At 73.8% G+C, this 56,634-nt stretch carries 47 protein-coding genes and 1 pseudogene (2 of these 48 only partly in view); 25 read left to right on the forward strand and 23 right to left on the reverse strand.

What is annotated here, in order from left to right; genetic code table 11:
* A protein-coding gene (locus AB0O19_RS07180; protein ID WP_363618344.1) for a pyridoxal-phosphate dependent enzyme crosses the window boundary here: on the forward strand, positions 1–640 show its 3' end. The gene continues 797 nt to the left of window position 1, outside the view; the window shows 640 of its 1,437 coding nt (coding positions 798–1,437); its start codon lies beyond the left edge, outside the window; its stop codon occupies positions 638–640.
* 30 nt (positions 641–670) lie between these two features.
* Here the strand turns inward: AB0O19_RS07180 and AB0O19_RS07185 are convergent, their stop codons facing one another.
* A complete protein-coding gene (locus tag AB0O19_RS07185; protein WP_363583190.1) occupies positions 671–1,405 on the reverse strand; it encodes a TetR/AcrR family transcriptional regulator C-terminal domain-containing protein in 735 nt (244 codons plus the stop codon).
* Positions 1,406–1,505: 100 nt separating this feature from the next.
* Here AB0O19_RS07185 and AB0O19_RS07190 point away from each other — a divergent pair, with 100 nt between their 5' ends.
* The 3 genes from AB0O19_RS07190 (at position 1,506) to AB0O19_RS07200 (ending at position 4,428) form a co-directional block, all read left to right on the forward strand.
* Complete coding sequence (locus AB0O19_RS07190; protein ID WP_363618346.1) at positions 1,506–2,477, forward strand: ATP-binding cassette domain-containing protein; 972 nt, start codon at positions 1,506–1,508, stop codon at positions 2,475–2,477.
* A complete protein-coding gene (locus tag AB0O19_RS07195; RefSeq protein ID WP_350887249.1) occupies positions 2,477–3,298 on the forward strand; it encodes an ABC transporter permease in 822 nt (273 codons plus the stop codon). The genes AB0O19_RS07190 and AB0O19_RS07195 overlap by 1 nt, the downstream gene beginning before the upstream one ends.
* Before the next feature lie 143 nt (positions 3,299–3,441).
* The gene (locus tag AB0O19_RS07200; RefSeq protein WP_363618349.1) at positions 3,442–4,428 is read left to right on the forward strand and encodes an aldo/keto reductase; all 987 of its coding nucleotides are present in this window, start codon (positions 3,442–3,444) and stop codon (positions 4,426–4,428) included.
* Between the two features lie 70 nt (positions 4,429–4,498).
* Here AB0O19_RS07200 and AB0O19_RS07205 read toward each other — a convergent pair whose 3' ends face one another.
* From AB0O19_RS07205 to AB0O19_RS07225, 5 genes are all read right to left on the reverse strand, one after another.
* Positions 4,499–8,722, reverse strand: a complete 4,224-nt coding sequence (locus AB0O19_RS07205; RefSeq protein WP_363618351.1) for a hypothetical protein — start codon at positions 8,720–8,722, stop codon at positions 4,499–4,501.
* A 74-nt stretch (positions 8,723–8,796) separates the two neighbouring features.
* Entirely contained in the window at positions 8,797–9,834 is a 1,038-nt protein-coding gene (locus AB0O19_RS07210) for a hypothetical protein (protein ID WP_363618353.1), read from the reverse strand.
* Positions 9,831–10,127 carry a DNA-binding protein gene (locus AB0O19_RS07215; RefSeq protein WP_363583201.1) on the reverse strand — a complete coding sequence of 99 codons (297 nt, stop codon included), beginning with the start codon at positions 10,125–10,127 and terminating at the stop codon, positions 9,831–9,833. Before AB0O19_RS07215 ends, AB0O19_RS07210 begins: the two co-directional genes overlap by 4 nt.
* Positions 10,124–10,876 carry a hypothetical protein gene (locus AB0O19_RS07220; protein ID WP_363618355.1) on the reverse strand — a complete coding sequence of 251 codons (753 nt, stop codon included), beginning with the start codon at positions 10,874–10,876 and terminating at the stop codon, positions 10,124–10,126. The genes AB0O19_RS07215 and AB0O19_RS07220 overlap by 4 nt, the downstream gene beginning before the upstream one ends.
* On the reverse strand, positions 10,867–11,646 hold the full coding sequence (locus tag AB0O19_RS07225) for a hypothetical protein (protein ID WP_363583205.1): 780 nt from the start codon (positions 11,644–11,646) through the stop codon (positions 10,867–10,869). The genes AB0O19_RS07220 and AB0O19_RS07225 overlap by 10 nt, the downstream gene beginning before the upstream one ends.
* Positions 11,647–11,883: 237 nt before the next feature.
* Between AB0O19_RS07225 and AB0O19_RS07230 the strand changes: the two genes are divergently transcribed.
* On the forward strand, positions 11,884–12,600 hold the full coding sequence (locus AB0O19_RS07230) for a cyclic nucleotide-binding domain-containing protein (protein ID WP_363583207.1): 717 nt from the start codon (positions 11,884–11,886) through the stop codon (positions 12,598–12,600).
* 17 nt (positions 12,601–12,617) lie between these two features.
* Here AB0O19_RS07230 and AB0O19_RS07235 read toward each other — a convergent pair whose 3' ends face one another.
* Positions 12,618–13,076 (reverse strand): hypothetical protein, encoded by a 459-nt coding sequence (locus AB0O19_RS07235; RefSeq protein WP_363618357.1) that lies wholly within the window; start codon positions 13,074–13,076, stop codon positions 12,618–12,620.
* Between the two features lie 88 nt (positions 13,077–13,164).
* Between AB0O19_RS07235 and AB0O19_RS07240 the strand changes: the two genes are divergently transcribed.
* The 3 genes from AB0O19_RS07240 to AB0O19_RS07250 all read left to right on the forward strand — a co-directional run bounded on the left by AB0O19_RS07240 (position 13,165) and on the right by AB0O19_RS07250 (position 15,373).
* Positions 13,165–13,803, forward strand: a complete 639-nt coding sequence (locus AB0O19_RS07240) for a TetR/AcrR family transcriptional regulator (RefSeq protein WP_363618359.1) — start codon at positions 13,165–13,167, stop codon at positions 13,801–13,803.
* 112 nt (positions 13,804–13,915) lie between these two features.
* Complete coding sequence (locus AB0O19_RS07245; RefSeq protein ID WP_363618503.1) at positions 13,916–14,524, forward strand: DUF4188 domain-containing protein; 609 nt, start codon at positions 13,916–13,918, stop codon at positions 14,522–14,524.
* A gap of 69 nt (positions 14,525–14,593) precedes the next feature.
* On the forward strand, positions 14,594–15,373 hold the full coding sequence (locus AB0O19_RS07250) for a C39 family peptidase (protein WP_363618361.1): 780 nt from the start codon (positions 14,594–14,596) through the stop codon (positions 15,371–15,373).
* Positions 15,374–15,439: 66 nt separating this feature from the next.
* Here the strand turns inward: AB0O19_RS07250 and AB0O19_RS07255 are convergent, their stop codons facing one another.
* Complete coding sequence (locus tag AB0O19_RS07255; protein ID WP_363583215.1) at positions 15,440–16,291, reverse strand: hypothetical protein; 852 nt, start codon at positions 16,289–16,291, stop codon at positions 15,440–15,442.
* Positions 16,292–16,555: 264 nt separating this feature from the next.
* Between AB0O19_RS07255 and rpe the strand changes: the two genes are divergently transcribed.
* The gene (gene rpe / locus AB0O19_RS07260; protein WP_350887277.1) at positions 16,556–17,239 is read left to right on the forward strand and encodes a ribulose-phosphate 3-epimerase; all 684 of its coding nucleotides are present in this window, start codon (positions 16,556–16,558) and stop codon (positions 17,237–17,239) included.
* 192 nt (positions 17,240–17,431) lie between these two features.
* Positions 17,432–18,391, forward strand: a complete 960-nt coding sequence (locus AB0O19_RS07265; protein WP_363618363.1) for a pirin family protein — start codon at positions 17,432–17,434, stop codon at positions 18,389–18,391.
* Positions 18,392–18,416: 25 nt separating this feature from the next.
* Here AB0O19_RS07265 and AB0O19_RS07270 read toward each other — a convergent pair whose 3' ends face one another.
* Both AB0O19_RS07270 and AB0O19_RS07275 read right to left on the reverse strand, forming a co-directional pair.
* Positions 18,417–19,079, reverse strand: coding sequence for a hypothetical protein (locus AB0O19_RS07270; protein WP_363585917.1), 663 nt, complete (start codon positions 19,077–19,079; stop codon positions 18,417–18,419).
* Positions 19,076–19,636, reverse strand: a complete 561-nt coding sequence (locus tag AB0O19_RS07275; protein WP_363618365.1) for a sigma factor-like helix-turn-helix DNA-binding protein — start codon at positions 19,634–19,636, stop codon at positions 19,076–19,078. Before AB0O19_RS07275 ends, AB0O19_RS07270 begins: the two co-directional genes overlap by 4 nt.
* A gap of 422 nt (positions 19,637–20,058) precedes the next feature.
* Here AB0O19_RS07275 and AB0O19_RS07280 point away from each other — a divergent pair, with 422 nt between their 5' ends.
* Complete coding sequence (locus AB0O19_RS07280) at positions 20,059–20,877, forward strand: SAM-dependent methyltransferase (protein WP_363618367.1); 819 nt, start codon at positions 20,059–20,061, stop codon at positions 20,875–20,877.
* A 232-nt stretch (positions 20,878–21,109) separates the two neighbouring features.
* Here AB0O19_RS07280 and AB0O19_RS07285 read toward each other — a convergent pair whose 3' ends face one another.
* Together AB0O19_RS07285 and AB0O19_RS07290 are read right to left on the reverse strand one after the other, a co-directional pair.
* On the reverse strand, positions 21,110–21,403 hold the full coding sequence (locus tag AB0O19_RS07285; RefSeq protein WP_363618505.1) for an FtsX-like permease family protein: 294 nt from the start codon (positions 21,401–21,403) through the stop codon (positions 21,110–21,112).
* A 1,180-nt stretch (positions 21,404–22,583) separates the two neighbouring features.
* A pseudogene (locus AB0O19_RS07290) lies at positions 22,584–23,588 on the reverse strand (ABC transporter permease); the annotation flags it as partial.
* Between the two features lie 786 nt (positions 23,589–24,374).
* On the opposite strand from AB0O19_RS07290, the gene AB0O19_RS07295 reads away from it, so the two are divergent.
* Complete coding sequence (locus tag AB0O19_RS07295; RefSeq protein ID WP_363618369.1) at positions 24,375–25,637, forward strand: MFS transporter; 1,263 nt, start codon at positions 24,375–24,377, stop codon at positions 25,635–25,637.
* A gap of 27 nt (positions 25,638–25,664) precedes the next feature.
* On the opposite strand, the gene AB0O19_RS07300 is transcribed toward AB0O19_RS07295, so the two are convergent.
* Positions 25,665–26,768 (reverse strand): arginase family protein, encoded by a 1,104-nt coding sequence (locus AB0O19_RS07300; RefSeq protein WP_363618371.1) that lies wholly within the window; start codon positions 26,766–26,768, stop codon positions 25,665–25,667.
* Positions 26,765–28,165 (reverse strand): radical SAM protein, encoded by a 1,401-nt coding sequence (locus tag AB0O19_RS07305; protein WP_363618373.1) that lies wholly within the window; start codon positions 28,163–28,165, stop codon positions 26,765–26,767. The genes AB0O19_RS07300 and AB0O19_RS07305 overlap by 4 nt, the downstream gene beginning before the upstream one ends.
* A 225-nt stretch (positions 28,166–28,390) precedes the next feature.
* Between AB0O19_RS07305 and AB0O19_RS07310 the strand changes: the two genes are divergently transcribed.
* Positions 28,391–30,349 carry a DUF2079 domain-containing protein gene (locus tag AB0O19_RS07310; RefSeq protein ID WP_363618375.1) on the forward strand — a complete coding sequence of 653 codons (1,959 nt, stop codon included), beginning with the start codon at positions 28,391–28,393 and terminating at the stop codon, positions 30,347–30,349.
* Positions 30,350–30,533: 184 nt separating this feature from the next.
* On the opposite strand, the gene AB0O19_RS07315 is transcribed toward AB0O19_RS07310, so the two are convergent.
* Positions 30,534–31,115, reverse strand: a complete 582-nt coding sequence (locus AB0O19_RS07315; protein WP_363618377.1) for a hypothetical protein — start codon at positions 31,113–31,115, stop codon at positions 30,534–30,536.
* Between the two features lie 308 nt (positions 31,116–31,423).
* A complete protein-coding gene (locus AB0O19_RS07320) occupies positions 31,424–32,476 on the reverse strand; it encodes a bile acid:sodium symporter family protein (protein WP_363618379.1) in 1,053 nt (350 codons plus the stop codon).
* Positions 32,477–32,600: 124 nt separating this feature from the next.
* On the opposite strand from AB0O19_RS07320, the gene AB0O19_RS07325 reads away from it, so the two are divergent.
* The 3 genes from AB0O19_RS07325 (at position 32,601) to AB0O19_RS07335 (ending at position 34,228) form a co-directional block, all read left to right on the forward strand.
* Positions 32,601–33,479 carry a LysR substrate-binding domain-containing protein gene (locus tag AB0O19_RS07325; protein ID WP_363618381.1) on the forward strand — a complete coding sequence of 293 codons (879 nt, stop codon included), beginning with the start codon at positions 32,601–32,603 and terminating at the stop codon, positions 33,477–33,479.
* Between the two features lie 233 nt (positions 33,480–33,712).
* Positions 33,713–34,009 carry a helix-turn-helix transcriptional regulator gene (locus AB0O19_RS07330; protein ID WP_363618383.1) on the forward strand — a complete coding sequence of 99 codons (297 nt, stop codon included), beginning with the start codon at positions 33,713–33,715 and terminating at the stop codon, positions 34,007–34,009.
* Positions 34,010–34,048: 39 nt separating this feature from the next.
* A complete protein-coding gene (locus AB0O19_RS07335) occupies positions 34,049–34,228 on the forward strand; it encodes a hypothetical protein (RefSeq protein ID WP_363585939.1) in 180 nt (59 codons plus the stop codon).
* Positions 34,229–34,264: 36 nt separating this feature from the next.
* Here AB0O19_RS07335 and AB0O19_RS07340 read toward each other — a convergent pair whose 3' ends face one another.
* Together AB0O19_RS07340 and AB0O19_RS07345 are read right to left on the reverse strand one after the other, a co-directional pair.
* Positions 34,265–34,639, reverse strand: a complete 375-nt coding sequence (locus AB0O19_RS07340) for a helix-turn-helix transcriptional regulator (RefSeq protein ID WP_363585965.1) — start codon at positions 34,637–34,639, stop codon at positions 34,265–34,267.
* A 463-nt stretch (positions 34,640–35,102) separates the two neighbouring features.
* Entirely contained in the window at positions 35,103–35,327 is a 225-nt protein-coding gene (locus tag AB0O19_RS07345; protein ID WP_363618385.1) for a hypothetical protein, read from the reverse strand.
* A 49-nt stretch (positions 35,328–35,376) separates the two neighbouring features.
* Between AB0O19_RS07345 and AB0O19_RS07350 the strand changes: the two genes are divergently transcribed.
* Both AB0O19_RS07350 and AB0O19_RS07355 read left to right on the forward strand, forming a co-directional pair.
* Positions 35,377–37,944 (forward strand): SdrD B-like domain-containing protein, encoded by a 2,568-nt coding sequence (locus tag AB0O19_RS07350; RefSeq protein ID WP_363618387.1) that lies wholly within the window; start codon positions 35,377–35,379, stop codon positions 37,942–37,944.
* 140 nt (positions 37,945–38,084) lie between these two features.
* Positions 38,085–38,849, forward strand: a complete 765-nt coding sequence (locus AB0O19_RS07355) for a hypothetical protein (protein WP_363618389.1) — start codon at positions 38,085–38,087, stop codon at positions 38,847–38,849.
* 42 nt (positions 38,850–38,891) lie between these two features.
* Here AB0O19_RS07355 and AB0O19_RS07360 read toward each other — a convergent pair whose 3' ends face one another.
* Entirely contained in the window at positions 38,892–40,256 is a 1,365-nt protein-coding gene (locus AB0O19_RS07360; RefSeq protein WP_363585942.1) for a right-handed parallel beta-helix repeat-containing protein, read from the reverse strand.
* A gap of 85 nt (positions 40,257–40,341) precedes the next feature.
* Between AB0O19_RS07360 and AB0O19_RS07365 the strand changes: the two genes are divergently transcribed.
* Positions 40,342–41,496: a Dyp-type peroxidase gene (locus AB0O19_RS07365; protein ID WP_363618391.1), complete on the forward strand. Its 1,155-nt coding sequence runs from the start codon at positions 40,342–40,344 to the stop codon at positions 41,494–41,496.
* Positions 41,497–41,572: 76 nt separating this feature from the next.
* On the opposite strand, the gene AB0O19_RS07370 is transcribed toward AB0O19_RS07365, so the two are convergent.
* Together AB0O19_RS07370 and AB0O19_RS07375 are read right to left on the reverse strand one after the other, a co-directional pair.
* Positions 41,573–42,802: a cytochrome P450 gene (locus AB0O19_RS07370; RefSeq protein ID WP_363618393.1), complete on the reverse strand. Its 1,230-nt coding sequence runs from the start codon at positions 42,800–42,802 to the stop codon at positions 41,573–41,575.
* Between the two features lie 149 nt (positions 42,803–42,951).
* Positions 42,952–44,529: an FAD-dependent monooxygenase gene (locus tag AB0O19_RS07375; RefSeq protein WP_363618395.1), complete on the reverse strand. Its 1,578-nt coding sequence runs from the start codon at positions 44,527–44,529 to the stop codon at positions 42,952–42,954.
* A 105-nt stretch (positions 44,530–44,634) separates the two neighbouring features.
* Between AB0O19_RS07375 and AB0O19_RS07380 the strand changes: the two genes are divergently transcribed.
* Together AB0O19_RS07380 and AB0O19_RS07385 are read left to right on the forward strand one after the other, a co-directional pair.
* The gene (locus AB0O19_RS07380) at positions 44,635–45,258 is read left to right on the forward strand and encodes a TetR/AcrR family transcriptional regulator (protein WP_363618397.1); all 624 of its coding nucleotides are present in this window, start codon (positions 44,635–44,637) and stop codon (positions 45,256–45,258) included.
* A gap of 64 nt (positions 45,259–45,322) precedes the next feature.
* Positions 45,323–45,865 carry an MOSC domain-containing protein gene (locus AB0O19_RS07385; protein WP_363618399.1) on the forward strand — a complete coding sequence of 181 codons (543 nt, stop codon included), beginning with the start codon at positions 45,323–45,325 and terminating at the stop codon, positions 45,863–45,865.
* A 96-nt stretch (positions 45,866–45,961) separates the two neighbouring features.
* Here AB0O19_RS07385 and AB0O19_RS07390 read toward each other — a convergent pair whose 3' ends face one another.
* Complete coding sequence (locus AB0O19_RS07390) at positions 45,962–46,294, reverse strand: cation transporter (RefSeq protein ID WP_363618401.1); 333 nt, start codon at positions 46,292–46,294, stop codon at positions 45,962–45,964.
* Positions 46,295–46,545: 251 nt separating this feature from the next.
* Between AB0O19_RS07390 and metF the strand changes: the two genes are divergently transcribed.
* From metF to AB0O19_RS07405, 3 genes are all read left to right on the forward strand, one after another.
* The gene (gene metF / locus AB0O19_RS07395; RefSeq protein WP_363618403.1) at positions 46,546–47,484 is read left to right on the forward strand and encodes a methylenetetrahydrofolate reductase [NAD(P)H]; all 939 of its coding nucleotides are present in this window, start codon (positions 46,546–46,548) and stop codon (positions 47,482–47,484) included.
* Between the two features lie 103 nt (positions 47,485–47,587).
* Positions 47,588–48,751: a permease gene (locus tag AB0O19_RS07400; protein ID WP_363618405.1), complete on the forward strand. Its 1,164-nt coding sequence runs from the start codon at positions 47,588–47,590 to the stop codon at positions 48,749–48,751.
* A gap of 210 nt (positions 48,752–48,961) precedes the next feature.
* Positions 48,962–51,202, forward strand: coding sequence for a heavy metal translocating P-type ATPase (locus AB0O19_RS07405; RefSeq protein WP_363618407.1), 2,241 nt, complete (start codon positions 48,962–48,964; stop codon positions 51,200–51,202).
* Positions 51,203–51,380: 178 nt separating this feature from the next.
* Here AB0O19_RS07405 and AB0O19_RS07410 read toward each other — a convergent pair whose 3' ends face one another.
* Positions 51,381–53,171, reverse strand: coding sequence for a protein kinase (locus tag AB0O19_RS07410; protein WP_363618409.1), 1,791 nt, complete (start codon positions 53,169–53,171; stop codon positions 51,381–51,383).
* A gap of 242 nt (positions 53,172–53,413) precedes the next feature.
* Here AB0O19_RS07410 and AB0O19_RS07415 point away from each other — a divergent pair, with 242 nt between their 5' ends.
* A protein-coding gene (locus tag AB0O19_RS07415) for a hypothetical protein (RefSeq protein WP_363618411.1) crosses the window boundary here: on the forward strand, positions 53,414–56,634 show its 5' portion. It continues 931 nt past the right edge of the window; only the first 3,221 of its 4,152 coding nucleotides appear in the window; the start codon lies at positions 53,414–53,416; the stop codon falls past the right edge of the window.

Consider the following 56,634-nt stretch of genomic DNA (forward strand, 5'->3'; position numbering starts at 1 on the left):
GCTCGCCCGCGAGGAGGGCATCCTGGCCGGGCCCTCCTCGGGCACGGCGGTGGCGGCGGCGCTGCGGGTCGCGCGGCGGCTCGGGCCGGACGACCTGGTGGTGGTGCTGCTGCCGGACTCCGGGCGCTCGTACCTGTCCAAGGTGCACAGCGACGACTGGATGCGGCAGTGGGGTTTCCTGGAGGCGGAATCGGGGTCGGAGGCGGCGAACAGCCTTCGGTCGCTGCTCGCCGGGGCCGGCCCGCTGGTCGCGGTCGACGCCGGCGCGACGGTCGGCGAGGCACTGGAGACGCTGCGCGCCGTGCCCGACGGGGTGGCGCCGGTGGTGCTGGCGCGGGCGGCGAGGCCGTACGGGGTGAGCGCGACGGAGGTGGTCGGCTCGGTGTCGCGGGCGGTGCTGGCGGCGGCGCTCGCGGACGGCAGTGCCAAGCCGGGCGATCCGTTGGGTGGTCCGTCGGGTGATTCGCCGGGTGGTCCGTTGGGCGCACTGCTCGGGCCGGCGCTGCCGGCGGTGGGCGTCGGGCAGTCGCCGGCCGAGGCGCGGGCGGCGCTGGGGGGCGCGCACGAGGCCGTGTTGGTGCTGGTCGACGGGCGGGCGGTGGCGGTGCTGTCGCGGGCGCGGCTTGGGGGCGGGGTCTGAGGGCGGGGCCGTTCGGCGGGCTCAGCGGGCTCAGCGGGGCGTCGGCGGGGCCAGGATGGCCGTGATCACCCGGTCCAGCGAGCGGTCGAAGGCGGCGTCCGGATCGGAGGGCGGTCCGGACGCCGCGAACGCCTGGGCCAGGTGCGGGTATTCGCCGCTCATGGCGGCCCGGGTGAGGTAACCGACCAGCTCTGCCTGCCACTTGGCGCCTGAGGCCGCCGTCTGCTCGTACTGGGCGTACTGGCAGACGAAGCCGTTGAACAGGGCCATGGCCTCCATCCGGGCGCCGCCGTCCAGGCCGGTGGAGGCGGTGACGGCGAGGAAGTGGTCGGTGTAGCGCAGGGCGTTGGGGCCGATGCCCGGGCGGGCGAGCACCAGGGCCGGCAGCCAGGGGTGGCGGCGGAAGATGGCGAGTTGCTGGCGGGCGAGCGCCGCCAGGTCGGCGCGGACGTCGCCGCTCGGCGCGGCCGGCAGCTCGTACTCGGCGGTGACGGCGTCGAGCATGAGGTCGAGCAGGTGCTCCTTCTTCGGCACGTAGTTGTAGAGCGACATGGTGCCCGCCCCGAGGGCGGCTGCGACCCGGCGCATGGAGGCGGCGTCCAGGCCCTCCGCGTCGGCGATCTCGACGGCCGCGGCGGCGATGGACGTCCGGCTGTGGGCCGGTTTCGGCCCGCGGCCGGTGCGTTCGGGGCGCAGCCAGATCAGTTCGGGCGCCTCGGGGGCGGCCGGGCGCTCGCTGGTGCTGGGGGGTTCGTTGGACGGCACTGGGTGATCACCTCGCCCCCCATCTTAGATACGTACGACGTACGTAGTAGCATCTGACCCACGCTTCTACGTACGCTGTACCTAGAGAAGGGGCAGAGCCATGTCCGACACCGCCCGACCCGCCATCGAGATGGCAGGCGTGGAGAAACGATTCGGGACCACCGAGGCCCTCCGCGGCCTCGACCTCGCCGTTCCCGCCGGCACCGTCTGCGGGCTGCTCGGCCCCAACGGCGCCGGCAAGACCACCGCCGTCCGCGTCCTCGCCACCCTCGTCGCCCCCGACCGGGGCATCGTCCGCGTCGCCGGCCACGACGTCGTCAGCGCCGCCGAGGACGTCCGCCGGGCCATCGGGCTCGCCGGGCAGTACGCCGCCGTCGACGAGGGCATCACCGGGCGCGACAACCTCCACCTGTTCGGCCGGCTGCACCGCCTCGGCGCCCGCCGCGCCCGTGCCCGCGCCGACGAACTGCTCGAACGCTTCGACCTCACCGAGGCCGGCGACCGGCTCGTCCGCACCTACTCCGGCGGCATGCGCCGGCGCCTCGACCTCATCGCCAGCCTGGTCACCAGCCCCCCGGTGCTCTTCCTCGACGAGCCGACCACCGGGCTCGACCCGCGCAGCCGTCAGGAAATCTGGGACACCGTCAAGGAGTTGGCCGACGGGGGCACCACCGTGCTGCTCACCACCCAGTACCTGGAGGAGGCCGACCGGCTCGCCGACGACATCGTCGTCGTCGATCACGGCGCCGCCATCGCCACCGGCCCACCGGCCCGGCTCAAGGCCGCGATCGGCAGTCAGCTGTCCGTCACCCTCGCCGACCCGGCCCAACTCGCCGCCGCCGCCGTGGTGCTGTCCACCCTCTCGGGCGGCGACGCGCACGTGGACGCGGCCGAACGGACCGTGACGGTGCTGACCCAGCCCGGCGTGTCCGTCCTGCTGCCCTCGCTGGTACGGGAGTTGGACACCGTCGGGATCACCGCCGAGGACGCCGCCGTACGGGCCCCCTCGCTGGACGACGTGTTCCTCGCGCTCACCCGCGAATCCGCCGAAACCCTGAGGAGGGCCGCCTGATGGCCGCCGTGTACGCCCCCGCGCCGATGCCGTCCCGCCCCGCCCGGCTGGCCGTCGACACCTGGACGTCGATGCTCCGCATCCTCCTCAACTACCGCCACTCGCCAGGCCTGTTGGCCGCCTCGCTGGGCGTCCCCGTGATCATGGTGGTGGTCTTCGGGTACGTCTTCGGCAGCGCCATGCGGATCCCGGGCGGCGGCGACTACCGCGAGTTCCTGATGCCCGGCCTGTTCGCCATGGTCGCCACCAACGGCGTCATGGTGACCATGGTCGGCGCCGCCCGCGACGTCGGCCGCGGCATCACCGACCGGCTGCGCTCCATGCCCGTCTCCCGCACCGGACTGCTGCTCGGGCAGACCCTCGCCGACCTGCTGGTCAGCGTCGTCGTCCTGACCCTCCTCGCGCTCGTCGGCCTCGCCGCCGGCTGGCGCGTGCGCGAGGGCGCCGGGGACGCGGCGGGCGCGTTCGCCCTGCTGCTGCTCTTCCGCTTCGTGATGACCTGGGTCGGCACCTGCCTCGGCCTGGCCATCGGCAAGGAGGACGCCGCCGGCCAACTCTCCGTCGCGGTCTTCCCGATCGCGATGGTCACCAACGCCTACGTCCCCACCGGCGGCATGCCCGGGTGGCTGCGGGTCGTCGCCGACTGGAACCCGGTGAGCGCCGTCGTCCAGGCCTGCCGCGAACTCTTCGGCAACCCCTCGGCGGCCGGCGACGCCTGGCCCATGCAGCACGCCGTCCTCGTCGCGCTGCTCTGGAGCGGACTGCTGCTCGCGCTCTGCGTGCCGCTCGCCGTACGGAAGTTCGCGACGCACGGGCGCTGAGCGGGCGGTCGGCTGTTCGTCCGTCCGTCCGTCCGTCCGTCTGTCAGTCCGTCAGTCAGTCTGTCGGTCCGTCCGTTCGTTCGCCTGTTTCGTCTGACGGAATGTGCTGGACACCGACGCCGGTACGGCCGAAGGTGGGCGCCATGGAGTACACCCACCTCGGCCGCACCGGCCTGACCGTCTCCCGACTCTGCCTGGGCACCATGAACTTCGGCCCCCACGCCGAGGAGTCGGAGGCCCACCGCATCATGGACACCGCCCACGAGCGGGGCATCAACTTCTTCGACACCGCCAACGCCTACGGCCGCGACAGCGAGGGCAACCTCAGGGGCCGGACCGAGGAGATCATCGGCCGCTGGTTCGCCCAGGGCGGCGGCCGCCGCGAACGCACCGTCCTCGCCACCAAGGTGTACGGGGCGATGGGCGACTGGCCCAACGAGGGCAAGCTCTCCGCCCTCGCCATCCGCCGCGCCGTCGAGGCCAGCCTGCGGCGCCTGAACACCGACCACATCGACCTCTACCAGATGCACCACATCGACCGGGACACGCCCTGGGAGGAGATCTGGCAGGCGATGGAGGTCCTGGTCGCCCAGGGCAAGATCATCTACGTCGGCTCCAGCAACTTCGCCGGCTGGCACCTCGCCCAGGCCCAGGAGGCCGCCCGCTCCCGGCACTTCCTCGGCCTGGTGAGCGAACAGTCGCTCTACAACCTCCTCGACCGCACCATCGAACTGGAGGTCATCCCCGCCCTCCAGCACTACGGCCTCGGCCTGCTGCCCTGGTCCCCGCTGCGCGGCGGCCTCCTCGGCGGCGTCCTCCGCAAGGAACGCGAAGGCACCCGCGTCCGCGGCGCCCAGCCCCAGGCCGACGCACTCCTCGCCACCCACCGCGACCGCCTCCAGGCCTACGAGGACCTCGCCGCCGACCTCGGCACCGAGCCCGCCGACCTCGCCCTCGCCTGGCTCCTCACCCGCCCCGCCGTCACCGCCCCCATCATCGGCCCCCGCACCCCCGCCCACCTCGACGCCGCCGTCGCCGCCCTCGACCTGAAACTCGACCAGAAGACCCTCGACCGCCTCGACGAACTCTTCCCCGGCCACCAGCCGGCCCCGGAGGACTACGCCTGGTAGCCGCGCACGGGCGCTGTCCTGCCCCGGCGGTACGACCGGGGCAGGACAGCGGGGCAGGACATCGGCGAGGTCAACCGGCGCCGTTCGAGGAGGCGTCGGGCCAGTCGGTCAGGCCCAGCTGCGGCCATCTCGTCGCCGGTACCCTCCGGTTAGTCGATGGCCCGGGGCACGGCAGTGTGTGGACCGAACCCGAGTCGAGGACGCAGTACGACGACCAGCTCGCTGCCCGCGCCTCACCTGGGTCGACCAGCGTCACGGCCCAGAGCAGCACGTTGTCGTCCCCGGGCAGGCGGTCGACGGCGGATCCTGCGAGGAGGATGGCGTTGGGCCCTCCGCCGGCGAACCCGGGATCGGTCAGTAGGAGGTCACCGGTGGACGGGTCGGTGAAGTCCAGATGGTGGCCGGTCCAGTGACCCCTGAGCGCCTCCGTGAGCCGGCGGCTTGGGACGGGCTGGGAGACCGGGTCGGCGAAGCGCCCGTACGCCGGCGGTCCGGCGTGGCTCCCCGGGTGATTGACGACGGTCGGCAGTGGGACGGACCAGTCGACGCGCGGCACGCCGAACTCGGGTCGGGTGTAGTACTCCGCCAGGAAGCTCTGGCCCGGCCAGTTCTCCAGAGGCCGCAGCCGCCTCGGCACGCCGTCGCCCTGCGTCAACGCCCCGCTGAGTGCGCTCCGTGGCACCAGGTGTGACTCGACCCGCAGCACGGGAGGGATCCGGGGGATCCGGTGCGCGGGCGAGGCACGCCGCCAGGAGTCGGTGGGGCGGATGATGTGTGGCGGTAGATGCAGGCGTGGCAGGTCCTCCTTCGGCTGGTCCTCCTCGCTGCGCAGGTGGTGGAGACCGTTGAGCAGCAGCCATGGTGCGCCGTTGGGATCGGATCGGATGAGCACCTCTGCCAGAGATGCCGGAGGTCCGACCGTCGAGGCCACCGCCTCGGCGGCCGAGAACGGCGGTGTCCACCAGTTCCCTGATCGTGCAGAGGTGTTGAGCTGGGTCCTCCACCCTGCGCCAAGGGTCGGATCGACGGCGCGCCGACAGTATCGGGCCTCCTCCTGTTCTTCCGGATCCGGCGGGGACGCCGTCTGCAGGACACGGGTGGCCTGTTCGGCGAACCACTCCTGTTGAGCACGCTGGAGGGCCTTGGCCACGGCGGGGCTGGAGGTGTCGAACTCCCCGGCGTCGGTTCTGTGGAGAAGTCGGCTGGGCAGTCCGAGGGTGAGGAACCACGCCCGAGAGGCCAGCCAGGACTGACGGGGCCTCGGGCTTTCTTCCTCGAACGGACACCAGGAGAGCGTCGAGGCCGCCCGCGCGATGATTCGGCTGCCGAAGGGGAGGACCGCTACACGCGGGCGGCGCAGAGGGACGGCGGGGAAGGTGCTGTCTGCGATGGCGTCCGGGCGGAGCACCCCCCGGACGGAGAGGACCGCGTCGTGGATGCGCAGGTGCGGCCGAGCGATCGCACGCGTGATCGCAGCTGTGATCGGATCCGTGATCCGGTGGTCCGAGCCCGTGGGCGAGCTGCGGGCGAGGGCCCCGTATGCGGCGAGCCAAGTCGCCTCCGCCACGAGTTCGTCCCGGTGGTGGCCCGATCGGGTGAGCTGTCGGCCGATCAGTTCCGGCCGGTTCACCCAGAGGTCCGCCGCCGTGCGAATGCAGGCGTCGCGGAAGCTGTGGTGGCCGACGCCGGAGAGCCAGAGCAGCAGCGAGGTGACCTCTTCGACCACTGCGTCGCCCCGAGGGCCGATGGATTCGGCCCAGTGGACGAGCCTGCGGAGAAGGGCGATTCCGTTCGGATCGGCGAGGAGGTCGACGATGGGCCCCGCGAATCGGCGCTCAAACCGGCTACGGCGCCAGCCGGTCAGCTGATCCTGCAGGAACTCCACGCCCAGCGGGTGCTTGTGGCAGGTCGCGTTCACCAGGATGGAGTACAGCGCACTCGGGGCGGACCCGGGGTCGCGGAGCTGCCGGATCAGGAAGGCCCGGGATGAGCGGCCGGCCCGCTTCGGGTCCCGGCCCTCCAGTGACTCCAGAACCGCGTCCGCGACGAGGGACCGATGTCGACGGGGCACCAGGTCCGACAGCTCGGCGCCCTCGACGACATGCGGTGCCGCACCCGCCAGCGCCTCCAGCATCCTCTGATGGTCGGCACGTTGGCCGGACTCCGGATCGCCGTCGCGCGCCCGGTGCACCGCGTGAACGATCCGGGCGACGGCCCTGGAGGGACGTCGGCCACGAAGCAGGTTCACGGCTCGGACGTGTTCGGCGAACCGCTGGATCGCGAAGCGGACGCGCCGGGTGTTCGGATCCAGGGCCAGTACGCCCGCGTTCTCCAGCCAGCGCAGGAGCACGGCCGGATCGCTCAATCCGGGTGTGTCTGACAGGGCTTGGCAGGCGGCGCGGTATTCGAGGGTGCCCTCCTCGCCGACCCGTTCGGACAGGACCTCGCAGGCGAGGGTGACCAGGGGCGGCGGGGCCGGCGACGGACCGGCGCGGAGCGCGTGCGCCTCGTCCAGGTGTGCGGCGTAGTCGCCGTCGAGGATGAGCAGCCAGGACTGGAAGAGGTCGCCGACGGTCGGTGTGACGATCGGCCCGGGGGCCGGCTGAGGGGAGCGGTGCAGACACCAGGCCAGCACGGCGAGCATCAGCGGTCGGCGCAGTTCGGAGACGTCTGGCGGGAGCAGCAGTTCCGGGAGCCCGTACATGTCCTGGTACACCCGCCAGGCCTGGCCTGGGCGGGAGATCCCGGGATTCCAGAGGAAGCCATGGACCCGGGTGCCGGCCGCCTCCGAGGTGCCCACGGGGCCGGCCGGTCGGGTGTCCATCCGGACGGTGCCGACCAGAGTCACCAGTGGGTAGCACCGCACCAGTTCGGCCAGGGAGGCGAACGCCGTCCGGACGTCCCCGTGCAGGCAGCGGGCCTCGTTCAACGCGTCGATTGCGAGCACGGCGCGACGGCCGGTCAGCAGGGCCTGTTGTTGGAGGGCCGCGAGCAGGTCGCGCAGGCCGTGGGCCCGGGTGCCGGGTGAGACCCGAAGGGGGAGTTGGGCCTCGAAAGCCTCGTCCGGACCGAACTCGTGTCCACAGACGAAGGCCGTGGGCGCGCCGTCCGTGATGCGTTCCTGGACCCAGCCGCCCAGCCCGTAGGACTTGCCGGTTCCCCAACCGCCGCCGACGAGGAGGGCGCCGGTCTGTCGGGCCGCGAGGGCGGGGTCGTCGCATACGGTCCGGAGCCGGTGCCCGCAGGTCTGGAGGTCGTCGAGCGCGGCGAGCAGACGGCCCGCGGAATCGCGTTGCACGTACGGGAGCGAGTCGAACGGCTTGGCGGCGCACACGGCGGCCAGCAGCTCGTCGTACATGGCGGTGATGCTCTCGGTCACCCGGCCGCAGAGTCGGAGCACCTGGTCGATCTGTCTGCGAACGGACTGCGGGTCGGTTCGGCTCTCCGTGTTGAGCAGGTTCGCGGTCGCGTCCAGCTGTTCGGCGCAGAGGGCGCGGTCGCTGTCGGAACGGGTCCATCTCCGGCCGGCCTGCGCTGCCGGACCGGCGGACGGTGCGGGCAGGTCGTCGAGCGCCGGGCGCCAGCCGTCCCATACCCGAAGGACGGATGCGGTCTCGGCAAGCCGGTTCGCGAGTGCCGAAGGGTCGTCGAGCTCGGCGAGGGCGTCGGACAGGAAGGTGGCGAGCGGCGGAGTCTGGATGTCGACCCGCCCCCGATGGCGGCGAACGGTGCGGGCGGCGGCCGCGGCGTGCCGGTGAAGGTCGGACAGCCGCAGGTAGGCGGGGTCGAAGTACGCCGGAATGGCCTCCTCGGCGAGCGATACGAGGGCGCGCTCGATATCGCTTCTGGTGTAGGCGAGGAACCGCATGGGCGAACCGGGGCGCGCACGGTCCACCTGCGCCGCCCACCGCTCGGCCGCCGCCCGCCACTGCTTCGTGCCAGGTGCGGCGCCTCCCCCGGCGGTGAGGTCCTGCGGGAGGAAGACCAGGAGGTCGGTGAGGTCAGGGTGGTGGGTGAGGGCCGATTTGACGGACTCGTCCACGGCACCGAGTGCGGAGCTCAGTTTTCCGTGGTATTTCGCCTGGATCCCGACCATCCGACCGTCCGCGAGCCGCGCGCAGGCCTCCAGTCCGCCGTCCGGGGGCCGGAGAGCCAGCAGCGTCCCGGCGATGGCGGGGGCGAAGTCGCGTTCGAGGATCGCGGGGAAGAGATGGACGCAGAGCTTCTCGAACACCTGGGCCGGTGCGGCCCCGAGGTCGCTACGGAGCCGGGTGAGATCTACTCCGAGAGGCAATTCGCAGTCCTTTCCGCGGAGCTTGGCCTGTGGAGGGGGACGGCGCGGGGAACCGACGGCCCCCGCGCCTCAGGTCACGCCAGAGAACGGGCGATGCGGTCCCAGGTCTCGACCTGGGCCATCGCATCGGTGACGAGATCGAGCGCGGCGGCGATGTCTCGGCCCGGCCCGTGGAGAGTGGGAGCGGTGGTGGTGAGCCAGTCCAGGGTGATGCGGAGGAGCCGGAGGGTTTCGAGAGCCTCGCGGGCGAACCGGGACATGTGGGTGAGCTGGCGTGCGACGTCACGGTTCTGGATGTTGTCGCGGGTCTGTGGATGGTGGTCGAGTCTGCTGAGCGCGGTGTGTACGGCGGCATCGATGTCGGGAATCAGCGCGGCGAACTCCGCAGCGCAGGACCTGAGTTCCACGGCGGGGCGGGCGATCGCGGTGCTGAGGCGTTCGGCTGCCGTGCCGTCCGGTGCGGTGGCCAGGTCCGGCACGAGCTCCTCGGCGAGCGCGGCGATGTCGTTCACCAGCCCGGTAACCGCCTTGAGGCCCTCGGTCAGTGGGGGCATGGTCGTCTGGAACGTGGCGAAGAGGTCGGTCGGGGTGGTGACGGCGGTCGGCGTCGGCTCCTGCCGGGAACGGAGGCCGAGCAGGATCCGCACGGGGAGGAACGGCGTGAAGCCGTCCCGGAGGGCTCGGACCAGTGCGCCCTGGAGATCCCGGCGGGCGTGTGCGAGACCGGTCTCGGATCGCTCGAACACGACCCTGCCAGTGCGTGGAAGGCCGGGCGGTTGCCGATTGCGTTCACCGATCTGGAGGGTGGGCCGCCCGGTGGTGTGGCGCAGACCGAGCTCGTACATGACGGACGGCCTGCCGTCGGTCACGTCGGCGATGACGATGTCGGCCCCGAGTACCTGCCGGTAGCGCAGCTCGTCCGGCTGGGCAGGGTACGAGCGGAGTGGCCGGAGACCGAGGGCGGCACAGGCGGGGCGGACGATCCGCTGGTAGACCTCCAGGCCGGCGTCGTACGCGTTGCGGTCCCCGGCGGGACCGATCACGACACAGGTCAGGTGGCCCTGGGAAGGCTCCGGGACACTGGGCTTGGGTACCGTGGCCGCAGCGATCATGCGAGGTCCTTCCAGCTGAGCCCCGGGAGCGGTGGCGCAATTGTCAGGTGGGACAAGTCATCCTCATAGATGGGGAGTTCATCGATGCCGAGGGCGCTGAGCAGTCCGACGGTGGGCACCCGGTAGCGGTGCCCGGCGCGGACCACCGGGCAGGGGAAGACTCCGCGGTGAACGAGGTTGTAAGCGGTGCCCAGACAGATGCCGAACGCGCGCGCGGCGGTCCGCAGGTCGACGGCCAGCGGGAGCCCGAACAGCTCGGGGAAGGTGAGTGCCCCCTGGGCGTGGGTGGTCATCGGTCGGCCCCCGCCGGGCGGAGGGGGAGCGTCCCGAGCCGCGGGCCCCGGCGGCGCCGATGGGCGTGCTGGACGACCTCGCGCAGGCCGAGGTGGTCGGCGAGTTCGCCGAGCCGCGCGCCCTCGATCGCCGAGCGGGAGGAGAGGCGCAGCGGTGCGGTCAGGCCGTCCGGGCGGTCCGGCGGGGTGATCGCGAGATCCCACAGGTCCTCGGCCGACTCCGAGGTGCGGGCGTCGGCCACCGCGACGATGTCCTCGACCGGCCGTCCGCCCGAGGCCGAGCGGCGGGCGAAGTCCCATCCCCGGCGGCCCGCAGCCTTGAGCAGCTGCGGGCCGACGTCGGGGTCGTCCGGGGAGACCTCGGCCAGCCGTTCGATCAGGGCGAGCATGACCTCGGATTCGACATCGCGCCGGTCCGCGCCCAGCCGGGCCGAGGCCTGGCGGGCGACCCGCTGAAGCCGAGGCAGGGCGAGCCAGACCACGGCCTCGACCCACCCGGCTACCTCCGTCGAGCCGATGGCCATGGCCAGCGAGTCGTGCTGAGCGAGTGCGACGGCACGACGCCAGATCTCGCGGCGCAGCGACTCGTCAACCGGCTGCTCGTAGAGGGCTGCGCGCGCCTGCGGCAGCTCGAGGAGGCGGGTTGCTCCGCCGACCTCGACCTGGAGAGCGTTCGGCCGCAAATGGGCGGCGCTGGTCACCCGCTGGTGGATGACGTCGAGCACACTGTTGTACGTGATCAGAGCCATGGGGCGGTTCCTCCAGTCGAACGGTGCGGGTCGATGTAGGGCTTGAGCGCCGAGTGAAAGCGGTTGATCGCTCGGGAAAGCCTTCCGACTTCCCTGGGCGGCTGGTGTGGGGCGCTGTCGGGGGCGATGAGGAGGTTGCCTGAGGGGGTGGGGATGTACAGCCACGCCCGACGGGCGAACTCCTTGTCGGGGACGGTCGCCAGGATGCGGCGGAACCGGTCGGGGTGCAGGCCGGTGTGCCGGGACACGACCGCGTCCTCGTACACCCGGTCGGAGACGATCGCCACCAGGTGCGTCGTCTCCTCACTGGCCTTGGCCAGGACGGCCTTGACCTCCTGGGAGTCGAGCAGTCGGTGCAGTTCGTTCCTCGCAGGCCCGTTCCCCTCGCCGGGTACGCCTTCGGGCGCCACGTGGCCGGAGTGGACGCTGACCCGCATCCGCAGTCGGACGTGGCCCGAATCGGCGTTGTGCTTGGCGAGCTTCTCGTCGAGGCGGTCGAGGAAGGGGTGGACGACGAATCCCAGCAGTGTGGGATCGAAGCCGAACGTGACCCCGTCGCCGGAGTTGACGGGGAACCGCTTTGTGGTCCGGAGGTCGTCGAGGCCGGCTGCGGTGAGGGCGGCGTCCAGGATCTCCTCAAGGTAGGCACTGACCGGTGCGTGGACGGCGCCGGGCAAACTGGTGAAGCCCTTCAGGTCGACGCAGAGCAGGCCGGAGAGCGGCGGCAGGGGCCGACTGACGATGCCGGGGAGTGACGGGGGTTCGGGCATGGCGGTCTCCAGGAACGCAATGTTCGGCGGTCGCCGGGCTGACGACGAAGAGTCTGCGGTCGGCCGGCGAGGATTAGGGGGCCCGCGACCCCTTAGCGGTGTGTCCTGCGCCACACCTGGTTCGTGGCCGGCGAAGGGGCGCGGCAGGGTAGCAGCCGGTGCCGGGCGGATCGCGCCTCACGCGCCAACTCGTCCTACCCGGGCCTTGGTTGGCGATCGCTCCCCTAATCTCCCGCCATGAACTTGTGCAACAACTCCTCGTCGGGGCTGCTCATGGGCCCGAACCGGACCTTTCAGGCGCTCGTGGGCCCGGCCGCGTGGAACGGCGTCCTCAAGGGCACCGAGCGGAGGAAGCTTCCGGCGGGCCGGAAGCTGGTGGGGCAGGGCGACGTGGGCGCCTTCGTGATCGTCGTGATCAGAGGTGTGGTGAGGGTCGACCAGATCGGGGGTCGTGCCGGTGCGGGTAAGCGGCTGCTCGCCTTCCGGCGTGGCGGCGACCTCATCGGGGACCTCGCCGTGCTCGGTTTCGGCGTGCGGACGGCCACGGTGACGGCGTACACCGACTGTGAGGTGGCGATCGTGCCCGGGGAGACGTTTCGGAGCCCCGGTTTCCAGCGCGACTACGGCTTGGCGATCTCGTCGTACATCGCCGGCCGGCACTGGGAGGCCCAGATGCTGGCGCAGCCCGGCGACAACCGGGCTCGGGTCGCATGGGTCCTTGTGCCGCTGCTCGACCACGAGGAGGGGATTACACGGAGTGTGGCGAATGACGTCCAACTTCCGGTTGTCCAAAGGGATCTCGCAAGTTGCCTGGGCATCGGCGCCAAGCAGGTGCGGCAGGTCGTGTCGGTGACGCCGTTCGGCGGGACGCTGGCCGGTCGGCGGGGGCGGCTCGTGGTCGAGGACCCCGAGGGTCTGCGCGCGGCCGCCGCGCGGCTCGGCGGACTGTCGTGAGCGGTTGACGGCCGTCGTCACGTCGCGGCGATCAGGGCGGCGCCGGTCTCGAACACGTGGTGCCAGGCCTGGTCCAGGAGGTAGGCGCCGTTCATGCCGTGGTCGGCGAGCCGCACGAAGTCTCCCCGCCGGGTGAAGTCGGCCGCCCGGCGGAGGGGTTCGCGGCGGTCGGCGAGGTAGTGGGTGGCGGCGGACAGCGCGAGGGCGGCGAGGAGGCGGCGGGGTTTGGGGCGGAGGCCGAGGGCGCGGGTGCCGAGGAGGAGGGCGGCGGCCTGGGTGGCGGTGTAGGCGGCGACGTGTGCGGTGCAGGCGCGGCGGCCGGCCGGGGTGGGCCGGCCCTTGGTGCCGGCCTGGTGGTCGGTCTGGATCCAGTGGTCGGCGAGGGTGGCGGAGGCGCGGAGGAGGGCGTAGGCGGCGGCGAAGGCGGCGGCGCGGGAGGCGGGTTGGGGGGTGGGGGCCGGCGTGGGCACGGGCATGGGCGTAGGTGCGGGCGTGGGCATGGGGCTCCGATCGGTGGGGTGAAGGTTTCCTGGTGGGGCGGCCTGCTGTGGTAGCAAGGCAGGCATGACGGAACGGCCTGGCGGGCGTAGCTCGTACCACCACGGATCGCTGCCGGAGGCGCTGGTCGCCGCGGCGTTCGAGCTGCTGGACGAGTACGGGCAGGAGAAGGTGAGCATGCGGGAGGTGGCGCGGCGGGCCGGGGTGTCGGCGGGGGCGCCGTTTCGCCACTTCGCGGACCGGCAGGCGTTGTTGACGGCGCTGGCGGACCGGGTGCTGGCGGACTTCGCGCGGTGCCAGGAGGCCGAGGTGGCGGCGGTGGCGGCAGTGGATCCGGCCGGGGGGTCGGCCGGGGGGTCGGTGATGCGGGCGGTCGGGCTCGGGTTCGTCCGGTACGCGCTGCACCATCCGCACCGGTTCGATCTGGTGCGTTCGCGGGTGTTCGTGGCCTCGCGGGAGCCGGAGCTGCGGGATCAACTGGACGGCATGGACAGGGCGTTCACCGGGCTGATCGTGGCGGACCAGGAGGCGGGCCGGTTGCGCCCGGGGGATCCGGGGCTGATGGGGCTGGCCGGGCAGGCGCTGGTGTTCGGGCTGGCGCAGATGATCGTGGACGGCTACCTGCCGGAGGAGGAGGCGGAGGAGCTGGCCGGGAAGGTGCTCGACACCTTCGGCCAGGGAGTCGCCAACCTTCCTTCGCAGTAACCGATTTGTGCGTGCAGTGAGCCTTGACCGGGTTTCCCGGCCCTGATGTAATCACCGATTACATGGGGTGCGGGAGGCTGAGATGTCCATGGGAACGACGTTCGTCCGATCGATGTTCGCCAAGCCGACGCCGGGCTACACCACCGCGGGCGCCACCGGCGACACCGTGGTGCTGCTGATCGGCATGCGGATCAACCGCTTCTGGGCCGTCCACCACTGGGGCCCGGTGATGTTCGCGATGTTCCGGATGCTGTACGAACTGGGGCGCAGCCCCGAACGCGGCCTGCGCGGGCGGATCCTGCTCACCGCCTCGCCGCGCACGTACTACGTCGTCCAGTACTGGGAGTCGAAGGAGAAGCTGTACGGCTACGCGAGCGCGCCGGACGGCTTCCACCACAGCGTCTGGGGCATCGTCAACCGCAAACTGCGGGAGGGGAAGGCCCGTCGGCACGTCGGGCTGTGGCACGAGACGTACGTGGTGCCGGAGGGTGGGTACGAGTCGATCTACTTCGACATGCCGCCGTTCGGTCTCGCGGGCGCCACCGGCTCCCTGCCGCTCGAGGCGCGCGGGCGCCGTGCGTCGCAGCGGCTGGCCTACCGGTCGGGGGAGGGCCCGCAGGGCGGCTCGAAGGAGGGCCGCCAGGAGGGTGCGAAGGAAGGCCCGCAGGGCGGCTCGAAGGAGGGCTTGAAGGAGGTCTCGGGGGAGCGCGTGCCCGAGTAGGGGTGCTCACCGGGCGCTCAGGGAGTGTCGCGGGTCGGCCCGGGCGCCGCGGCGTGAGAGCGTCGGGGGATGGCGGAGGAGCAGGGCGGGATGCCGGCGGGCGCGCCGAGAGGTGTACGGGCGGGCGCGCCGACCGGAGCACCGGCGGGCGCACAGACGGGCGGCGCACCCACGGGCGGGCCGGTGGTGCACGAGGTGCCGTACCACGCGCAGTGGGAATCGGCCGAACTGGTGCGGGTGATCATCGACGGGCAGGTCGACGCGGCCGAGGACCCTTGGTGGGGGCAGTCCGGTGCGGCCACCCCGGAGGAGTACGCGTGGTGGTCGTGGCGGCTGTGCGGGGTGGCCTGCCTGCGGATGGCGCTCGACCACTGGTGGGGCCTGGCGCCGCCGGCGCTCACGCTGGCCGGGGAGTGCGTGGCGGCGGGGGCCTACGTCCGGGACGGCGAGAGCCTGCGCGGACTGATCCACACGCCGTTCGCCGACTACGTCCAGCGGCGGTGGGGACTGGCCGCGCAGGCAAGGGAGTTGGCGCCCGCGGAGCTGGCGGCCGAGGTGGCCGGCGGGCGGCTGGTGATGGTGTCGGTGCATCCCGCGATCCGGGAGCCGGCCGGTCCGGCACCGGTGCGGCGGGGCGGACACCTGGTGCTGGTGGTGGGCGCCACGGACACGGCGGTGGTGATCCACAACCCGTCCGGATTCCCGGGGGAGTCGCAGTCCTTCGCGCACGTGCCGTGGCGGTCGTTCGAGCGCTTCTACGCCGGGCGGGGGATCGTCCTCGGCCCGCCGGGCACGGGTGGCACGGGTGGCGCCCGATCGGTTCCCGACCAGCAACCGGTCGGGAGCTGACCGGCGGCTGGTCGGGACCTCATCAGCCCCTGATCAGGAGCTGATCGGGGGCCGATCGGGGGCTGATCAGGGGTTGTCCGGCAGGCCGGCCGGGTTGACCGGGAGCTGGCTGCGACAGAGCGCCGATATCGGCTTCAACGCGGCGGCCAGGCGGTCGAGTTCGGCGCGCGGGTAGTCCTCCCAGACCCGTGCGGCGGCCAGGTCGGTGGCGGCCTCCAGGGACTGGTGCCGGATCCGGCCGAGTTCGGTCACCGAGCCCGCCGTGGTCAGCCAGCCCCGCTCGACCAGGCGCGCCGCGGCCGCGTCCCACTCCTCGTCCGTCCAGCCGCGCATCGGCTGGAGCATCTCGCGCCGGACGTCCATCGCGCACCGGACCACCAGCGCCTCGCAGCCGTCCAGGCCGGCCGCCACCAGGGCCGCCACGTGGCCGTCCCCGCGGTGCTCGCGCATCACCGTGGCGGCCTGCCACAGCCGTTCGTACAGGCCGGAGGGGCGGGGCAGCGCGGCGTTGGCGGCGGCCAGCACCCGGCCGACGCAGTCGAGCCGGCCAGCGGCCCGCTCCAGGGCCTCCACCACCAGTTCGACCTGCGCCGGGTCCACGTGCTCCAGCAGCCGGGCCAGCGCCCCCGCCGAGCCCTTCAGCCGGGCGGCCAGCGCCTCCTCCGGGCTGGCGTGCGTCCACACCTCCGGCAGCGCGCGCTCGACCATCGCCGGGGAGAAGCTGAAGAACGCGGCGATCACCGGCGGCGCGTCCACCGCACCCAGCGGCGCCGACCGGCTGGCGAAGTAGCCGCGCCAGCCGCCGTGCAGTCCGGCCGCCTCGTAGGCCTCGCGGCTCTCGGGCAGGAAGTAGGTGACGGAGTGCACCGGTTCGAAGAGCCACCACAGGGCACGGGCGGGGTGGACGAGATCGGCCATCGAAGGACCTTCCTCGGAGAGGGGCGGGGCGAACCCGGCCGGACGGGGCGGCTCGGCGGGCGCCGACGGATCGGGCGCGCGCGGGCCGCTTCAGTGCTGATGACCACGGCGGCGGCCACGGTAATCCCGCACCGGGTGTGATGACGGTCACGGGGAGGTCCCGGTGTGCGCCCGGCGGGGCGGCGGCGCGAGATGATGGGACGAGGTGCCCGCTCCCGGGACGCCGCAGCCCTCCAGTGAACCCTCGTGTGAAGGTAGTCGGTAATGGCGCAGATCAACCCCAGCATCCTGTCCGCGGACTTCGCCCGGCTCGCCGACGAGGCCGAGGCCGTCAGGGGCTCGGACTGGCTGCACGTCGACGTGATGGACAACCACTTCGTCCCCAACCTCACCCTCGGCATCCCGATCGTCGAGTCGCTCGCCCGCGCCACCGACATCCCGCTCGACTGCCACCTGATGATCGAGGACCCGGACCGCTGGGCCCCCCAGTACGTCGAGGCCGGCGCCGGCTCCGTCACCTTCCACGTCGAGGCCGCCGCCGCGCCCGTCCGCCTCGCCCGCGAGATCCGCGCCAAGGGCGCCCGCGCCTCCATGGCCCTCAAGCCGGGCACGCCCATCGAGCCGTACGAGGACCTGCTGCCCGAGCTCGACATGCTGCTGATCATGACCGTCGAGCCCGGCTTCGGCGGCCAGGCGTTCCTCGACATCATGCTGCCGAAGATCCGCCGCACCCGGGAGCTGATCGCCAAGCACGACCTGGAACTGTGGCTCCAGGTCGACGGCGGCGTCTCCGCCGCCACCATCGAGCGCTGCGCCGAGGCCGGCGCCGACGTGTTCGTGGCCGGCTCGGCGGTGTACGGGGCCGAGGACCCGGCCGAGGCCGTGCGCAAGCTGCGGGAGCTCGCGACCAAGGCCTCGGCGGACGCCTGGTGGGCCTGCGGGCACTGAGCCCGGGCGGAGCCGTTCAGAGACGGGGCTGTTCAGAGACGGGGCTGTTCAGGGGCCGGGCCGGCCGTCGTCCAGGGGCCCGGCCCGGCCTGGCCCCGCCCGGCGAGGGGTGGAGGATCCGGCGGTCGTCAGGGATGATCGTTGGCGAACGCCCCTCGCCCGGCCCCTCTCCGCACGGTGGTGGAACCGCACATGAGCAACCTCGACCGCAAGCCCTCCCCGACCACCTGCGGCCGCGAGGCCGACACCGGACCGGTCAAGGACCTGCTGACCGGACGCCAGGTCCAGCTCGGCGAGAGCACGATGGTCCGCCGACTGCTCCCCAATCTGGGCCGCCGGATGGTCGGCGCCTGGTGTTTCGTCGACCACTACGGACCCGACGACATCGCCGACGAACCCGGCATGCAGGTCCCGCCCCACCCCCACATGGGCCTCCAGACGGTCAGCTGGCTCCACCAGGGCGAGGTGCTGCACCGCGACAGCCTTGGCAGCCTCCAGACCGTCCGCCCGTACGAACTGGGCCTGATGACCTCCGGCCGGGCGATCTCCCACTCCGAGGAATCCCCGCGCCCGCACGCCCGCTACCTGCACGGCGCCCAGCTCTGGGTCGCCCTCCCGGACGCCCACCGGCACACCGCCCCCACCTTCGAGCACCACGCCGACCTGCCCGTCGTCACCGCCCCCGGCCTGCACGGCACCGTCATCCTCGGCACCCTCGACACCGCCACCTCGCCCGGCACCGCCTACACCCCCCTCGTCGGCGCCGACCTCGCCCTCACCGAGGGCGCCGACCTCAAGCTCCCGCTCGTCCCCGACTTCGAGTACGCCGTCCTCTCCATGTCCGGCAGCGTCGACGTCGACGGCGTCCGCGTCGAACCCGGCTCCATGCTCTACCTCGGCTGCGGCCGCCCCGAACTCCCCCTCCACGCCCGCACCGACGCCGCCGTCCTCCTCCTCGGCGGCGAACCCTTCGACGAGCAGATCCTCATGTGGTGGAACTTCATCGGCCGGTCCGGTGAGGAGATCACCCGGGCCCGCGAGGACTGGATGTCCACCGCCCGCTTCGGTGACGTCCACGGCTACGCCGGCGACCGGCTGCGGGCGCCGGAGCTCCCCGCCCTTCCGCTGAAGGCGCGGGGGCGCGTGCGCTGAGGCGGGGAGACGGGGTTCGCGGTCGCTAGCGTTCGTCGGTGAGGTCGCGGACGAGGGTGCTGCTCATCTGGGGGAGTTCGCCGTACTCGGGGTCGTCGCCGGCGACGGGGAGTTGGTGGATGACGGCCGCGAGGCGGGGGGGCAGCTTCACGTCGAGGCCGTAGTGGCACCGGGCGAGGATGTCGGTGAGCACCTGGGCCGGCAGCAGTGCGTGAGGAGTGCTCAGGACGCGCTGTGGCGGGCGGGGGTTGGTGGCCAGTGCTTCGGCCTGTTGGCGCCAGACTTCCGCGTCCAGGAACTCCCCGAGGCTGCGGTGCAACAGGCTCAGGAACGACGCGGAGGTGTAGGAACCGCCGCCGGCCGCGAACTGCCACCAGAACTGGGCGCCGTCGCGATGGCCCGCGACGTACAGCAGCGCGCCGAGGACGAGGGCGCCCTCGGGGTGGATCTGCTCGGCGTTGACGAGGAGGCCCAGGGAGGCCGCGGCGGACGGCATCGAGAGGACCAGGGACGCGGCGAGGTCGAGTTCGTGGGCCGCCTGCTTGTGCTCGGAGGACAGCGGACTCGGGGCGGTCAGCAGCCGCTCCCAGGAGACGCCCGTGCCCCCTGGCTGCGGCCGGGGGGCCCGGGTGGGCAGGTGGATGCCGGCCATGTTCGGGTGCAGGGCCCGGTCGTGCTCGGTGCTCACCGGCTCTCCCCGCGTCGGCCGCCGAGCGCCGCGGCCAGACGGTCGAGAGCCTGGCTCGCGGTCGAACGGACGTTGGCCTCGGTCGTCCCCAGGCAGTCGGCGATCTGCTCGTCCGGCAGGTCGAGCAGGTAGCGCAGCACGATCACGTCGTGCCGCCGCTCGGACAACCGCCGCAGCGCGACGTACAGTTGCTCGTGAGTGCCCCCGGTCTCCATCAGGTGCTGCGCCCGCTCGGCGGCGATCCGTACGGCGTAGACCCACCCGGGGACGCTCGCCTGGGTGGGCAGCGGCTCGCCGTTCATCATCAGTTCCGCCAGGGTGGCGCCGATCTCCTCCTTGAGGATCGTCCAGGCGTGGAACGGTGGGATCTTCTCCCGCAGGATGCGCGGCCACTCCTTCCACACGCGGACCTTCGCGATCTCCACCGCTCTGTGTGCGGCGGCGTCGTCGCGAAGGCGCGCGCGGGCGAACCCGGTCCACGCCCCCTCGTGCGTGTCGCAGAACGCGTCGAACGTCAGGCGGTCCCGGTCTCCGACCACCCAGTCGCTCTCGGTCACGTCCCATTCCTCCCCTGCGGCACGCCTGTCGGCTGCCGTCCGGCGCGGGCCGTCGACCGTGGCTGAGCCCCACGGCCGTGCGGCGGTCACAGTGGGAACTCGCTTCCCTGGTAGGAACATTAAGGCGGATTGGATGCCGAGATGTTAAACCGCGACAAGGTGTTTCGAGATCAGACATAAGGTGCGGCGGATGATGGAGATACCGTGCGGAACATGGTCAGAGTGAGTCACTACATGCTCTGATTCGGTCGTCCTGCTTCACGGTCGCGTCGTCACCGGTGGCGGCCCTTGCTTGGCCGTTCGGGCGTGTGGGCATAGTGGAAGGGGCCGCGCCAGGGTCCGCCACCGCTCGCCACGGTGGCGCGGGCGCGGATCGGTCCTGTCCTGCGCAGGGCGAGTCGATGACGTATCAGGGGGAACGCATGACGGACGGCACCGCCAGGACCGACGACGTAGAGGTCAACCTCGACATACACCTGGCCCACTCGGCACGGATGTACGACTACTACCTCGGCGGCACGACGAACTTCCCCGCCGACCGTGAGGCCGCCGGCCGGGCCCTGGCGGTCTTCCCCTACGCCCGCTCCGCCGCGCGCGCCAACCGTGCCTTCATGCGCCGGTCGACGCAGCTGCTCGCCGAGGCCGGGATCCGGCAGTTCCTCGACATCGGCACCGGGATCCCCACCTCGCCGAACCTGCACGAGGTCGCGCAGTCGGTCGCACCGGACGCCAAGGTCGTCTACGCCGACAACGACCCGATCGTGCTCCTCCACGCGCAGGCGCTCCTGCGCGGCACCGAGCAGGGCGTCACCGCCTACGTGCAGGCCGATGTGCGCGAGCCCGGAGACCTGTTGGACTCGGCCCGGGCGATCCTGGACTTCACCCAGCCGATCGCGCTCAGCATGAACGCCCTGCTGCACTTCGTGCCGTTCGAGGCCCAGCGGATCACCGAAGGCCTCAAGGCACAACTGCCCAGCGGTTCCGCGCTGGTGGTCAGCCACTTCACGCAGGACTTCGCCGCCGAGGAGACCGCCCGGCTCATCCAGGTCTACACCGCCGCGGGAACCCCCGTCGCCGCCTGCACCCGTGACGAGTTCGCGCAGTTCTTCACCGGCTGGGACCTCCTGGAGCCGGGCGTCGCGGCCACTCCGCGCTGGCACCCGGCGGCGCCTGCGGACGACACCGAGCACATCACCGACGCAGCGGCCTCCTGCTACGGGGCCGTCGCCATCCGCCCCTGAGCCGTCCTCCCAGTCCGGCAGCTTCCAGTCTGGCAGCTTCGAAGCCCGGATGTTCAAGCCCGTACATCGGCATTCCGGGACCCGGGTGCGCCCACCGCCGGTGGCGGCAGGAGTCGTTGTCAGTCGCGGTCAGCGGTCAGCGGTCAGCGGTCAGCGGTCAGCGGTCAGCGGTCAGCGGTGAGCGGTGAGCGGTGAGCGGTGAGCGGGCCGCATCAGCCGCTCGCCGGGCGGCTCACTCGCGCCCGCCGATCGCGTCGACCGGCGCCGGCCGCAGGGCGGACCGGGTGGCCACCGCGATCGAACCCCAGGAGAGCGCGACGGTGACCGCCACGATCGCGACGAGGCCGACGGGGCCGACGGGGGAGACGGACGGAACGGGTGACTCCGTCAGCCCGAGGCTGATGCCGACCAGGGGCGGGACCGTCGCCAGCAGACCGAACAGCAGCGCCGAGAAGACCACGATCCTGGCTTCGCCGTTCATCATCGCGCGGACCTGGGCCCGGTCGGCGCCGATGAGTCGCAGCATCGCGAACTCGCGAACTCGCGAACTCGCGCACCCGCGCCGCCGTCGCCATCACCAGGGTGTTCACCGCGGCGATGGCGATGTAGCCCAACAGCACGGTCTGGAACAGGAGGTTGAGCGCCCAGTCATCCGAACCGCCGCCCCCGGGCGCGGCCTTGAACGCCTCCTGGCCGCCCGCCTGGACCGTCGGGTAGCGCCCGACCGCGCCGCGCAGCGCGTCGGCGAGCGCCTTCGGGTCGGTCCCGTCCGCGGACCTGACCAGCACGGCGGTGTCGACCCGCGCGGTGGTGTGCGCGACGACGAGGTCGTTGGGCAGGGTGACGTCCCCGAAGCCCGAGCCCCGCTCGTAGACCGCCACCATCCTCGGCCTGACCGCCGTGCCGTCGCCGAGCCGCAGGTCGACCGTCCCACCGCGCTGCGCGTGGACGGTGTCAGCGGCGGCGCGGCTCAACGCCACCGTCTCGCCGCGCAGTTCCGCGGTGTCGCCCTCGACCACCTTGAGGTCCAGGGTCTCGGAGAGCCGTTCGGGCGCGACGCCCTGGGCGGCGAAGGCCTTGGTCGCGGTGCTGTCCTCGGACGGGAACGTCAGCAGCACCCGCATCCGTGCCACCGGCGTCGCCACGGCGGCGCCGGGCACGCCGCGCACGGCGTCCACGACCTCCGGGGACACCCCTGCGCCGGACGACGAGGTCAGCACGTGGTCGGCCCGCAGGCCGGCGTCGAGTTGGTCCTGCGACGCCGCGATCGTCGTGGAGGCGCCGAACACCTGCACGGCGGCCAGGGTCACGCCCATGGCCAGCGGGGTGACGGCCGAAGTGAGTCGCCACGCATCGGCTCGCGCGTTGGCCTGGGCGAGGAAGCCGGGGGCCGTGGACTGCCGGTTCAGGCGCGGGCCGAACAGCACGACGGCGCCTCTGATCAGCAGCGGGCCGACACACCCCAGTGCCACGACGAACAACAGGACCGCGCTCGCCGCGGTGTCGGCGGCGGAGTCGCCCGACACCGCAACCTCGCCCGAGGTCAGCAGCAGCCCGAGCGGGACGAGCAGGAAGCCGATGGCCAACCGGACCCGGCCGACCCTCCCGGGCTCGACGGCGGCGTCCCCGAGCGCCTCGACCGGGCCGGTCCCGGACACCCGGCGCGCGACCAGCCAGCCGCCGAGCCGGGCGCTGGTCATGCACAGCACCAGCGAGGCGAGGAAGGGCAGCCACCCCACGTCCATCCGGAAGTCCGCGGGCATCGCGCCCGTGAGGACGAACACGCCGCGCATCACGAACGCGATGACGACGCCGGGGATCGCGCCGACCAGGGCGCCCGCCAACGACACCAGGGTCATCTCGGCGCCGATCATCCGGTGGATCTGCCGGGGCGTCGCGCCGATGGCACGCAGCAGGGCCAGTTCGCGCCCGCGCTGCCGCACCGACAGCGCGAGCGTGCTCGTTACCACGAACACCACGAACACCACGATCAGCACCATGGTGCCGCCGAACGACGCCGACGTCTCGACCACCAGGCTGCGGGCGTCGCCCACGTCCAAGAACTCCACGTCGCCGCGTTCCGCGCCGGTGTGGGCCACCACGCCCGGCACGGCGGCCGTGATCCTGCCGGCCAGTTGCTCCGGGGTGACGTCGGGCCCGGCCCGCACACCGATCGCGTCCACCCGGTCCGGACGGCCGGACAGCTCGGCCGCCCGGCCGTCGGTGAAGAACACCGCGGACTGGCGGCCCAACCCGCCCCCCGGCGGTGCGGCGACGCCCGCCACGCGGTACGGCGACGCGACCGAGCCGACCACGAGCCGCACCGTCGCGCCGGGCGACACGTGGGCGCGCGCGGCGAGGCCGGCGTCGAGTACGACCTCGTCGGGCCCGGCGGGCGCGCTGCCCGCGCGCACCGCGAACGGCCCGAGCACCGCGGCGGACCAGCCGTGCCCGACCACGGGGAAGCCGTCCGGGCCGCCCACCGCGCGGCCGTCCGGGGCCAGCACGCCGACCTCGACGTCGACATCGCCGAGGGCGGAGCGGACACCGGGCACGGCGGCGACGGCGGCGACCTTGTCGGCGGGCAGCGAGACGCGCTCGCTGTAGCGGACCTCGGAGCTCTCGTCCAGCCAGTACGACTGCTCCGCGCCGAGGACCACCGCCGCGCCCGAGTAGCGTTCGGGGGCCACCCCGCTGCTGAGCCCGGACATCAGCAGGATCCCGCAGGCGGTGATCACCGCCGAGCCCGCGGCGATCGCGACGAAGGAGCCGACGAAGCCGCCCTTGCGCCCCCTGATCGTGCCCCACGCCAGCGACAGGCCCTTGCGGTCCGGCACCACGAGGCGGACCAGCCGTCGGATGCGGCGGATCACCACGCGCCCAGGTACGTCACGCGCGCCGCGACCTGCCCCGAGGCGGGCCGGCGCGGCTCGCCCGCGAGCCGCAACGGCGGTGTGACGATCTCCTCCACGGCCGGCGTGGTCATCGGGTCGCACGCCCGGGAAAGGCACTCCTGCCGGAATCGGACGGTCCCACTCCGGGAGTGCGGGCGCCACGATCCAGTCGGACGCGTACGGCATCCGGCGCCGGTGTCAGTCTCCTTGACGAACCGTAACTCCTCGACGCCGCACCCCAACGGATCGACCAGTCGGCGGATGCGGCACGCCACGCAGGTCGAGACACGCTCGGGAGCCTCCCCGAGGCCCCGCCGCGCCCCGTCGCAATTTCTTCAGTGACGATCAGTCAAGAACTGTCCGTGCAGGTCATTGCAAATACAGCTTCTCCCATGACGGCTTATCCGGTTTGAGTTCTGGATCCGGGGCGGTGGGGGAGGGGTGGGATTCGAGCGACTCGCCGAGACGTGCGGGGGTGGCTCGGGCAGGGCAGGATGAGGCCGGTTCGGGTGGCCTGGCCGCCTGGGCCCCCGTCTCGGTGCGTGGCCGTTCCGGCGGGTTTCGCCACCGTCTGACGGGCGTTCGTCGCTCGGGAGCCGCCCCATGACCGCTTCTGCCCCTGCCGGGCCGATCGTCCGGTTCCACCGTTCGGTCTCCGAGTCGCTCGGCGGGCTCCCAGGTGCCTTCTGGTGGCTCTGGGTCGCGACCCTGGTCAACCGGCTCGGCGGTGTGGTCACGTTCCTGGCGCTCTACCTCACCGCGGACCGTGGTTATTCGGCCTCGTACGCGGGGGTGGTCGCCTCGCTCATCGGCCTCGGCTCGGCGATCGCCGCGCTGGTCGGCGGTGTGCTGGCGGACCGGATCGGCCGGCGGCCCACCCTGCTGGCCGCCCAACTGCTCACCGCGCTCACCACGGCAGCCCTGGGTTTCGCCGACGGGCAGCTGGCGATCGCCTCGACGGCGTTCCTGGTCGGGCTGAGCAGTTACGCCTCCCGACCGGCGACGTCCGCGATCATCGCGGACCTGGTGCCGGCCGCCGACCGGGCCCGTGCCTTCGCGCTGAACTACTGGGCGATCAACATCGGGTTCGGCGTATCGGCCGCGCTGGCCGGGCTGGTCGCCGCCCACGACTACCGGGTGCTCTTCCTCGTGGACGCCCTGTCCACGCTGCTCTGCGCGGTGGTGGTCTTCGTCAGGGTCCCGGAGACCCGGCCCGTCGAGCCGCAGCGGGACACCGCCGGGCCGGGTCTCGGGCCGGGGACCGGGCCGGGTGCCGGGCTGGGCACGGTCTTCCGGGACCGGCGTTTCATGGCGCTGGTCGGGCTGTCCTTCGCCTTCGGGCTGATGCTCCAGCAGGGCAACACGACGCTCGCTGTGGACATGGGCAAGGCCGGGCTGACCAGCACGCAGTACGGAGTGGTGATCGGGATCAACGGTCTGCTGATCGTCCTGTTGCAGATCCCGGTGACCCGCCTGACGAAGGGACAGCACCGGGGGATGCTGCTGCTGGTCAGCGCGCTGCTCACCGGATCGGGCTTCGGCCTCACCGCGTTCGCGGGCTCCTCCGCCCTCTACTACGCCGCCACCGTGGGGATCTGGACGCTCGGCGAGATGATTCAGGCACCCACGAGCATGAGTCTGGTGAGCGAGCTCTCGGCGACGAGCACCCGCGGGCGCTACCAGGGGGTCAACTCGCTCGCCTGGTCGGCGGCCTCCTTCCTCGGGCCGGTCGCCGGCGGGCTGCTGCTGGACCACGCTGGCCGGGGCGCCCTCTGGGGGTGCTGCGCGGTCCTCGGTACGGTGGCCGCGGCGGGGTACCTGGCGTTGGGGCGGCGGGTGGACACCGGGCGCTACTCGATGTCGTGACCAGGCCCCGAGAGGGGACGGGACGGATCACGGCTCCTGGCGCGGGTCGGTCCAGGGGGCCAGGTCGGGCGCGGCGCTCTCGCTGCGGAAGAGGAACTCGAACAGCAGTCGGGCGGCGAGCTGCGCGGTGCTGCCGGAGGGGTCGTAGCGGGGGGCCACCTCCGCGATGTCCACGGCCTCCACGGGCAGGACGCGCAACTCCTCGTAGACGTCCAGGAGGTGTCCGGTGTCGATGCCGCCCATGGTCACGTGGCCGGTTCCGGTCGCCACGGCGCTGTCGAGGACGTCGATGTCGAGCGACACGTACACGGTGTCGCAGCGCTCGCCGAGCTGTTCGACGAGCGGGCGCAGGGCCGCGGCCGCGCCCTGGCGCAGGATCTGCGATCCGGGCACCACGTGGAAGCCCCGGTCGAGCAGGCCGCGGAACTGGTCGTACCTGGTCACGTCGCCGACGCCCACGAAGGCGATGTCCTCGGGGTGCATCCCCGGGAGCTCGCTGATCCGGCGGGAGTTCGACCCGTGGTAGAGCGGCCCGTGCAGGGTGCTCCAGTTCCCGAAGTCGAAGTGGTGGTCGATGTTGATGAATCCCACCCGTCGCGCGCCCCGGTCCAGCCGGCCGGCGCGGAAGCCCGCGAAGGTGGGGAAGGTGGTCGAGTGGTCTCCGTTGAGGAAGACCAGGCGCGGCGCCGATCCGCTCAGCCGCCGGCTCCCGGCGGCGACCGCCTGGAAGGTGCGGATCGTGTCGGTCGGGTAGATGTGCAGGTCCCCCGCGTCGGCCACGCGCGGGGCGCGGTAGCGGAACGTCCGGCCGCTGCGGGTGTCCAGCATCTTCCACTGGCCCAGGCTGGTGAGGTAGCTGGAGAACACCAGGCTCGCCTGCCGGATCGCGCGCGGCCCTTCGGCCGCGCCCGGACGGGAGCTGGCGGTCGCGTCGTACGGGACGCCGGTCGCGACCCAGCCGTCCTCCCCGACGTCGACCTGCGCCCGGTCGGCGGCGGGGGCACCGAACAGGGTGGCGAGGCCGGCCCACCCGGGCAGCGGGTCGGTCTCGAACTCCTCGGGTTTGACGCTGCGGTGGAGCGCCTCGAAGTCGGGGAGTTGGTAAGGGGGCTGGGTGGGGGGCTGGTTCATGCGGTCTCCCTTGCGGAGTGGCCGGAGTGGCCAGAGTGGCCGGAGTGGCCGGAGTGGCCGGGGTGGTCGGGGTGGTCGGGGTGGGCCGGTACGGGGGTGCGCACGATGCGGTGGGCGGCGGCGATCTTCTCCTGGAAGAGCTCCCAGCTGCGCTCCGGAGTCAGGTGGCTGGGCCGGTAGACCACCGGGGCGTCCTCCCGCCACTGCGCGAAGTCCCAGGTGAAGATGCGTTCGCGCAGGCGCTGGAAGTCGGGGGTGAGCGGGTAGGGGACGAAGTTGTAGAGGTTGAAGAGCCACAGGGCCCGGCGGTTCGCCTCCAGCCAGCGGACGGTCTGCGCGTGGGACTCCTCGGTCTCCTCGTCCAGTCCGCCCATCATGTTGAGGACCACCTTCAGGCCGGCGTCGCTCAGCGCGTGGATCCGCTCGGTGTAGTCGTCGAGCCCGCGGGACAGCTTGCCGAGCCGTTTGAGCATCTGGGAGTCGGCCGACTCGAAGCCGAGCTCGACCGCCACGACGCCGAGTTCGAGCATCGCCTCGATGACCCACTCCTTCACCTGGAGGACGTGGGTCTGCACGATGAACTTGTAGCCGGGGCGGTCGCGGAACACCTCCAGCAGGTTGCGGACCGCCTCCCGCGACTGTCCGAAGGTCTTGTCGCCGACGTAGACGAGCCGGGTGTCCGGGAAACGGTCGGCGAGCTGGTCCACTTCGGCGCGGAGGGCGCTGTTCCCCACCAGGGTGAGCTGCTTGCTCCAGGCGTCACCGCAGAAGGCGCACTTGTACAGGCAGCCGTGGCTGGCGTTGAGCCGCAGCATCGGCACCTTGCCGCTGTAGCCGTCCAGATGGCGGTAGTCCGGTGCCCAGGTGATGGGCTCGGCCACCAGCCCGAGGGCGGCCCGCTTCTCCGTACGGCCGCCCCGCCCCGAGGCCAACTCGACCAGGACGGCCGCGAAACCGGCGTCGAGCTGCCCGCGGTGCACGGCGTGCACGGAGCCCTCGGGTGCCAGCGGGGCCATGTTCCCGCCCAGGACGACGCGCCGCCCGGCGCGTTCCAGCTCGCCCGCGAGGTCCAGGGCGAGTCGGAAGTTCTGGGCCAGTGGCGAGAACAGGACGAGATCGCCGGGCGCCGTCGCCGCCAGGATCGGAGCGCCGCAGGCCTCGCTGTCGGCAGGGGTGCGGGACAGGTCGACGAAGCAGGAATCGATCGTGGTGCTGTCCAGCAGGGCGGTCAGGTGCGCGACCCAGAGCGGAATCTCCCAGAGCCCGTCGGACGGGATGAAGTACTCCGGGAGGAAGGCGCGGAAGCGGCGGTCGTAGTCCTGGTAGTAGACGGACAGCCGGTCATCGGGGTCGCGGGTGGACGGGAAGGGCAGTTGGACGATGCAGCACCTGGTCACGATTCCTCCGCACGTGGGGACGTGCTCGCACCGACCGGCTCACGGGAGGGCGCCGGTCGGTCGCGCCCGGAGGAACTACTGCCCGGGCGGTGGCCGCCGCCATCGGCGTGAACGACGCTCACTGGTGCGCGTACCGAACCCGGGGAGCGCGAAGGACCTCCGTGCCCCGCGGGCGTGCGCCGGGTCGGCCGGGTAGCGATTCGGCCGGCCTGCGGGGAGGCCGAGGTGGTCACCGTTCCCGGCAACGCCGTCCTCGGGCGTACCCCGCTCACGGAGCGGTTCGCCGCCCTCGTGCCGGGCTTCGGCACCGTCGTGCACGGCTCCGGAGTGAGCATGCTGCTGGGCCGGATGGAGTTCCGCCGGCCACCCCGGCTCGCGGCGGCCGAGCTGGCACCGGACATCCGGCTGCCCGACACCGAGAGCTATCTGCGCTGGGTGGTGATGCTTCCCGAGCCGCTCCCCTCCGCGCCGGCGGACTGGCCGGCCGTCCGCGACCACCTGCTCGCCCTGCTCGACGGCTGGCACCCCGACCTCGTCGACCTGGTCCGTCAGGCGGACGTCGTCAACAGCTCGCCCCTGACCGTCCGTTACGCCAAGCCCGTGCCGCACTGGGGCGTCACGGTTCCTGAAGGTGTGCTCAGACTTCTTCAGCGGATCTTCAGCGGGTTGGTCGGAGGCTTCTGGGGTCACTCCCCCGTCCGCCTCGTCGCAAGTGAGCCCCCGTTGCCCCTGAGCCCGATCCGTGCAGCCCGCGCCACGGCCGAGACCCGGCCCGTGCCCGAACGGCGGCGGCCCGCCGCCGAGGGGGCGGGGGCGGCCCTGCTGCCCTGGGCGCTCGCCGCCGTGCTGTTCGCCGCCTACACCGCGCTGTCCGTCTCCCGCCACCTGCACCTGCGGACGAACGGCTTCGACCTGGGCATCTTCGAGCAGGCCGTGCGCGGCTACGCCGAGGGCCGCGCGCCGGTCTCCGAGCTGAAGGGGCCGGGGTTCCACCTGCTCGGGGACCACTTCCACCCGATCCTGGCCACCCTCGCACCGCTCTACCGGGTCTTCCCCTCCGCGCTCACCCTGCTCGTCGCCCAGGCGGCGCTGGTCGCCGTGTCGGCCGTCCCCGTGACCAGGGCCGCGGTGCGGGCGGTCGGCCGGTGGGCGGGCGCGGGCATCGGGGTGGCGTACGGGCTGTCGGTCGGCCTGCAACAGGCCGTCGGCTTCGACTTCCACGAAATCGCCTTCGCCGTACCCCTGTTGGCGTTCTCTCTGGAGCGGCTGGTGCTCCGGCAGTGGCGGGCGGCGGTCGGCTTCGCCCTGCCGCTGCTGCTGGTCAAGGAGGACCTCGCGGCGACGGTCGCCGTCATCGGCTGCTACCTGTTCTGGCACGGCCGCCGCCGACTGGGCGCGAGCGTCGTCGCGCTCTCCGCCGCCACCCTGCTCCTGGTGCTGCTGGTCGTCATCCCGGCCCTCAACCCGGACGGCGCCTACACCTACCTCTCCAGCGTCGACGGCCCGGCCGGCAACCCCGTGACCAGGCTGCTCCTGCCCGGCGAGAAGTGGCACACCGTCGTCACGATTCTGGCCCCCACCGCGTTCCTGGCGCTGCGCTCCCCGCTGATCCTGCTCGCCCTGCCGACGCTGGGCTGGCGCTTCTGGTCCACCAACCCGTCCTACTGGGGGACGGACTTCCACTACGGCGCCGTCCTGATGCCGATCGTCTTCCTCGCCTTCGTCGACGCCCTGACCCGGCTTGGGCTGCGGTTCCGGGCCCGGCGCGGCCTGCGGCGGTGGACGGTCCGCGGTTCCGTGGCCGTCGGGCTCGCCGTGACGGCCGCCGCCCTGCCCGCCCAGCCCCTCGCGGAGCTGGTCCGCCCCGCCACCTGGCAGCGTGACGCGACCGTCGACGCGGTGAGCGCGCTGCTGCGCCGGATCCCGGACGGTGCCGAGGTGGCCGCCGCCAACGGCTTCGCGGCCCAACTCACCGGCCGCACCCGGGTCTACCTCTTCCCCCGCTTCCCGGGCGCCCCCGGCGCGCGGCCCGACTGGGTGGTGGCAGCCGACCACCCGCGGGACGGGCTCCTCTCCGCCCGCGACGAGGCCGAGGCCCTCCGCGCCCTCCCCGCCGCCGGCTACCGCCCCGTCGCGAGCGCCGCCGGCATCACGGTCTACCGGCTCACCGACCCTGCGGGCTGACCCGGGGCGGTGGTCGGACGGCGGGAGGCATGGCGACGACTCGACGCCAACGCGCGGTGGTTGCGCCGACGCGCGCAGGGCCCGCCACTTGCGGGGCGGCCCCGCGCGGGACGGAGGGGCGGAGGGTCGGAGGGTCGAGGGTCGGAGGGTCGGAGGGTCGGAGGGACGGCAGGTCGGCCTGGTGTCAGCTGAAGGCGGCGTCGGCGGTCAGCGTCGACTGGGCGATGGGCTGGCCGACTCCGAGCAGGACGTCGACGCAGTTGTCCAGGATCGGCTGGTCGCTGTCGATGTTGAGGACGGTGGTCAGGTTCTCCCCGGCCAGGCGGGTGGAGGAGCCGGTGACAGTGCCGGTGAGGGTCCCGGCCCCGTCGACGTCGACGACGGCGATGTCGGTGATGGTGCTGCTCGCCTGCGTGCCGTCCTTCAGGTTCCAGGTGAAGGTCGCGGTGGAACCCGGCGCCATGGCCGGCGGCGTCAGCGGGTTGCAGCTGAGCGTGCCGAACTTGAGCGTCGCGGTGACGGTGCCGCCCGTCACGGCCGTCGGGCCGCCCTGGGAGTCGAGGCAGCCGCTCACCGTCCCGCCGATCGCCACGGTGGTGGCCTCCGGGCTGGCCGAGAGCGGCGGGCTGAAGGTGACGGCGGCGTTCACGGTGCAGTTCAGGATTTCCGCGGCGGCCGTCGGGGCGGCGTCGGCGACCGGTGTCACGGCGGTGCACAGGGCGGCGAGAACGGCGGACACGGTGACGGCGCTTCGGCGTACGGACACGTGGATTCCCTTTCTTTCGTCGGACCGGGGGTGTGGCCCTCGCACTCGGAGCGGGGCGGGCCGAAGGGGGACGGTGGCACGGCGCGAGGAATTCCGGCCGTCGCCATCCCGGGGATCCCGCCGATACGCCTCGAATGGTCCAGCGCTGCGGTCCGATCCTCCGGCGTGGGCGGACACCGGCGGGCGGACACCGGGAAGGTGGCGGCCGGCCGGTCGACGGAGGGGCGCCGGGCCCTGGTCGACCTCGGCACCGTGAAGTGGTTCAACGGCCGTCGACGTCGTCGGCCGCTGAGGGCGCGCGGTGTCCGTCAGGCCACGTGGTCGAGGGTCGGCGCGGCCGTCGGCTGTGCCGTGGCCCCGGCACCCTCGGCCTGCGCGCCCCAGCGGCGGGCCAGGACGGCGCAGACCATCAGTTGCAGCTGGTGGAAGAGCATCAGCGGCAGCACCATCAGCCCGGCCGCCGGGCCCGGGAAGAGGACGGTGGCCATCGGGACGCCGCTGGCCAGGCTCTTCTTGGAGCCGCAGAAGACGATCGCGACCAGGTCGCCCCGGCCGAACCCGAGCCGGCGGCCGACCAGCAGCGTCGCGGTCAGGACCAGCCCCAGCAGCGCCGCCTCCACCCCCAGCAGTGCCGCCAGTCGGGGCAGGGAGAGGGCACCCCACACCCCGCCCACCACGGCGGCGCTGAAGGCGCTGTAGACGACCAGCAGGATCGAGCCGCGGTCGACCAGGCCGAGGACGGCGCGGTGGCGGGCCATCCAGGCGGCGATCCAGCGGCGCAGCACCTGGCCGGCGGCGAAGGGGAGCAGGAGTTGTTCGGCGATCTCCAGCACGGTGCCCGGCGAGACGCCGCCCTTGGTGTGCAGGAGCACGGCGGCGAGCAGCGGGGTCAGGACGATGCCGAAGAGGCTGGAGAAGGTCGCACTGCAGACCGCCGCGGCCGTGTTGCCGCGGGCGATGGAGGTGAAGGCGATCGAGGACTGCACGGTGGAGGGCAGCAGGGTCAGGAACAGCAGGCCCTGGTAGAGCTGCGGCGACAGCACCGCCGGCACCAGCAGGTGGGCGGCGATCCCGAGCAGGGGGAAGAGGCCGAAGGTGACCGCGAGCACGGTGCCGTGCAGCCGCCACTGCCTGAGCCCCTCCCAGGCCTCGCGGGCGGAGAGCCGGGCTCCGTAGAGGAAGAACAGGACGGCGACCGCGCCGGTGGCGGCGTCCGAGAAGGCCGGTGCGGCGCTGCCGCGGGCGGGGAGCAGGGCGGCCACTGCCACGGTGCCCAGCAGGGCGGCGATGAACGGGTCGACCCGGAGGCGGGCGGGGCGACGGGGCAGGTGGGAGCGGAGCGGGTGGTTCGGGCGAGGCATGGTTCTCCGCGGTGGCGGTTCGGGCGGGATGGCCCCAGCCTGCCGCCCGCCGGGGTGATTGTGAATCCCGCTGGCGGCACTCACTGTCATCATGATCCGTGATATCAGCGGATAGAATGGCCGGATGTTCGATCCGGTGCAGTTGAGGTCCTTCCTCGCGGTGGCCCAGACCGGCGGCTTCACCCGGGCCGCCCAGCGGCTGGGGCTGCGGCAGTCGACGGTCAGCCAGCACGTGCGGCGGCTGGAGACGGCCGCCGACCGGCAGCTCTTCCTGCGCGACACCCACTCCGTGCGGCTCACCGGCGAGGGCGAGGCCATGCTCGGCTTCGCCCGGACGATCCTGGAGGCGCACGAGCAGGCGCTCGGCTACTTCGCGCGGACGCAGGTGCGCGGGCGGGTGCGGTTCGGCGCCTCGGAGGACTTCGCCCACACCGAGCTGCCGCAGATCCTGCGGAGCTTCCGGCGGAGCAACCCCCAGGTCGACCTCGAACTCACCGTCGGCCTCAGCGCCGTGCTCTACGAGCAGCTGGCCGACGGACGGCTCGACCTGGTACTCGGCAAGCGCCCGCCCGGCGGCGGCTCACAGGGCCAACTGGTGCGGCAGGACAAGCTGGTGTGGATCGCGGCGGAGGACTTCCGGACGGACCCGGCGGAGCCGCTGCCGCTGATCGTCTACCCGCCGCCCAGCTTCACCCGGGTCCGCGCCCTGGAGGTCTGCGAACGCGACGGGCGGCCCTGGCGGATCGCCTGCACCAGCACCAGCCTCTCCGGGGTCCGGGCCGCCGCGCTGGCCGGCCTCGGGGTGGTGCCGCACGCCCGCAGCCTGATCCCGTCGGGCCTGCGGGTGCTGCCCGACCAGCCGGGCCTGCCCGGCCTCGGCACCATCGAGTTCGCCCTCACCACGGGGCGCACCACGGCGCGCGGCCCGGCCCGGGTGCTGGCCCAGGCGGTCCTCGCGGACGCGTTCCGCCTGCAACGCGCACCGGAGCGGGCGGAGCCGTGACAGGCGGAGCCGTGACGGGGGGCGACGGCCGGGGGGCGCCCCGGCTGTGGGCGAGCGCGCGGCCGTGGCGAGGCGGCGTGCCGGCGGGTTCCTTCCGTCGACGGTGACAGAGAGTCAAGGGCGGTGGCTTGAGGCGGACTTCACGCCGCTTGGCCGTTGAACCCGACGGTTCCCCGGTCGCGTTACGAAGGCTAGAGCAGCCGGCTGGCGCGGACAGGGAAAGGTCGGGAAAGATGCGATTTGGCGACATGCTGCACGGACACCGGAAGCACCGGGGCCTGACCCAGCAGCAACTGGCCGATCTCGCCACGCTGAGTGTTCGCGCGGTGCGCAACCTGGAACGGGGCGGGGCGCTGCGGCCCCGGCGGGAGACGGTGCGGCTGCTCGTGGACGTGCTGCGGCTGGACGCCGACCAGCGGGCGCAGTTCGAGTCGGCGGCGTTCGAGTCGGCGGCGTTCCCCGAGGCCGCGCCGGGCGCGGCGCCCCGTGACCGCGGCCCCGGCTTGCGGGGGCCCGGGGCGCGCGTTTGAGTGGGAAGGTACCGGCGGAATCGGGGGCGAGGAGGCGCCATGTCGCACCACAAGTCCAACAAGGACGTCGAAGGCGACCCGGACACCGGGCACGGGCGCGGTCTGCCCCGGCGGCCCGACGAGGAGGAGCTCGACGAGCGCACCGAGGAGGACCGCGAGGAGGTGGGCCTGCCCCCGGACCCGGACGCGGACGACCGGCCCGAGCAGGGCCGGCGGTAGGGGCCGGGGCCACTGCCGAGCCCGGCCGGAGCCGCGCTACGGGCCGGTGGGGTCGCCCGTCTCCCCGGTCCTGGTCGGCCGGGTGTGGACCTTGGCGACGCAGGCCGGGAGGGCGGCGGCGTGGTCGTGGTCCCGGGCCCGGTACGCGCTGGGGGTCTCGCCGACCAGCTGGGTGAACCGCGAGCTGAACGAGCCCAGCGAGGTGCAGCCGACCGCCATGCAGACCTCCGTCACGCTCAGGTCGCCGCGCCGCAGCAGTGCCTTGGCCCGCTCGATCCGGCGGGTCATGAGGTAGCCGTACGGGGTCTCGCCGAAGGCGGCGCGGAAGCTGCGGGAGAAGTGGCCCGGCGACATCAGTGCGGTGTGCGCCAGCGCCGGCACGTCCAGTGGCTGGGCGTAGTCGCGGTCCATCCGGTCGCGGGCCCGCCGCAGCCGGGCGAGGTCGGGTAGGGGGAGTCGGGACACCTGGGGCACGTCTGCCACGCTACCCGCCCGGTCCGACAGGGTCGCGCGGAGGCGTGCGCCGGCCGCTGCCCCGGGCCGCCTCCCCGCCCCGTCCGGTCCCGCGTCCCCGTTCCCGTACCCCCGTTCCTGCGCCCTGCTCTGCCCTGCGCCGTCCCCGCGCCCCGCCCCGTCCGTTCCCGCGCCCCCGCTCCCGTACCCCCGTTCCTGCGCCCTGCCCTGCCCTGCGCCGTCCCCGCGCCCCGCCTCCGCACCCCACCGCCTCGTCCGGACAAATTCGGTCGAAGGCGCTGTTTTCGAGCAGAGCGGCCGGTATCGGACGAACGGGTCCGGATTCGAACTGATGGTGGAGTGGGTGTGCCGCTCTTGTCGCGCGTGCACATGAACTTTCGTCAATTCCCTTGCGGATATATTAGATTGCCGGTCTGCTGATGAACTCCTGATCGGCCCGGGTGTGATAACCCGTCGATGATGAGAGCGGGACATTGGGACGAACGAGGAAGCGAACGAGGTGCGCCGCGCAGGTCGCGGCGCTGACGGTGGGACTGTCCGCCGCAGCGCTGGTGACGGCGCCGGCGGCTTTTCCACAACCCGGCGACGGGACGGTGACCGTCCGGGTGATCCGGGCGGTGGACACCAGTGGAGTGTGGACACCGGCCCTGGAGCCAGGGCTCGCGGGCGTGAAAGTGACGCTCACGGATGACGCCGGGGTCGCGATCGAGGGGGTGACGGCGGCCGACGGGACGGTCACGCTGGCCCCGGCGACGGCCAAGCCGTCCGGGGGCAAGTACCGGGTGCAGGTGATGAATCCGAAGCCCGGGGTGCTGTTCCCGGCGTTCGCCTCGCGGCAGGGGCTGGACGGCGCGCCGACCCAGCTGAGCAGCAACGAGGAGTTCGTCGACCTCTCGGGCGGCAAGAACGTGGCGTACACCACCGGGCTCTGGAACCCCGGTGACTACTGCCAGAAGAACGCCCCGCTGGTCACGACCTGCCAGCCGATGGACCGCGAGGGCGGGGCCCAGCGCACGCTGGTCTCCTTCCCGTACAGCGCGCGTGGCCAGGACGGCGAAGGCGTGACCGCCACGAACCTCGCCACCAACGCCGATACCGGCACGCTGTACGGCATCGCCTGGAACAAGGCCGACCGGCGGTTGTTCTCCTCGGCGGTGGCCAAGCGCACCACCGACTACGGCCCGGGCGGTGCCGGGGCGGTCTACGTCACCGACATCGCGCAGAAGAAGACGACGCTGTTCACCACCGTCCCGAACGCGGGCTCGACGGCCCACGGCGGCGGTACCGACGACGCCTTCCTCGACACGCCGGGCAAGGAGAGCCTCGGCGGCATCAAGATCACCGACGACGGCAAGGACCTGTTCGTCGTCAACCTCAACGACCGCAGGCTCTACCGCTACAACGCCACCCTGCCGGCCGCCGGGAGCCCGACGGCCTCCTACCCGATCCCCGACCCGGGCTGCCCGGCGGCGGGGGACTGGCGTCCGTTCGGCCTCGGCCTCCAGGACGGCACCGGCTACCTCGGCGGAGTGTGCTCCGGCGAGTCCACGGGCAAGCTCACCGACCTGCGCGCGGTGGTCCTGCCCTTCGACCTCGCCACCGGCGTGTTCGGCAAGCCGGTGCTGGACCAGCCGCTGGACTACCCGCGCCAGTCCACCGTCGGTTCGGGCCCGTGCGACGGTGCGGGCTGGTTCCCGTGGACGAGCACCTACCCGACCACGCAGAACGGCCGCCCGTGCGGCAGCGCCACCATCGCCAAGCCCGAGCCCGAGTTGGGCGAGATCACGTTCGAGACCGACGGCTCGATGCTGCTGGCCTTCCGCGACCGCTTCAGCGACCGCGCGCCGGGCGCCCCGGTGCCGGGCTTCGTCGCCGTCGTCATGTCCGGCGGGGACCTGAACAAGGCCTGCCGGGCGAACGGCACGTACGTGATGGACACCAACAACGGGTGCGGGCTCGCCCCCCGGGGCACCCGGTTCTTCGACACGACCTGGGGCGGCCACCGCAACACGGCGTTCGCCGGCATGGCGCTGTCCAAGGTCGAGAGCACCGTCGCGGTCTCCGCCTTCGACCCCAACCACACCGCTCTCGGGTACGGCACGTCGTTCCTCCAGCGGGCGAACGGCCAGCAGGACCCGCAGTTCGGTTTCCGGCTCAACCCGGCCGGGACGATCGCGCCGTTCGGCAAGGGCGCCTCGATGGGCGACCTGGAGGTGCTCTGCGACCAGGCGCCGCTGCAGATCGGTAACCGGGTCTGGTACGACCCCGAGCGCAAGGGCGTCCAGAACCCGGGCCAGCGCCCCGTCGAGGGCGCGACCGTCCACCTCTACGACGAGTCGGGCAAGCTGGTCGGCACGACGAAGACGACGAAGCGCGGCGAGTACTACTTCGACGACTCGAACGTCACCGGCGGCCTCAAGCCGAGGACCAAGTACACGATCCGGCTCGACAACCCGGCGGACTACGCCAAGGGCGGGCCGCTCTACCAGTGGGTGCCCACCGACGCGGACGTCGGCGACAACCACTTCATCGATTCCAAGGGCCTGGTGCCGCCCGGTACGAAGTTCCCCGAGCGGGCGCTGACCACCGGCGGGCCGGGCGAGAACGACCACACCTTCGACTTCGGGTTCCGGCAGCAGGAGGGCGCGCTGCGCCTGGTCAAGCACGACCAGGACGGCAAGCCGCTGGCGGGGGCGAAGTTCCAGCTGTGGCACGACACCAACGGCACCGACGGGTTGCAGACCGGCGGTGACAAGCCCGACACGGCGGTGGGCGGCCCCTGCACGACCGGCGCCGACGGCCTCTGCCAGGGCGCCGGGGTGCCGGGGACGTACTACTGGCAGGAGCTCAGCCCGCCCGACGGCTACGCGGCTCCGGACACCACCGTGTTCGGCCCGCTGGCGCTGACCTCCGACAACCTCGCGGACGGTGTCTCGGTGACGGCGGTCAACCGGCTGCTGCCCACTCCGACGCCGACCCCGACGCCGACCCCGACCCCGACGCCGACCAACTCGCCGAGCCCGTCGAGTTCGCCGAGCACGCCGGAGCGGACCACGCCGCCGGGGCCGACGGAGTCGCCGAGCCCGTCGACGGCGAACCCGCTGCCCCCGCCCGGGGGACAGCTGCCCAGCACCGGCGCCAGTGCCCTGGTGCCGCTGGGGATCGTCGGCGGCGCGGTGCTGGTGGCGTCCGGCGGTGCGCTGGTCCTCGTCGCCCGTAAGCGCAGGGCGCGGCACCAGTAGGAATAGGAAGCGGTGAGTTGGGGCGGGCCCGTGGCGCGAGTCGTGCCACGGGCCCGCCCGCCGCTCGTTCGCACGACGGTGACGACGAGCACGACGGCGACGACGAGCACGACGGTGATGACAAGGAGGAGGGCTGCCAGATGGCCCGCAGGAAGATCGGGAAGAGGGCGCGGTTGCGCCTGCTCGTCGGGGTGGTCGGCGCGGTGGTGGTCGCCGGGGCCACGGTCCTCGGGGTGACGGCCTGGGGCGAACCGGAGGAACGGCCGGTGACCATGGACGAGGCGTCCCGGCTGGCGCTGTCCCGGCTGACGCTGTACCAGGCCAGCCCGGCGGCGGTGGCGCTCACCGCGGCGGAGGGCGGCGGCGTGCAGATCCGGGTGGAGGGGGTGGTGGACTACCGCACCCGCCGGGGAGTGGGCCGCTACCAGGTCTCCGGGGCCTCGGGTCAGCTCGACCACGGCCTGATCATCTGGGACGGCGACGGCCTCGGGCTGGCCCCGGAGCCGGCCGGCTCCGGCCCCGCCTGGGAGCAGGCCGAGCACGTCCCCCGCTCCGGCTGGTCGCCGCGCTCCTACACGGCGGACCCGCTGGACGCCGGGCTCGGCCTGCTGGTCCGCCTCGGCGCCGACCGGCCGGACAACCCGCTGCTGCTCGCCCAGTCCGGGGCGCGCCTGCTCGGCCGGGATCGCATCGACGGCCGCGACTACGACCGCTTCTCGGGCCCGCGCGCCCAGGGCGCCGCCCCGGACGGCGGGCCGTCGCCGCTGACCTACTGGGTCGACGGCGCCGGCGCGCTGCGCCGGGTCACCATGCGGATGTCCGGCCTGGGCACCCCGACGACCGTCGACCTCACCGGTCGGCAGGACGGCGTGCGGATGCCGGAGGCGCCGTGGGCCGCCGGGTGAGGCCCCGGGGCCGCCGGGGCTGCGGCTCACCGGGGCCCGGGCTCACCGGGGTTGCGGCACGGCGGCGGTGTCCGTGGGTAGGGCGTAGCGGTCCGGGTCGACGGGCCCCGGAAGGTCCGTCGCCGGCCGGCCCGGCGCCGACGGGTCGGGCAGGGAGGGCTGCGCGTCCGGGGCCCGCACCTGGTGGAACGGCACGCCGGGCGGCGCCATGACGGTGGCGGGCCGGCCGCCGGGGAGCGGGCCGCGGCCCTGCGCCCCGCACGCCGCCAGGCCCTCCAACTGCTCCGGGCTCTGGGTGTCGGGCGTGTTGCCGGTGAAGCAGTTGCCGGGGTCGGTGGAGGCCAGCACGAGGTCGACGCCGTTGCCCGTGGCGCGGTTGCCCTCGACGCGGTTGCCGCTCGCCGGGTGCCCGGGCGGGTCGGTGACGATGACCCCGGCGGCGCGGTTCCCCTGGACGAGGTTGCGCAGCACCTGGTTCGCGGTGCCGCCGCCGATCCCGAGGCCGATGCCGAAGCCGCCGTCCGCCTGCTCCGGGGTGTCGGCGGCGTTGTTGTCGGCGATCACGTTCCCGGCGATCACCGCGCCGTGCTGCGGGGCGAGGGATTCCAGGTCGTTGGAGTTCACCGTCACGCCGACCCGGTTGCCGACCACCCGGTTTCCGAGGATGCTGAGCCCGTCGGAGGCGTTGGTCAGCTCGATGCCGACCGCGTTGCGCTCCACGGTGTTGCCGTGCACGAGGGTGTCGCAGGGCTTGCACTGGCCGACGTAGATCCCGGAGTCGGCCTGCCCGGAGGCGTAGGAGTCCTCGATCACGCCGCCGCGCGCGTCGAAGGCGTAGATGCCGTACAGGCCGTTGTCGTACGCCGTCACCCGGGAGGCCCGGAAGCCCTGGACGGGCGGGAAGCGGTTGGTGTCGAGCGGGTCGTACGCGGAGCCGCCGGCGCCGTGCCGTTGCAGGTGCTCGTCGGTGACGCCGGTGAACAGGACGCCGTTGGCGAGGTAGCCGTGCACGGTGAGGTTCTCCACCACCGAGCCGGCGCCGGTGACGGTGATGCCGTTGACGAGCCGCACCCCGCCGTCGAGGACGACGCCGTTGCGGTCCGTCCCGCGCAGGACGATGCGCGGCTTGGTGATCCGGACGCTCTCCGGGTACACGCCCGGGTGGACCAGCACCGTGTCGCCCTCGCGCGCGACGTCCACGGCCTGCTGCACGGTCGGGAAGTCCTCCGGGACCTGGACGACCGTACCGGCCGGATGGCGCGCCTCGTCGGAGGAGGAGCCCGATGCCGCGCAGCCGGCCAGCGCCAGGGTGGCGGCGAGCAGCGCCGCGGACAGCCGTCGCAGCGGTCTCGTCGCACGTGCAGGTGAGGGTCGGTGGGTGAGTTGACGCATCATCGGGATTTGCATGAGAGGTGTTCTATCGTCTCCAATGTCGCCCATGCATGCCGAAACCGGAAAAGTGCGGAAACAGACGGAAGCCGCCGGATCCGGTGTGGAGCGGAGGGCGCTGCTCGCGGCCGGAGCGGTGCTCGCCGCCGGACTCGGCGCCGGCGTCCAGGCGTTGGCGCACGGCGGCCACGAAGGCGCCGCGCCGCACCCGGCGGCCCCGCCACCCGGACCGGCACCCCTCTTCCACGGCCCCCGCCAGGCCGGCGTGACCACACCGCCGCAACCCGCCACCCAGCTGCTGGCCTTCGACCTCGCACCCGCGACCACCGCCGGCGGCCGGGACGCCCTGCGCGGCCTGCTCGCGGACCTCACCCGGCTGCTGGCCGCCGCGACCGCCGGGAGCTCGCCGGACCTGCGGCTCCAGGGCGCCGAACCGGCCCGGCTCACCAGCCTGGTGGGCGTCGGCCCCGACCTCGCCGCCCGGCTCGGCCTGAACGTCCCGACCGCGCTCGCCGACCTGCCGGCCTTCGCCGGCGACCGCCTCGACCCGGCGCGCGGCGGCGGCGACGTCCTCCTCCAACTCTGCGGCGCCGACCGCTGGACGCTGACCGTCGTCGCCGAACTCGCCACCACCGCCGCCCGCGCCGCCGGGGCCACGCCCCGCTGGACCCAGTCCGGCTTTCTGCCCGCCACCGCCCCGGGCACCACCGCCCGCAACCTGTTCGGCTTCAAGGACGGCACCGCCAACCCCGACGAGCCGACCGCCCGGCAGTGGGTCTGGGGTCCGGCGGGGGCGCACGAGAACGGCACCGTCCTGGTCTACCGGCGGATCCGGATGGACGTCGCCGCCTTCGCGGCCCTCCCCGCGGACCGGCGCGACCTGGTCATCGGCCGCCGCGCGGGCGACGGCGCCCCGCTCACCGGCAGCGCCGAACACGACGAACCGGACGTCTACGCCAAGAACCCGGACGGCTCCTACGTCATCCCCGCCACCGCCCACGTCCGGCTCAGCAGCCCCCGCCTCGACGGCGGCGCGCGCATGCTCCGCCGCGGCTACAGCTACGACGACGGCCCGGACGACCGCGGCCTGCTCTTCTGCGCCTTCATGCGCGACCCCGCCCAGTTCACCCGCGTCCAGACCCGCCTCGCCACCCGCGACGCCCTCAACCCGTTCGTCCAGCACCAGGCCTCCGCCGTCGCCTACGTCCTCCCCGGCGCCCCCGAGGGCGCCACCCTGGGCGAGCAGCTCTGGGGCTGAGGGGGAGCAGGGGCTTGCCCGCGACGGCCCGGGGGCCGTCGCGGGCTGCTCGCCGCGGGCGGCCCGGCGCCCCCGGCTACCAGGTGACCGGCAGGTGGGCGGGGCTGCGGGTGGTGGTGCCGAGTTGCCAGGTGAGCCGGTCGACGGGGGTGGTGAGGCGCAGGCCCGGGAGGGCGGTGGCGAGGCGGCGGAGGGATTCGCGCATCTCCAGGCGCATCCGCCAGGCGCCGAGGCAGTAGTGGGGGCCGGCGCTGAAGGCGAGGGTCGGGGCGGGCAGCGGGTGGTCGAGGCCGGCGTCGAGGCCCTCGGGGAAGACGGCGGTGTCGCGGTTGGCGCTGCCGAGGCTGACGGCGAGGACGGCGCCGGCGGGGATCCGGACGCCGCCGAGGTCGACCGGTTCGGTGGCGCGCCGGGTGGTGGCCTCGTCGTCGCCGAGCGGGATGAAGTGGAGGAGGCGTTCGGTGACGCGTTCGGTGGTGTCGGGATCGGCGAGGCGGGGCCACTGCTCGGGGCGTTCGCCGAGCAGGTAGACGAGGGCGTTGCCGAGGGCGCCGGTGACGCTCTCGTTGCCGCTGGCGGTGAGCCCGCAGACCAGGTAGACGAGTGATTCCTCGGGGACGCCGCCGTCCTGGTCGGCGGCCTGGACGAGGCGGCTGACCAGGTCCTCGCCGGGGTGGTGGCGGCGGCGGGCGACCAACTCGCCGGTGTAGGCGGCGTATTCGGCGAGCGCCTCGGCCGGGTCCAGGGCGCCGTCGGCCGCGTCGCCACTGTCGTCCGGGGTGCCGCCGTCGTCCGGGGTGCCGTCGGCGAGGATCGCCCTGGTCCAGCGGCGGAGCCGTTGCTCGTCGAGGCGGTCCGGGCCGTCGCCGTCGAGCCCCATCAGGCGGCTGGTGACGGCGAAGGGCACCGGCCGGGTGAAGGCGGTGACCAGGTCGGCGGGGGTGCCGCCGGCCGCGAGGGCGTCGACGGCCTGCTGGACGCTCTCCGCGACCCAGGGCTGCCAGCCGGCGATGGCGCGTGCGGTGAAGGCCCGTTGGACGGTGCTGCGCAGCCGGCGGTGTTCCGGCCCGTCCTGGTTGAACATCGACGCCGGGTTGCTGGAGACGTCGGCGCCGCCGCCGGGGGTGCCGACGGTGGCCAGGTCGCCGCGGGTGAAGCGGGGGTCGGTGAGGGTCTGGCGGACGTCGTGGTAGCGGGTGACCAGCCAGGCGGGGGTGCCGTCGGGGAGGGTGGTGGGGTGGGGCGGCTGGGCGGGGGTGACGGGGAGTCGGTGCAACGGGGGGAGGGCGGGTGCGGCGGTGGACATGGGTCCCTTCGGGGTCGGCGGTCCGGCGCGGGATGAGAATCCAACTGTCTTATTTACGTAGATCGTTGGATTCCGCTGCTGCTTGTCCCGTTGGTCCCGATGGTAGCGATTTCACCTCCCCCGGTCAGGGTTTCGCCGGGCCCGGCCCGTCAGCCCGTCAGTGGGCCGGTCCGTCGGTCGGCCAGCCCGAGGTCGCGCAGGTGGGCGGTGAGCGCGGCCGGGTCGACCGCCCCCGCGGTGAGCCCGACGTGGCCGTCGGGGCGGACCAGTACGACGGCGTCGCCGTCGATCCCGTAGGCGCGGCGGGCGTGGCCGCCGGGGTCGAGGACGCCGGCCCGGCGCACGCCCGGGAGGTCGGGCAGGGCGGTCAGGGCGGGGTGCTCACCGAAGGCCAGCAGGGTGGCGTGCGGGCCGCGGAAGAGGTCGAACAGGCGGGTGGGGGCGCCGTCGGCGGTGGCGCAGGGGGCGTCCGGGGCGCGGTCCCCGGCGCGGATGCCGGTGGCGTCGTCCAGGTCGCGGCCGAGCGGCCCGCCCCGGTAGTGGACGGACAGCCCGGTGAGGTCGGCGCCGGCCGAGTTGGCCAGGCTGAGGAGCTGGTCGGTCAGGGCCCGGGCCCCGCCGTCGCCGCTGAACAGTGCCCGGTGCTGGGCGGAGGAGGCGGCCAGCACGGCGCGGGCGACGGGCAGCCGTTCGGCCTGGTAGCTGTCGAGGAGCGGGTCGGGGGCGCCGCGCAGCGCCGCCGCCAGCTTCCAGCCGAGGTTGTGCGCGTCCTGGATGCCGGTGTTCATGCCCTGGCCGCCGGCCGCGGACTGGCAGTGGGCGGAGTCCCCGGCGAGGAACACCCGGCCGTCGCGGTAGCGCTCGACCATGCGTACGGTCGGCCGCCAGACGGTGGACCAGGTCGGCTCGTGCAGCCGGGCGCCGGGCAGGCCGGCCCGTTCGGCGAACAGCTGCCGGAAGGTGTCCAGGGTGGGGGCGGGCAGCCGCCCGTGCCCGTCGGGGGTGACGGAGGCGTGGACGGCCCAGGTGTCGTCCTGGCGCAGCGGGACCAGTACCAGGGCGCCGACGCCGAACCGGGGGTCGTCCCAGACGTGCAGGGCGTCCGGCGCGAACCCGTCCAGGCGCATCGTGGCCATCAGGAAGCGCTCCTCCTCCCAGGTCTCGCCGAGGAACGGGATGCCGGCGAGTTTGCGGACGGTGCTGCGGCCGCCGTCGCAGCCGACCAGGTAGCGGGCGGCGATCCGCTCGGTGGCGGCCCCGGTGTGCTCCCCGTGCTGGACGGTGGCGAGGACGCCGTCCCCGTCCTGGGTGTGGTCGACGAGCCCGGTGTCCAGTTCGACCGTGACGCCGTAGTCGGCGAGCCGGTCGCGCAGCACGGCCTCGGTGTGGTGCTGGGCGAGCATCAGCAGGCCGCCGTAGGGGCGGTCGGGGGTCGGGGCGTTGGCGGGTGCCGGGTCGACCTCGTGGCGGAGCCGGTCGCCCCGGTAGCTGCGGATCTTGAGGTTGAGGTCGCCGCGGGCGAGGATCTCGCCGGCCACGCCGAGGTCGTCGAACACCTCCAGCGTCCGGGGGTTGACGCCCTTGCCGCGGACGCCGCGGTCGCGGAAGGCCGGGTCCCGTTCGATGATCCGGCAGTCGACCCCCGCGCGGGCCAGTCCGACGGCGAGCGTCAGTCCGACCGGGCCGGCGCCGACCACGAGGACGTCGGTCGTACGGGCAGTGCTCATGGCGAGTCCCTCCTCGACATAAGATACGAAGCGTTTCTTAATCTCGACTGTAGACTCGGCCCGATAAGAAACGCAACGTATCTACAAGGATGGGTGCGGACCTCGGTGACGACCGGCAGCACAACGGAGGACGGACCGGCGGGCGGCAGGGCCTCCCGCCGGCGCGGCGACGAACTGGAACAGGCGATCCTCGACGCCGTCTGGGCCGAACTCGCCGACCACGGCTACGACCGGCTCACCATGGACGGTGTCGCCGCCCGCGCCCGGACCAGCAAACCGGTGCTCTACCGCCGCTGGCCCAACCGCGCCGCGCTGGTCGTCGCCGCCCTCGGCCGCAACGCCCCCGACTACCGGGAGCCGCCCGACACCGGCGAACTGCGGGCCGACCTCTCGCTCTTCCTGCGCAGGCTGCTGCACCGCTTCGACGACCTGCCGCAGGACGCCGTGCACGGCCTCCTGGTCGACCTGATGCGCGACCCCGAACTGCGCGAGCACTTCCGCGGGCTGGTCGCCCAGGGGCCGGTGGGCGGCCTGACGGCGATGCTGCGCCGCGCCGCCGACCGGGGCGAGATCAACCCCGCGCGGCTCACCCCCCGCACCTGCTCCCTCCCGCTCGACCTCCTGCGCGAGGCCGCCCTGCTCGGCGGCGGCGTCCCGCCCGACCACGTCGTCGACGAGATCCTCGACGAGGTCGTCCTGCCGCTGCTCAGGGCGCCCTCCGCGGGCTGACCCGCGAGGCCGGGGTCCTATGCTCGGAGCCGGTCGAACATCCGTACGCGAAAGGGGTCCGCGCATGAGCGGCAGCGTGGTGGCGGTCAGCAGCAGCGCCGAGTACTCGTTCACCAAGCCGAACCGTGACGGCATCGTGCTGCTCACCGGGCTCGGGGTGGAGGGGGACGTGCACGCCGGGGTGACGGTCAAGCACCGTTCGAGGGTCGCCCAGGACCCGGACCAGCCCAACCTGCGCCAGGTCCACCTCATCCACGAGGAGCTCCTCACCGAACTCGGCGAGTCGGGCTTCGCGGTGGCGCCGGGCGCGCTCGGCGAGAACATCACCACCCGGGGCCTCGACCTGCTCGGCCTGCCGGTCGGCGCGGTGCTGCGGATCGGCCCCGAGGCGGTGCTGGAGGTCACCGGCCTGCGCAATCCGTGCCGGCAGATCGACGCCTACCGGCAGGGGCTGTTGAAGCAGGTCGTCGGGCGTGACGAGAACGGCGCCGTCGTCCGCCGGGCCGGCATCATGACCGTCGTGCGCGCGGGCGGACCGGTCCTTCCCGGCGACGCGATCTCGGTGGAGCTGCCGCCCGGCCCGCACCGCCCGCTCGACCGGGTCTGACCGGCTGCCCGGCCCGCATCCCGCCAGGTATACCCCCACCCCGTACACCGAACGCCCCCGACGGCCCTGCCGTCGGGGGCGTTCGGCCGACAGGGCCTAGCCGAGGCGGCCGACCAGGTCGTAGCCGGCCTCGTCCACGGCGGCGGCGACGGCCTCGTCGGCGAGCGGCAGGGTGCTGTCGACGGTGACCTGGCCGGCGGCGAGGTCCACGGCGACGTCGGTGATGCCGTCGATCTTCCGCAGTTCGGCGGTCACCGAGGTGACGCAGTGGCCGCAGGTCATGCCCTTCACCTGGAAGACGGCCCGCCCGGCGGTCCCGGTGGCGGGGGCCTCGGTGGCGCCGGTGCCGCAGGAGCCGCAGCAGGAGGCGGTGGTCCCGGCGGCGGTCTCGGTGGCGGGGGACTCGACGGTGACGGTGGTCTCGGACATGGGGGTGCTCCTGTCATCAGTGCCCGGCGCCGGCCCGCGGGTGCGGCCGGCCGCTTCGCCCGGAGAACGTACCATACCCCCCAGGGGTAATTGAGAGCGCCGCCCGCGACGGCTGCGAACGGACTCGACCGATCGTCAACCGATCCTTGTGGCACTCTCGTTGCGCCCTTCCGGCAGGGTGGAAGCGGCCGCCCGCATCCCGGCGGCCGGCGCCGGCAGGCGGCCGATCCCATCACCCGAGGTGACACCCCATGGACCACACCACCCGACCCGGAGCGCGCGGGCCGCGCGGACTGCGCGAGATCCTGGCGGCCGGCGAGCGGACGTACTCCTTCGAGTTCTTCCCGGCCAAGGACGACGCCGGTGAGCGCTCCCTGTGGGCCGCGATCCGGCGGGTGGAGGCGGTCGCGCCGACCTTCGTCTCCGTCACCTACGGCGCCGGCGGCTCCTCGCGCGACCGCACCATCGAGACCACCGAGCGGATCGCCGCCCAGACCACGCTGCGGCCGGTGGCCCACCTGACCGCCGTCGGCCACTCCACCGCCGAGCTCCAGGCCGTCCTGCGCCGCTACGCGGACGTCGGGATCCGCGACGTCCTCGCCCTGCGCGGCGACCCGCCCGGCAACCCGAACGGCGTCTGGCAGCCGCACCCCCGGGGCCTGCGGCACGCCGCCGAACTGGTCGAACTGGTCAAGGGCTGCGGCGCGTTCACGGTCGGGGTGGCGGCCTTCCCGGAGCGCCACCCGCGCTCGGCGGACTGGGCGGACGACATCCGGCACTTCGTCGCCAAGTGCCGGGCGGGCGCCGACTACGCCGTCACCCAGATGTTCTTCGACGTCGAGCACTACCTGCGGCTGCGCGACCGGCTCGCCGAGGCCGGCTGCGACACCCCGGTCATCCCGGAGATCATGCCGGCCACCGACGTCCGCCAGATCGCCCGCTTCGCCGAACTCAGCGGTGCCTCCTTCCCGGCGGGCCTGGCCGCACGGCTGGAGGCGGCCCGCGGCGACCGGCCGGCCGCGCACCGCATCGGCGTCGACCACGCCACCCGGATGGCCGATCGTCTGCTCCGCGAGGGTGCGCCCGGCCTGCACTTCATCACGCTGAACCGCTCCACCGCGGCCCTGGAGATCCACCGCAACCTCGGGCTGGACCGGTCGGCGCGGCCGGCCCCGCTGGCGGCGGCCTGACGGGGGAGTGCCGCCCCCGGCGAGGTGCGAGGGGTGATACCCGGTACGGGTATATGGTGCTCGGCGCTGGCGAACCCGGGGCACCAGGGAAGGCGGACCCACCATGCACGCGATCCTGCACGCGCTGTCCATCGCCGGATCGATGACCTGGGAGATCGCCTGGGCGCTGATCCTCGGCTTCCTGCTCTCCGCCGTCGTCCAGGCCGTCGTCCGCAAGTCCACCGTCGTCCGGCTGCTCGGCGACGACCGCCCCCGCACCCTCGGCGTCGCCGCGCTCCTCGGTGCGGCCTCCTCCTCCTGCTCGTACGCGGCCGTGGCCCTCGCCCGCTCGCTGTTCCGCAAGGGCGCGGACTTCACCGCCGCGATGGCCTTCGAGATCGCCTCGACCAATCTGGTCGTCGAACTCGGCGTCATCCTGGCCCTGTTGCTCGGCTGGCAGTTCACGGCGGCCGAGTTCGTCGGCGGGCCGGTGATGATCCTCGTCCTCGCCCTGCTCTTCCGGCTGCTGCTGCGTGACCGGCTGCTGCGCGAGGCCCGCGCCCAGGCGGAACGCGGCCTGGCCGGCTCGATGGAGGGCCACGCGGCGATGGACATGTCCGTCGCCGGGGAGGGCTCCTTCGCCCGGCGGCTGCTGTCCCGGCGGGGCGTCACGGCCGTGTCGCACGTGTTCGTGATGGAGTGGGCGGCCATCCTCAAGGACCTCGTCCTCGGGCTGCTCATCGCCGGTGCCATCGCCGCCTGGGTGCCGGACTCCTTCTGGCAGGCCTTCTTCTTCGCCGACCACCCGCTCGCCGGCCGGCTGTGGGGTCCGCTGGTCGGTCCGGTGGTGGCGATGGCGTCCTTCGTCTGCTCGATCGGCAACGTGCCGCTCGCGGTGGTGCTGTGGAAGGGCGGGATCAGCTTCGGCGGGGTCGTCGCGTTCATCTTCGCGGACCTGCTGATCCTGCCGATCCTCAACATCTACCGGAAGTACTACGGGCGCCGGACGGCCCTGTTCCTGCTCGGCACCTTCTACGTGGCCATGGTGGTGGCCGGCTACACCGTCGAGTTCCTCTTCGGCGCGCTCGGCCTGGTCCCCGACCGGCGCGAGGCCGAGATCCCGATGGCGGGCATCGAGTGGAACTACACCACCTGGCTGAACATCGCCTTCCTGCTCCTCGCCGCCGCCCTGCTCGCCCGCTTCCTGCGCACCGGTGGCCGGGCCATGCTCCGGATGATGGGCGGCGAGCCCGCGGCCGGGGACGGGCACCGGCACGACCGGCGCTGACGCCCGGCAGCGGGTACCTCCCGGGGGTTTCGGGCCGGGCGGATCGCCGGACCGGAAGATACCAGCCTGGGGTATCGGTCCATGCTTGCCTCGGGTACCCCTGGGGGGTATAAAGGAACCCGACGCCGACCGATACCCCCATGGGGTATAAAGGCCGGGCCGGAGACGCTCAGCGCGTTCCCGGAACGACGACTGTCACGAGGAGCAACGATGACCACCCAGGCACCCGCCTCCACGGAGGTGGAACTCTCGATCGGCGGCATGACCTGCGCCTCGTGCGCGGCCCGGATCGAGAAGAAGCTGAACCGCATGGACGGCGTCTCGGCGAGCGTCAACTACGCCACCGAGAAGGCGAAGGTCGCCTTCCCCGCGGGCGTCGACGTCGCCGACCTGATCGCCACCGTCGAGGCCACCGGCTACAGCGCCGCGCTGCCGAAGCCGCCGGCCGCCGAAGGCCCGGCCGGGCAGGCCGAGCCGGCCGACGAACTCGCCCCGCTGCGCCAGCGGCTGGTCACGGCGGTGGCGCTCGCGGTGCCGGTGATCGCGATGGCGATGGTGCCGGCCCTGCAGTTCGACAACTGGCAGTGGCTGTCGCTGGTGTTGGCCGCTCCGGTGGTCACCTACGCCGCCTGGCCCTTCCACCGCGCCGCCTGGACCAACCTCAAGCACGGCGCCGCGACCATGGACACCCTGGTCTCGCTCGGCACCGGCGCCGCGTTCCTCTGGTCCCTGTGGGCGCTGTTCCTCGGCGACGCCGGAATGCCGGGCATGCGGCACGGCTTCGAGCTGACCATCGCCCGCAGCGACGGCCCGTCGAACATCTACCTGGAGGCGGCGGCCGGCGTCACCGCCTTCATCCTGGCCGGCCGCTACTTCGAGGCCCGCTCCAAGCGCACCGCGGGCGCCGCGCTCCGGGCGCTGCTGGAACTGGGGGCCAAGGACGTCACCGTGCTGCGCGGCGGGGCCGAGGTCCGGATCCCGGTCGGCGGTCTGGCCGTGGGCGACCGGTTCGTGGTGCGGCCGGGCGAGAAGATCGCCACCGACGGCGTGGTGGCCGAGGGGGCCTCGGCGGTGGACGCCTCGATGCTCACCGGCGAGTCCGTACCGGTCGAGGTCGGCGTCGGCGACCAGGTCACCGGCGCCACCGTCAACGCCGGCGGCCGGCTGGTCGTCGAGGCCACCCGGATCGGCGCGGACACCCAGCTGTCCCGGATGGCCCGACTGGTCGAGGACGCCCAGAACGGCAAGGCCGCCGCCCAGCGCCTCGCCGACCGGATCTCCGCCGTCTTCGTCCCGATCGTGATCGTCCTGGCGGTGGCCACCCTGGGCTACTGGCTGGGCACCGGCGAGGGCTGGACCGCCGCCTTCACGGCAGCGGTCGCGGTGCTGATCATCGCCTGCCCGTGCGCCCTGGGCCTGGCCACCCCGACCGCGCTGCTGGTCGGGACCGGCCGCGGCGCCCAGCTGGGCGTCCTGATCAAGGGCCCGGAGGTGCTGGAGTCCACCCGCAAGGTCGACACCGTCGTCCTGGACAAGACCGGCACCGTCACCACCGGCCGGATGACCCTGCTCGCGGTGCACACCGCCGAGGGCGTCGGCGAGGCCGAGGCGCTGCGCCTGGCCGGCGCCCTGGAGCACGCCTCCGAGCACCCGATCGCCCGGGCGATCGCCACCGCCGCCGCCGAGGCCGGTGAGCTGCCCGCGGTCGAGGGCTTCGAGAACGTGCCGGGCCTGGGCGTCCAGGGCGTGGTCGACGGCCACGCGGTGGTCGCCGGTCGGGAGGCGCTGCTGAACGACTGGTCGCAGTACCTGCCGGAGGGCCTGGCCGAGGCCAAGCGCGCCGCCGAGGCGGCCGGGCGGACCGCGATCGCGGTGGGCTGGGACGGCGAGGCCCGGGCCGTCCTGGAGGTCGCGGACGCGGTCAGGCCGACCAGCGCCGAGGCGATCACCCGGCTGCGGGCGCTGGGCCTGCGTCCGGTGCTGCTGACCGGCGACAACCGGGCGGTCGCCGAGGCCGTCGCCGCCGAGGTCGGCATCGCCCCGGAGCACGTCATCGCCGAGGTCATGCCGCGGGACAAGGTGGAGACCGTCAAGCGGCTCCAGGCCGAGGGCAGGGTCGTGGCGATGGTCGGCGACGGCGTCAACGACGCGGCCGCCCTCGCCCAGGCCGACCTGGGCCTGGCCATGGGCACCGGCACCGACGCCGCGATCGAGGCCGGCGACCTCACCCTGGTCCGCGGCGACCTGCTGGCGGCAGCCGACGCCATCCGGCTCTCCCGCAAGACCCTGGCCACCATCAAGAGCAACCTGTTCTGGGCCTTCGGCTACAACGTCGCCGCCCTGCCGCTGGCCGCGGCCGGGATGCTCAACCCGATGATCGCGGGGGCCGCGATGGCCTTCTCCTCGGTCTTCGTGGTCGGCAACAGCCTGCGGCTGCGCCGCTTCCGCTGAGCCCGTTCGAACACTGACCGTCCGAACGCCGACCGTCCGAACGCCGACCGTCCGAACGCCGAACCGCCCACCCTGCTGGACCCGCCCGAGCCGCCGGCGCCCCGGAACCGCACCAGGTTCCGGGGCCCCGGCGCATCCCGGGCCCCGGCCTGTCGCCGGACACTCCGCGAAGCCCCGCTCAGCCCTGCTCGGGCAGCGCCACCGCCTGCCACCGGTACGCCGCGTCCTCCTGCCAGCACTGCAACTCGCCCTCCACCACCGCGGCCAGGCACAGCCGCCAGTCCTCGCCCATCGCGAGCGCGACCCGGGTGGCCGGGCGCAGCGTCGGCCGCCACCAGCGCGGACGCCGGGAGGCGCCGCCGGTCGGCAGTCGCAGCCGGACGCCGCCCGCGCCGGCCAGCGCCACCGTCGGGCCGCCCCGGTGGCCGGCCATCGCGACGCCGAGGGAGGGCTCGCCGTCGCCGATCTCGGGGGCCGGGCCGGCCGTACCGAGGGTGTGCAGCTGGACGGAGCCGTCCGGGCGCAGCGTCGCGGCCTGCGGGCCGGCGGAGGTGCGGGCCAGCGCCCCGGCGCGCAGGGCGCCGGGCGGCCCCAGCGGGGCGGGGCCCTGCGCCGAGCCCGGTCGCCAGCTCAGCACCCGCTCCCGGTGCTCGACCAGGACCAGCCAGGATCCGGCCCGCTCCTCCAGGGCGGCGAGCACCCGGTCGGCCGGGCAGCCGGGCAGCTCCTGGCCGGTGAGGGTGAGGCCGGGCGCCCAGCGGTAGCAGCGCAGGGCGCCGCCGGCCGCCGTCCAGACCGTCATCTCCCCGGCGGAGTTGACCGCCCCGGCGAGCCCGCTGACGCCGCGCGCGGCCTCCCACCAGCCGGCCGAGGTGCCGACCCAGAGCGTCCCGCCGCGGTCCTCGGCGCAGACCACCAGTTCGCCCTGGCCGCCGGCCCAGCCGGCCAGCAACTCCCTGACCGGGCCGGGCCCCTGGCCGGCCGGCAGGCGCTGCCCGTGGTGTCCGGGGCCGGCCAGTGCGGTGCCGTCGGCGCCGCCGGTGACCAGCAGCGGCCGGCCGGCCCGGTCGGGCAGGACGGCCAGGCCCGCGGTGCGCGCCACCGGCCGGCGGGAGCGCAGGAGTTCGCGGCCGCGGCCCACCCAGGGGCCGAGCGGGGAGGGGCGGCGGTCCGGTTCGCGGGCGAGCGGTTCGCAGGCCCAGCGCGCCAGGTCCTCGCCGTAGCCGGCGGCCAGGAGTTCGGCGCGGGCCTGTTCGGCGGCGAGCCGGTGGTCGAGCCGGCCGTGGTCGGGCAGCAGCAGGGTGCGGGCGAGGGTGCCGACCGCGAACAGGTCCTTGGCGGTGGTGGGGAAGCCGCCGACCTGCTCGGCCTCCGGCGGGACGTGCCCGGGGGTGAACACCGCGACGGTGAGGGTGTGGTCGAGCGGGGCCAGGAAGGTCAGGTCGATCAGCTTGACCTGGTTCTGGGCGTCCACCAGGACGTTGGCGGGGGAGATGTCGCGGTGCACCCAGCGTTTGCGGTGCAGTTCGTCGACGATCCGGCAGAGCCGGGCCAGCACCTCGGCCACCGCCGCCGGGCCGCCGCGCTGGGTGCGGGCCCAGGTGTGCAGCGGCACGCCCTCGACCCAGGGGGAGATCTGGTAGCCGAGCAGCCCGGCGGAGGGCGCGGCGCCGGGCCGGTGCGGGGAGGGGCCGAGCAGGAAGCTGGGCACCACCAGGTCGGTCACGCCCAGGCGGTGGGCGTTGTGCGAGACGTCGTCCCAGCGGCCGAGCCAGCGCCGCACCTCGGAGGGGTCGCGCTCCAGCATGATCTTCGCGGCGACGAGTTCCTTGAGCCCGCTGTGGCCGGTCCGCACCGCCCGCCAGACCTCGGCCTCGCCGCCCCGGTGGTGGAATTCCAGGAGCTCGTACTGCTCGGGGTCGAACTCCGGCCCGAACCGGAGCCCGGGCACCCAACGCGACTCGGACACGCATCCCCCGACTGGACCCTGTTGGCCTGTTCGCCCTGACCCGGTCTCGGGCCGGTTCCCGCGCGGTGGTTCTCGCACCGCTTCCGCTGCGTCGCCCAGGATAGTGCTCAATTCTGTTCGTCTGTCCGGTGGAGGGCCTATTCTGATGGGCGCCCGAGCAACATCGAAACAGCGTCAAGTCATGATCACACACCGTGTGTTGATCATCGAGTGGCGTATTTCCAAACGCAGGGGGACGGTGCATGGCGCAGCTCGCGGTGCTGCTGATCGTGGTGGCACTGGCCGGTGCGGCAGCCGTCGTACTGGCCCGCCGCCGACGGAGCCTGGACGCCCAGTCCGTGGCCAAGGCCCTGGCCGCGGCCGCCGAACGGCTCGCCGCCGGCAAGGCCCCGCAGGCCCGTCGCCGCTACGCGCGCCTCGCCCAGCGGCTCGCCGCCGGCCCCGAGGAACTGCGCCCGCAACGCGGCCTCGCCCTGCTCGGCCAGGCCGAGGCCACCGTCCCCACCGGCGACCAGCAGGCCACCCTCGCCCTGCACCGCGAGGCCTTCCCGCTGCTCGCCGACCCGGCCCGGCAACTGCCCCGGTGGAGCCTGCACCGCCTCGCCGAGGAGCGGATATCCGCCCCCGAGGGCGACCTCGGGCCGCTGCTCGCCTTCCTCCAGGCCACCGCCGACGGCGCCGAACCCGGTGAGGAGGCCGCAGCCGCCGCCCGCGCCACGGACTGGCTCCAACGGCTCTGCCGCGAGGGCTCCCCCGAGCAGCGCGAGAGCGCCACCACCCGGTCGCTGGCCGCACTGCCCGGCCGGGACTGGCCGGTCCTGGCCCGGGCCGCCCTGCTGCGCGGCACCGACCGCGCCGCCGAGGCCGAGACCCTGCTCGCCGCGGCCGCCCCCGGCGGCAGCGGCGAACTCTGGTTCCGCTGGGGCGCCCAGCTGTTCACCCTGCACCGGGACGAACCCGCAGTCGCCGCCTTCGACGAGGCGCTGCGCCGGGGCCCCGGCGAGCCCTCCCCGTGGGGGCGCGGCCCGGCGCTGCGCACCGAGAGCCTGCTCTTCCGGGGCCTGGCCCGGCAGCGGCTCGGCGCCACCGACGCAGCCTGGTCCGACCTCGCGGCCGCCGCCACCGAGACCCCCGGCGACCCCCGCCCCCGCTACGCCCTCGGCAGGCTCGCCCTGCTGCTCGGCGCCGACGACCAGGCCCGGGACCAGTTCACCGCCGCCCTGACCGTCCAACCCTCCTTCGCCCCGGCCCGGTTCGGCCTCGCCCTGGTGCACGAGCGGGCCGCGCGCGCCGCCGAGGCGGCCGCCGATTACCGCACCGGCCTCGGCCTCGCCCCCGACTGGCGCCCCGCCCGGGTCCGGCTCGGCGCGGCCCTGCTCGCCGCCGGGCAGGCCGCCGAGGCCGCGCCCGTCCTCGGCGCCGAGGCGGACGTCGAACCGGACTCCCGCTGGGCCCGGATCGCCGCCTTCCACCACGGTCTCGCCCTCGCCCGCACCGACGACCCGGCCGGCGCCCTCGCCCGATGGGAGCCGCTGCACGACGAGGACCTGCGCGAGCGGCAGGCCCTGGCCCGCGACCGGCTCGCCCGCACCCGGCTGGCCGACGACCCGGTGGCCGCCCGGGAGCTCTGGCAGCAGGCCGCCGCCGACCACCCGGCCGCCCCCGGCTACCGGGCCGCGCTGCGCGAGGCCGCCCTGCGCGAGGCCGCGCACCTGCTGATCACCGGCCGCGACCGGCCCGAACCTCGCGAGCGGGCCGCCGCCGCCCTCGCCCTCGCCGACACCCTGCCCGGTTCCGTCACCCACCGGCAGGCCCGGCTGCGCGCCGCCCTCGCCCTGGCCGGGGGCTCCACCGAACCGCTGGGCACCCTGCTCGACGCCGCCACCGGGCCGCGCGACCGCTACCACCTGTCCGCCGCCGCCCTGCTGACCGGCCGTCCGGTCCAGACCATCGCCCTGCTCGCCCCGCTCGCCCCCGACCCGGCCGGTGACCCGGCCCTCGCCCGGCTGCGGGCACTGCTCGCCGAACGGGCCGGCAACTGGGCCGCCGCACTGGACTGGTACCGCCACTTCCTGACCGCCGGCCAGGCCCCCGAACCGCCGCAGCCCCCGCCCGCGACGGCCGACTGCGCCGTCTGCCCCGCCGCCGCCCCCGCCACCGGCACCTGCGCCGGCTGCGGCCGGGAGGTCTGCGCCGCCCACCTGCACCGCCCCGCCGACGGCGCCTCGCCGCGCTGCGTGCGCTGCGTCGGCCCCGCACTGCGCGCCGTCCTGGACTGCGCCCGCCGGGCCGGGGTGCCCGAGCAGGCCGAACCCGTCCTCGCCGCCTGGGCGCAGGCCCTCGGCGACAGCCCCGCCGCCGCGCCCGCACGACTGGACCTCGCCCTGCTGCGGGCCGAACTCGGCCGACTGGACGAGGCGTTGGCCGACCTGCCGGCGGACGCGGCCGCCGCGCGCGGGGCCGTCCTGATCCGCCGGGCCGGCGCCGCCCTCGACGCCGGGGAGCCCGGACGCGCGGCCGGCGACCTGCGCCAGGCCCTCACCCTCGCCCCGGGCCGGCCGCAGGCCGCCGCCGCGCTCGTCCTGCTCGCCGAGCACGAGTCCCACCAGCACGCCGTCGAGGGCCGCCACCGCGAGGCCTGGGACGGCTACCACGCCCTGCTGCTCAAGGACCCGGCCCACCCCCGGCTGCTGCACGCGCTCGGCCTGGCCGGCTACCGGCTCGCGGTCTCCCTCCAGTCAGGCCCGGAAGCCCCGGAGAGTCCGGACGGCGCCGGGCCGGACGAGCGGATCTGGACCTGGACGCTCGGCTGCCTGGTCGCCGCCCTGCACCAGCCCGACCTGTGGGCGGAGTCCGCCCGGATCACCGGCCGCCCGGCCGAACCGCAGCGGATGTCCACCGCCCGCAGCGCGCTCACCGACCGCCTCCGCGAGGACCTGCGCGCCCTGGACCGGGCCGCCGGCCGCACCGGCGACGAGGTCACCGCCTGGACCCTGCGCCTCGGCATGGAGGCGCACAGCGCCGAAGCCTTCGCCCAGGAGGACGTCCGGATCGCCCTGCCCGGCCGCCCCGCCCGGCGCCTCGCCCTCGGCCCCGCGCTCGACCGGCTGCTCCGGCAGGAGCCCGAACTCGCGGCCTGGGCAGCCGGGTTCGACGAGGCCGTACGGGCCTGGCGGCGGCCGGAAACCCCCGACGGGCACCCGCTGACCAGGGCCCTCGGCCTGTTCGGCGACCTCGGCCCGCAGCGCTACCTGCTCCTCCAGGGCCGCCAGGCCGCCGCCGTCGGCGCCCTGGACGCGGTGCCCGAGGCCGAACGCGGAACGGGCTGGCGGGACCTGCTAGGCGAGAGCCTGGTCAGCGAGGCCCGCGAGCACCACCGCAACCAGGACTGGCGCGAGGCCCTGGACTGCCTCACCCGCGCCCGGGCCGTGCCCGGCGCCGTCCTGCCTGCCGACGCGCCCGC

The sequence above is a fragment of the Kitasatospora sp. NPDC091276 genome (genome assembly GCF_040684355.1).
In the GTDB taxonomy this organism is placed as follows: domain Bacteria; phylum Actinomycetota; class Actinomycetes; order Streptomycetales; family Streptomycetaceae; genus Kitasatospora.

Bases quoted from the DNA above. Each gene is read 5' to 3' on its own strand.
- AB0O19_RS07300 (WP_363618371.1), bottom strand. From the start codon at position 26,768: ATGAACCAGCCCCCCACCCAGCCCCCTTACCAACTCCCCGACTTCGAG.
- AB0O19_RS07325 (WP_363618381.1), top strand. From the start codon at position 32,601: ATGTTCGATCCGGTGCAGTTGAGGTCCTTCCTCGCGGTGGCCCAGACC.
- AB0O19_RS07225 (WP_363583205.1), bottom strand. From the start codon at position 11,646: ATGCCCGAACCCCCGTCACTCCCCGGCATCGTCAGTCGGCCCCTGCCG.
- AB0O19_RS07285 (WP_363618505.1), bottom strand. From the start codon at position 21,403: ATGCTGCGACTCATCGGCGCCGACCGGGCCCAGGTCCGCGCGATGATG.
- AB0O19_RS07195 (WP_350887249.1), top strand. From the start codon at position 2,477: ATGGCCGCCGTGTACGCCCCCGCGCCGATGCCGTCCCGCCCCGCCCGG.
- AB0O19_RS07210 (WP_363618353.1), bottom strand. From the start codon at position 9,834: ATGATCGCTGCGGCCACGGTACCCAAGCCCAGTGTCCCGGAGCCTTCC.
- AB0O19_RS07190 (WP_363618346.1), top strand. From the start codon at position 1,506: ATGTCCGACACCGCCCGACCCGCCATCGAGATGGCAGGCGTGGAGAAA.
- AB0O19_RS07320 (WP_363618379.1), bottom strand. From the start codon at position 32,476: ATGCCTCGCCCGAACCACCCGCTCCGCTCCCACCTGCCCCGTCGCCCC.
- AB0O19_RS07355 (WP_363618389.1), top strand. From the start codon at position 38,085: ATGGCCCGCAGGAAGATCGGGAAGAGGGCGCGGTTGCGCCTGCTCGTC.
- AB0O19_RS07400 (WP_363618405.1), top strand. From the start codon at position 47,588: ATGCACGCGATCCTGCACGCGCTGTCCATCGCCGGATCGATGACCTGG.
- AB0O19_RS07245 (WP_363618503.1), top strand. From the start codon at position 13,916: ATGTTCGCCAAGCCGACGCCGGGCTACACCACCGCGGGCGCCACCGGC.
- metF (WP_363618403.1), top strand. From the start codon at position 46,546: ATGGACCACACCACCCGACCCGGAGCGCGCGGGCCGCGCGGACTGCGC.
- AB0O19_RS07335 (WP_363585939.1), top strand. From the start codon at position 34,049: ATGTCGCACCACAAGTCCAACAAGGACGTCGAAGGCGACCCGGACACC.
- AB0O19_RS07390 (WP_363618401.1), bottom strand. From the start codon at position 46,294: ATGTCCGAGACCACCGTCACCGTCGAGTCCCCCGCCACCGAGACCGCC.
- AB0O19_RS07280 (WP_363618367.1), top strand. From the start codon at position 20,059: ATGACGGACGGCACCGCCAGGACCGACGACGTAGAGGTCAACCTCGAC.
- AB0O19_RS07250 (WP_363618361.1), top strand. From the start codon at position 14,594: ATGGCGGAGGAGCAGGGCGGGATGCCGGCGGGCGCGCCGAGAGGTGTA.
- AB0O19_RS07240 (WP_363618359.1), top strand. From the start codon at position 13,165: ATGACGGAACGGCCTGGCGGGCGTAGCTCGTACCACCACGGATCGCTG.
- AB0O19_RS07265 (WP_363618363.1), top strand. From the start codon at position 17,432: ATGAGCAACCTCGACCGCAAGCCCTCCCCGACCACCTGCGGCCGCGAG.
- AB0O19_RS07370 (WP_363618393.1), bottom strand. From the start codon at position 42,802: ATGTCCACCGCCGCACCCGCCCTCCCCCCGTTGCACCGACTCCCCGTC.
- rpe (WP_350887277.1), top strand. From the start codon at position 16,556: ATGGCGCAGATCAACCCCAGCATCCTGTCCGCGGACTTCGCCCGGCTC.
- AB0O19_RS07360 (WP_363585942.1), bottom strand. From the start codon at position 40,256: ATGCAAATCCCGATGATGCGTCAACTCACCCACCGACCCTCACCTGCA.
- AB0O19_RS07405 (WP_363618407.1), top strand. From the start codon at position 48,962: ATGACCACCCAGGCACCCGCCTCCACGGAGGTGGAACTCTCGATCGGC.
- AB0O19_RS07235 (WP_363618357.1), bottom strand. From the start codon at position 13,076: ATGCCCGTGCCCACGCCGGCCCCCACCCCCCAACCCGCCTCCCGCGCC.
- AB0O19_RS07330 (WP_363618383.1), top strand. From the start codon at position 33,713: ATGCGATTTGGCGACATGCTGCACGGACACCGGAAGCACCGGGGCCTG.
- AB0O19_RS07385 (WP_363618399.1), top strand. From the start codon at position 45,323: ATGAGCGGCAGCGTGGTGGCGGTCAGCAGCAGCGCCGAGTACTCGTTC.
- AB0O19_RS07255 (WP_363583215.1), bottom strand. From the start codon at position 16,291: ATGGCCGATCTCGTCCACCCCGCCCGTGCCCTGTGGTGGCTCTTCGAA.
- AB0O19_RS07295 (WP_363618369.1), top strand. From the start codon at position 24,375: ATGACCGCTTCTGCCCCTGCCGGGCCGATCGTCCGGTTCCACCGTTCG.
- AB0O19_RS07375 (WP_363618395.1), bottom strand. From the start codon at position 44,529: ATGAGCACTGCCCGTACGACCGACGTCCTCGTGGTCGGCGCCGGCCCG.
- AB0O19_RS07200 (WP_363618349.1), top strand. From the start codon at position 3,442: ATGGAGTACACCCACCTCGGCCGCACCGGCCTGACCGTCTCCCGACTC.
- AB0O19_RS07230 (WP_363583207.1), top strand. From the start codon at position 11,884: ATGAACTTGTGCAACAACTCCTCGTCGGGGCTGCTCATGGGCCCGAAC.
- AB0O19_RS07340 (WP_363585965.1), bottom strand. From the start codon at position 34,639: ATGGACCGCGACTACGCCCAGCCACTGGACGTGCCGGCGCTGGCGCAC.
- AB0O19_RS07220 (WP_363618355.1), bottom strand. From the start codon at position 10,876: ATGGCTCTGATCACGTACAACAGTGTGCTCGACGTCATCCACCAGCGG.
- AB0O19_RS07215 (WP_363583201.1), bottom strand. From the start codon at position 10,127: ATGACCACCCACGCCCAGGGGGCACTCACCTTCCCCGAGCTGTTCGGG.